This window comes from Paenibacillus sp. D2_2, assembly GCF_031199965.1.
Lineage (GTDB): Bacteria > Bacillota > Bacilli > Paenibacillales > Paenibacillaceae > Fontibacillus.
Map to the genome: position 1 here is coordinate 528874 of NZ_CP133605.1, position 57671 is coordinate 586544.

Consider the following 57671-nt stretch of genomic DNA (forward strand, 5'->3'; position numbering starts at 1 on the left):
CTTCAACGGTAAAACGAAGTCGATAGTTGTTCGGTAGTTGTTCCGGTAGCCAGTTGAATTAATCTTTTTGGACTGAGAAGATAGAAGACTCACGAACTACCAAACGATGCGGGATAATGTATCTTCCTGGAACGGTCTTGTCGCCGCTATTATTCTGAATAGCTTGAATAAGCATCCCAGAAGCAGTATATCCCATATTGTATATTCCGATATCTACGCTGCTAAGTGGTGGTGTAGACATCTCTGCGAGCGGGATATTGTTGAAGCTCACCAGACATAAGTCCTCAGGAACTTTGTAATTAAGCTCGTACAGTCCGCGCAATACACCGAAGGAGACAACATCATCAATCAGAACGATCGCTGTAGGGCGATCGGGGAGATTCATGAAGAAGGAAATCGCCCGATAACCGCTTTCCTGTAGAAATTCCCCTTCAACGATCCATTCCGGCTTCGTCTCTAGGCCAGCATCATTCAAAGCTAGTAAATATCCTTTTAATCTATCCTTGGAAACGACGAGTTCAGGTGGTCCACTGACGAAGCCGATTCGTTTATGTCCGAGCGAAATTAAATGCTTCGTGGCATCGTAGGATGCCTGTACATTATCGTTATCGACCGACAGTATATCGGGATACTGCTCGCTGCGCCCGATCAAGACAAAGTTGTGGTTGTTCTTATACAGAAAGTCAATTACAGGGTCGTTAATTCGTGAATAGAGCAGGATTACTCCATCTACCCGATGCCCGTTCAATAGCCTTGATACGCATTCCACTTCTTCTTTCTCATTAGCTCCAGAACTGAGCAATACGTCAAAGCCTAGACGATTAGCCTGGGTAACAATTCCGCGGATTAACTCCATGAAGAAAAAGTTAGAGAACAGCTCTTCGGCAGATTTCGGTAGCATAATGCAAATGCTGTTTGTCGTCTTGGATACGAGACTCTTGGCCATTATATTTGGATGATACCCGAGCTGATCCATAATTTCCTTAACTTTTCTTGAGGTCTCTGCGCTTATTCGAGGATGATTGGACAGCACCCGGGACACTGTGGAGGGCGATACTCCCGCTTTTTTGGCGACGTCTTTTATAGTAACGGCCATTGAAAACTCTCCTTTGTGGAACCGTTTGCTTTACACAGTAATATTAATCGAAACAGCATCGAAAGTAAATAGATACCCCCTAAAAGTAAGTAGAGCCTAGATTCAGTTCACTAATCCATCAAAAATAAATGCAAAAATAGAATAACAAATTTTGTGTTAAATCTCCCCTGTTATGGTATCGTTTGCACGGCGTAGCGCGATAAATATAGATAAGATCCCCTCCTAATGTAACTCAGGAGGGGATCGTTCTGAATGGAGAGATTATTATTCTAGCGTCAAAATAGAGTAACCGTAAGCAGGAAGTCTTACCATCAGTTTGTCGCCAACCGGTGTGTAGCTTGAACCAGTTATCCGATCAACCCAGGACTTAACTGTCGTGATCTCAAAGGTTTGAGCCGCATCATAATTGTTCAATAGCACGATGACGGTTTCTTGGCCGAGCTTGCGTTCATAAGCGAGCTTCGAGCCGCCTCTCTCGGCTTCCAGGAACCTAATCGATCCGGTACGTAGCGGATCGATCTCTTTGCGTAAAGCGATCAGCTTGCGGTAGAATTCGAACAGCTCCTGATCCTGATGTTCAGACCGCCATTCCATACATTTACGACATTCCGGGTCTGGTCCGCCATCAATCCCGACTTCATCGCCGTAATAAATACATGGTGTACCCATGTAAGTAAATTGGAACAAGGCAGCCAGCTTCATCTTATCCTTGTTGCCATCGCAGAGTGTCAGCAAGCGTGGAGTATCGTGGCTGTCCAGTAGGTTAAAGGCTACCTCGTTCGCTTGCTGCGGATAACGAGAAATTTGCTGACCGATTATATTGGCGAAGCCACGTGCATCTAGCTTCTGATGGATAACGAAATCAAGCACTGCGTTAGTAAAAGGATAGTTCATGACGGCGTCGAACTGATCGCCCTGCAGCCAACCGGAAGATTCATGCCATATCTCGCCGAGAATGTATGCCTCAGGATTAGCTTCCTTGACTACTTTACGGAAATCGCGCCAGAACTGGTGGTCCACTTCGTTGGCGACATCAAGCCGCCAGCCGTCGATGCCGACCTCCTTAATCCAGAACTCGGCCACGTTCAGCAAGTATCGCTTGGTCTGCGGATTGGCGGTATTTAGCTTGGGCATAATCGGCTCAAACGCGAATGTATCATAGGTCGGCAGCCCTTTGGTCGAATCAAGCGGAAACTCGTGAATATGGAACCAGTCCTTGTAACGGGATGCTTCTCCATTTTCCAGAACGTCCAAAAACGGTGCGAATGATTTGCCGGAGTGGTTAAATACTGCATCCAGTACAACCCGGATTCCCCGCTCATGACTAGCCTTGACCAGCTTCTTCATTGTGTCCACATCGCCGAAATGCGGGTCGATCTTCATGTAATCGGTCGTATCATACTTATGATTGGTCGTTGCCTCGAAGACAGGCGTGAAATAAATGGCGTTAACGCCAAGCTTGCTCAGGTGATCAAGATGATCGATGACCCCTGCAGATCTCCGCCAAAGAAATTGTTCCGTTCCGGCTCACCACCCCAAGGCAGTACGCCAGTTGGATCGATATCCGGATTGCCGTTAGCGAAACGCTCAGGGAAGATTTGATAGAATACGGCGTCCTTAACCCAGTCAGGAACGATAAATACATCGTTTGGATTCAGGAACGGATACTCGAACAACCGATCGGGATTCTCAGGACGATCCGGAGTGAATTCATATTCCGTCATCCAGATTTCAGCATCTTCGCTTCTTAGAAGAAAACCATATTTGAGCCGACGAAACGGTGGTTTCACGGCACATTCCCAGTAATCGAATAGCTCATCACTAATCAGCTTTTGCATCGGAACCAATTCCTTACTTTGATCCCATATATATTTATCGCCAGCAAATGCGAACACCTGCTGCATATCATCTTTTTTGGTGCGCAGGCGGAGATGAATAGTCTCGTAGTCATAAGCATAGGACCAATTCAGTTTAGGGCGGTGATAGACAGCTTCAAGTAACATAGATAATCCTCCTGATTTTATTATGATACAAATAACTGTGGGAAAACCAAAAAAAGGTACATCGGAGCCAGGAAAGAGGACCGAGGATGTACCTTACGATAACAGTGCCTTCAAGTTGTACGAGCCCTAAAAGGGCCTAAATGAAAGTATAAATGCAGTTGTTGAACTGGATTATAGCATTGTTCAATCCGTTGCACAAGTAATGAAAAATAAGTAGATGGAATAAAAATAATTCACTTTAAATGATCTTCTCTAAGCAATAGAATGCACCCAAATCAAGTATCATTGTAAATACCAAAAACCTTGTCATTACAAGGAAAACTCTAAATTATATTTATATTCTGCAGTCCGGAATTTCATTTTTTTGGAAAATAAAATGAAGAAGCAGATAAATAATAATTAGATTTATTGCGATATTCGGAGTAAAAACGAGTAAATCAGAGGAATAACAGTAAAATTAAATATAAACAATGAGTGCAAACGTTTTTACAGTTAGAGGGTATTGTTGTATGATGACTTCAGAGAATAAAGCGCTTTCCGAGGATAAAGCTCACATATCACCCGGCGTATACATAAAAAAATGAACACTCTAATCGGCTTCTGTGGAATCGTTTGCGCATATTCTGGGGCGAAATGGTTTTATAAATTTTAGGAGGGGTTTAGGTATGAGATTAAAGAAAGCTATGGTTCTACTCGCGTCTTTGTCATTGGTAGCCTCCATTACTGCGTGCGGATCGGCAAGCAATAATAATGCTAAGGCGCCTGAGCCAGCAAACAATGCTTCAAGTGGGACTAATTCCGGTAATTCGGCGAAAGGAAATAACAGTACCGCTACGGACGATGCGATCGTTCCTGAGGATGGCGCTGAATTGCTCTTATGGGAAAGTAAAGAAGAGGTTCCGTTCACAGAGGAAATCGCTAAGCAGTTTGAGGCAAAGTACGGAGTTAAGATTAAAATCGAGGAAGTTGCCGTACCGGACCAAGTTGGCAAACTGACGCAAGATGGTCCTTCTGGCTTAGGAGCCGACGTTATGGTCATTCCGCATGACCATCTTGGAAATGCTGCAACTTCGGGATTCCTTCTGGAGAATGATGTTTTTGGCGAAGAGACAAAAACAAGTAATACAGAGGCTTCCATCGTTGGATCTACCTATGACGGCGTATTATACGGGTATCCTAGAGCCGCTGAAACAACTGCGCTTTTCTATAATAAATCGATCCTTCCGGAAGCACCAAAATCTTTCGAGGATGTAATTGCCTTTGGTAAGACATTCACGGATAAAGCTAAGAAGAAATACGCTTTGATGTGGGAACCAGGCAACTTCTATTTCAACTATCCGTTCATTGCTAGTACTGGTGGGTATCTATTTGGAGATAACGGTACGAACAAAGACGACATGGGTATTGCAAATGACGGCGCTGTTGAAGGTTTGAAAGTGTTCCAGAGCCTTAAAGAAATCCTTCCGATTAACAGCGGTGATATTAACCCTGATATTAAGCGTGGTCTGTTTAACGAAGGCGATGTAGCTATGGACATTAACGGCCCTTGGGAGCTTGCCGGATATAAAGCGGCTCTAGGCGATAACCTGGGTATTGCACATATTCCAACAGTTGCTGGAAAAACGGCGATTACCTTCTCCGGAATTAAGACTTATGTAGTTAGTTCCTTTACGAAATATCCGAACGCAGCTAAATTGTATGCTCATTACGCTTCAAGTAAAGAGGCTCAATTGCTTCTGAACGAGAAGATCGGCTCTGTTCCTACAAACCTGGAAGCACTTGAAGCTGATCAAATTAAAAATGATCCGTTCATTGCCGCATTTGCTGAGCAAGCCAAAGATTCCCAGCCGATGCCTTCTATTCCTGAAATGGCTAACGTATGGTCTCCTATGAATGCTGCCTTGCCGGAAATTTGGAACAATAACGCTGATCCGAAGACAGCGATGGAAAAAGCGATTAAACAAATTACCGATTTGAATAACGGGATTCAGTAGTTCCATCACCCGAAGAGAGATACAAGAACCCGCCGCTTACAGCGGCGGGTAATTCCTTGATTTCCGAGCGAGAGGAGAGAGAAGGGAAATGGACCAACATCGTAATAGAGCGACCGTATTATCGATACTGAGCATGGGTCTCGGTCAAATCTATAACAAACAATTTACGAAGGGTATCCTGTTCCTCATCTTTGAAGCATTCAGCATTTATTACTTAATTAACAATCTAGGAAGAGCCTTGTGGGCATTACCACACTAGGAGAGACACCGAGAACTCCAAAAAATTTACACGGTGGCTATGACCATTCGATCTTTATCTTGGTTCAAAGCTTGATTACACTTTTGTTTTTACTTGTAGTTCTGGTTGTTTATTACTTAAATATCAAAGATGCACGAAAAATCGGACATGAGAGGGAACAAGGTAACCAGCCTCATAATTTCAAGCAAACAGTTCGCTATGTCCTGGATTATAAATTTGCTTATGCCATGTTAAGTATTCCTGCGATCGGCATTTTGTTCTTTACGGTATTGCCGATTATTTTTATGATCCTGATCGCGTTTACAAACTATTCGGCTCCGAAGCATATTCCACCTGCGATGCTCGTGGATTGGGTTGGCTTCGATACCTTCAAAAATTTGCTTGCGCTCAAGACTTGGAGTCATACATTTTACGGAATTCTAACATGGACGATCATTTGGGCTATTCTGTCTACAGTGACTACATATTTCGGCGGCATGCTGGTAGCGCTGCTTATTAATCAGAAGGGCATTAAATTCAAAGGCATGTGGAGAACTCTTCTGATTCTCCCGTATGCGATTCCACAGCTTATTTCATTGCTTGTTATGAGAAATATGTTTAACGGCGAGTTCGGCCCAATCAACCAATATTTACAGTATTTTGGTTTAGGGACCCTTCCTTGGTTAACCGATCCGTTCTGGGCCAAGGTCACAGTCATTATTGTGAATATGTGGGTCGGTATTCCTGTTTCCATGCTGCTCATCATGGGGGTATTAACGACGATTCCAAGAGATATGTATGAGGCTGCTGAAGTCGATGGAGCTAGTGGATATCAGAAATTTAAAATCGTTACCCTACCGATGATCCTGTTCACAACAGCACCAACGCTGATTGCACAGTTTGCCGGTAATATTAACAATTTCAATATGATCTTCCTTCTGACAGAAGGAAACCCTGTAAAAGGAGATTATCAATATGCAGGGGCTACCGACTTGCTTGTAACCTGGCTTTATAAGCTAACGCTGAGTCAGAATAAATATAATATGGCTTCTGCTGTAGGTATCATTATTTTCGTGATCATCGCCTCGTTCTCTATTTATAACTATCGTCGCACGAAGTCATTTAAAGAGGAGGATATGATCCAATGAGCAAACGAAAAACTCGCAGTGTCATACGGTTGACGGCTAGTTATGTGGTTCTTGTAATTTTGGCTATATGCTCCATCTATCCAGCACTTTGGATTATTATGGGGGCATTTCGTCCGGGTACTGCGCTTTACAGCAAGACGCTAATTCCTAAATCATTGACCTTGGATCATTTCAGGGAGTTGTTTAACTCAAGAATTATTTTGTTCCCTCAATGGTATATGAATACGTTGAAGGTAGCGATATTCTCTATGCTATTAGGTGTTTTGTTAACTCTCTTGACCAGTTATGCCTTATCTCGCTTCCGCTTCCGCGGTCGTCAGAACGCTCTTTCAGTTCTGCTCGTTCTAGGGATGTTCCCAGGCTTTATGAGTATGATTGCCATTTTCCTGCTGCTGAAGGAAATGCAATTGCTTGATACGCATGTTGCCCTAATTATGGTGTATGCGGCGGGGGCCCCGCTAGGTATGACACTCATCTCGAAGGGGTTCTTCGATACGATTCCCCGTTCTCTGGATGAAGCGGCACGGATTGATGGGGCGAGCAACTTCAAGATATTCACGCATATTATTTTACCGCTCGCCAGACCGATACTTACTTACTTGGCCCTGCTACAGTTTGTTGGACCATGGGGAGACTTCATTTTCGCCAGACTGATTCTTCGCTCGAAGGATAAATGGACTCTGGCTGTAGGGATGTGGGATATGGTGTCCAGCAACCAGAACTCCAACTTTACCTTGTTCGCAGCTGCAGCCGTACTGATCGCCGTACCAATTACTATTTTGTTCATGCTCATGCAGCGATTGCTGGTAGACGGCTTGACCTCGGGGGCCAGCAAAGGATAATGCCGGAATAACTAACGCAGCTTAGACAAATTCATAAAGGTCCATCATAAAGGTATAGTCACTACTAAATCAGAGGCTATACCTTATTTTTATGTCAATAACCGATTTATGAAGCACTTTACAGAGGAGTGAGCAACAGTGTGGGAACGACTGCAAATTAAAACGATAGGGATGAAGATTTTTATCATATTGTTCGTGACGGTTGTGTTGTTATCCGCTGTACTAGGATTCAGCTCCTATACGAGGTCGAAGGAGATCATTCGTGCTCAGGTGGGACTGGCTTCATCGCAAGCGATCGAACAAGCGGCGGACAAACTGGATTTCCTATTGACGGAGTATGAATCTCTCTCACGGCAATTGGCTGTCGATCAGGTGCTGCGACTCGATCTAGAGAGCGTAGTGCGGGATGATATCGACATCGTAAAAAAGACAGAAGCTGAGACCAGGATTCGCAATAAGCTCGGCGCAATGCAGGGCTCGGACAACAGGTTGGTTGGCATCCGGCTGGTGAACGACGATCTCTCCGGCGTATATGCTACATCAGGGGCAACCAGCATTCAAAAAGACGAAGCTGTGCAGGCCAGGTTACAGCGGATCATTGCTGCTGATGGCAAGCCAGTCTGGATATCTGGACTTCAGAAGGGCTTCTTTGGAACTTCATCGGCCCCTTCAGTGACGATGGGCAGGGTGCTGCAAAATTTGAAGCATCCAGAAGCTGAGTACATACTGTTAATCGAAGTAAAAGATATGGCAATTACGAATCTTTTATCTAACTTGAGAATCGGACAACATGGGGAAGTGAGAGTTCTTACCGCCGATAATACGATTGTGCATGCGCCCGAACAACAATTGATCGAGAGCAAGTCGGATATTTCTATAGGGGAAAGTGAAAAAGATCGTGATCAAAGCTCGTTTATTGTAAATAGTGAACAAGACGGAAAGCAGCTTGTCGTCTATAGACAACTTCAGACGGTAGATTGGCGAATGGTTGGATTCGCTCCGGAGAAAGATTTCGTGAGTGCGGCAGATCAACTGCTTTATATGGCAGTATATATTCTGTTGGCCGCCATCGTCATCGCCCTCTGTATTGGCTACTATTTGTATCGCATGGTAGGTAGACCCTTAAAGAAGCTTTCCCGTGTGATGGAGGAAGGGGAGCAGGGCAATCTCCAGGTGCGCGTACATTTCAAGAGCAAGGATGAAATCGGCAGGCTAGGGCAAAGCTTCAATCGCATGCTGGAGCAAATCTCTTCACTTGTAGAGCGAAGCCATTTGATTACAGCGCAGTTATTAACGACAGCGGATAATTTGTCGAGTGCGTCTCAATCTACTTCTCACCATGCCGGAGAGATTGCCGGAGCAACGAAGGAAATTGTATTAGGATCGGCAAACTTGGCCAGTGAGGCGGATAGAGGTAGTCATATTGCCGACGAAATCGGGGCCCAAGTCGGTCAAGTAATTCAGTTGAATACAGCGATGAATGGCTCCGCGACTCGAGTGATCACGGTGAGTCAACAGGGCAAGACATTTATGGACAACCTGGTGGGCAAGACGGAGGATGTCTCCCGAATGACAGGCCTGATAGAAGAGAATTCGGAGAAGCTGAGTAAAAGTACACATTCCATTCGCAATATTCTTGCTCCGATGATCGAGATGACGAAACAGACGAATATATTGTCGCTTAACGCTTCGATCGAAGCTTCCAGGGCCGGGGCAGCAGGTAAAGGCTTTGTTGTCATTGCAGACGAGATCCGCAAGCTGGCTAGTGAATCCAACAATTCGATCCAGACAGTCTCGTCAATAACTGAAGAAATTCAGGAAGCGATTCAGAGTACAGTTGCAATCCTTCAGAGTGTAACACCATTGTTCCAGGAGCAACTCCATTCGGTACAAGAGGCATCGTCCATATTTCAGAATGTTACGAATGAGATGGAAGGCTTCGTCAGCGACATTGACAATTCGTCAGCTTCTGTACATGAGCTGAATGGTTCGCAAGAGATTTTAAGAGAATTTTTGGATAGCGTAAGTGCGGTCGTACAGCAGAGCAACGCCTCAACTGAGGAAGTAGCCTCAATGTCAAGTGAACAGCATAAGGTAAGCGAAGAGCTGGTACAGTTGGCAGACAAGCTGAAAGAGTTGTCAGAATCGCTTGGACAATCGCTTAGCGTGTTTCATATCAATACGGATAGACTAAGGCCGGATTGAAAATGAGAAAAATGTGATAGCGGTGACGGCAGGCCTTTGTTTCATCCTTTATGGCGATCAGCACCTTTACGGCCGCATACTCCTGAAGCCAGGATGCGGCTAAAAGGTGCTTTTATCATGTACCTGGCACAACAAGCCTTACATGGAAAAGCATTTACTAAATCATTGAGCCCGTTATAATGAGAGATAACAAACGTTGTTGAGCTTAAGGACCATGGAAAATGAATTTTGGAGGGGAACATGACTACACTTAAAGATATAGCAGAACGAGTAGGTGTCTCCATCTCTACTGTCTCGCGTGTCATTAATCAGAATGACAGCAGAAGGATTAGTGAAGAAACGAAGCAGAAGATATGGAAAGCTGCAAATGAAATGAACTATAGTTCAACGGGAAGAGTAAGGTCAGCCAAGATGAAGGAAGCGCAAGATCCTTCAATAGCAAAGCCTGCTATCGGATGTATACTAGCACTGCAAGATAATAAATACAATCATCCTTATTTTTCGCCGATGATTCAGGGTATCGAAACGAAGCTGCTCGAAAGAGGCATTTCGCTGGCTTTTTTACATACGCAGGCAGAACTGCACGATGAGGTTGTGTTAAATTCCTTGTTGGAGATGCCAAATCTCAAAGGAATCATTTGCATCGAGGGCTTAAGCAAGAACCTGTTTAAACGTCTGAAAGAGCGGGTTCCGCTAATTGTAGGTATTGATGTTAATGATCCGGATATTCCTGTCGTTACCTATGATCGTGTTGCAGCAGCTCGAACTGCGGTTGGGCATTTGATCCAGCGTGGCCATACACGAATTGGATTTATCGGTGGAATAGGATTGTCAGGCAGCTTGGATCGCGAGAAACGCTATTCAGGCTATCGCAAAGCGCTTGAAGAGCATGGCCTGGAATATCGGGATCAATGGGTAATTAATGCAAATTGGGATGCTGATGAGAGCTATCATAGGATGAAGGAGCTACTGGAGCTGCCTGAGCGTCCAACAGCGATGTTCAGCGCGAGTGACATGCTGGCCATTGGGGCGATGAGGGCGACTACCGAAGTGGGCTTAAATATTCCAGCCGACATGTCCTTTGTTGGCGTAGATGATATTGAGTTCTCCAAGTATACTTCGCCGCCATTAACAACGGTGCATGTACCTAAGTATGAAATGGGCTATGCAGCAGCCAAGTTGTTAATGGACAGCATGGAGGATGCTTATCCGTTCCCGTTTCGGATGCAGGTTCCTTTCGAGCTCAAACTTCGGCATTCGGTTTTCCGGATGGAATAGAGAACTAAGCAAGTTGGCGATCTAGCGGCGGTCGAAATTGCTTAGTTCTTCTTTTTTATAATGATTTGCCCCAAATATGTGTAATATAAATTATTTTGCACTAATTTGCGCAAATGTATTGACGCACTTCTCAGACGGTTGTATGATAAAACCGTCACGAGACGATAGCGTTTATTCCTAGTTTTGCATTGTTTCTGTGAGCCTGAAGTTAAGAAGTTCTTATGTCGAAACAGAAGTGAATTTGTCCAATGAAGTTTTTTTAATCTGGTTTTTGCGCACTTTTTGCGCAAATATTCATTTCCATTATAACCATCACGTGTGGGAGGCAGCGTACATATGGAGCAAGTAAGAGTAGGGATCATAGGAGCAAGAGGAAGAGGCGCAATAGCGAAATATTGGCATAACCCTGAAGGACGCTCGGTTGTAGTCGGAGCGGCAGATGTTAATCCGGAGAAATTAGAAGAGTTCAAGGTAAAAGTGAATCCGGATGCTTTCGTAACGACGGACTATCGTGAACTCATTGCACGCGATGATATTGACGCGATTGCCGTAATGTCCCCGGATTATTGTCATGAGGAACATGCGATAGCAGCCTTAAAGGCAGGAAAGCATGTCTTCTGTGAGAAGCCGCTCGCGATTACAGTTGATGGTTGTGATAATATATTGAGAGCCTGGAAAGAATCAGACAAGCATCTGATGGTTGGCTTCAATATGCGATATATGAATATGTTCCGCACGATGAAGGAGATTGTCGATTCCGGAGTAATCGGAGAGATCAAAGCAGTGTGGGTCCGTCATTTTGTCGGGCTTGGCGGCTACTATTATTATCATGATTGGCACGCTAATTCTAAGAATACTACTGGATTACTGCTGCAAAAGGGATCGCATGACCTGGATGTTATTCACTGGATTACCGGCCGCTATGCCACAAAGGTAAGTGCATTCGGCAGCTTGGACTTCTATGGTGGGGATAAGCCTAACGATTTAACTTGTCCGACTTGTAGTGAGCGCGAGACTTGTACGGAAGCTAGTCCAGGGCATCTCATTCAATGTGCATATCGTGAAGAAGTGGATGTAGAGGATAATAATATGGTCATCATGGAGCTTGAAGGCGGAATCAAGGCCTCTTATCTCCAATGTCACTTCACTCCTGATTATCAGCGCAATTATGTGTTTATTGGTACAGAAGGTCGGATGGAGAACAACGAGCTTGAGAAGAAAGTATATGTAAAGACTAGGCGTTCAAACAACGATAGAGAGTTGGCTGACCGCGTTTATCATATTAAGGAGTCTGAAGGCTCTCATGATGGTGCTGATCCGAATATTTGTAAGGACTTCATCGATATGATTCTAGATGGAAAAGAACCTGTGGCTACTCCTTTAGCGGGTAGAATGAGTGTAGCTGTTGGCTGCGCTGCTACAGAATCGATCCGGCAGGCGGCAAAGTCGTTCAAGTATCATCGGCACCTGAATTTATGCAGTAGTGATTTTTTTAACTATGTGCAACACACCCTTTATATATAGCTGTCCTCGTCGTTATAAAAACGGCGTAGGACAGCCTTTTTTTGTCTGGAAAAAGTGACCGCTGGTTGTAACTATTTATTCTATAGAGTTAAAAGTTGCTGTTACGGGTGGCACTCTAGCGCAGGCGCTCCTGCTAACGCAAACGTACGGAAACTACAGCCGCTATTTGGACGAAATGAGCTTGTTATGGATTTTAACGGATATGAATGGCCTTATTTTGCAGAAATGAGGAGGGTTAAGCCCTATTCGACTAGAATAGTGTCTCTCAGTTGATGGTTCATGCTCGACTCGATCTCCCCATTGCACGATAAGAGCAGGGGTCAAGATCTGTATATCAATGTCAACACAAGTATATAGAATGGATGCGGTTACATTTCTATACTTGAATTAAGAAAGAAAGCTGCAGTGATTCGCTTCACTGCTAATTTTTGAAGACATATGGAGGGGTAATATGAACAGAAAGGCCAAGATGCTTCTAGTCCTAACATTAGTATTCAGTCTAGTTCTTACAGCGTGCGGCAAGGCCAAGGAAGAGGGCCAAGAGCAACAGCAGAAACCGCAAGCTCCAGCAGCACAAGAGGAACAGAATAAAGTAATCGAAGTATCAACCGTAGTACCGAGTGACCAATATTTGAAATTTGATGAAGGCGAGACGTACGACAAGAATGGTGTTTATGATATCTACGAGAAAGACCTTGGTGTAAAAATTACAAATAAGTGGGTAACGGACACAAGCCAATTCAAAGAGAAGGTTAAGATGACGATCGCTTCCAATGATCTTCCGGATTTCATGCCCGTCAACGCAACTCAGCTGAAAGAATTAACGGAAGCAGATATGATTATGGATTTGACTGATGTATACGAGCAGTATGCAACGGATCAAACGAAGGAGTTCTTCCAGAAGGATGGCGGCATGCAGATGAAATCTGCCATGTTCGACGGCAAGCTGATGGGAATTCCGAGATCGTCTAACCCTTTGTATCTCCAGTTCTTGTACGTTCGTACAGATTGGCTGAAAGAGATGAATCTTCCTGAACCGAAGACGATGGATGATCTGATGAAGATCGCTGAGGCATTTTCGAAGAGAACTGAAAACGGTAAATCGTACGGCCTTGCAGTTAGTAAAGATCCTTTTAATATCGATACAGGCGTGACGGGACTTAGAGCCTTCTTAAACGGTTTCCATGCTTACGAGAACATGTGGATCGAAGATGGAAACGGTAATCTAGTAAATAGTGATGTTCAGCCTGAGGTGAAAAATGCACTTGCCGCCTTGCAGGAAATGTTCAAGAAAGGCCTGATCGATCCGGAATTTGCTGTTAAAGATGCAGAGAAGGAAGCAGAGTTAATCTACAATAATCAAATCGGTCTAGTATATGGTGCCTCCTGGGTACCAGCACAGCTTGTCAAAGGTGCAGTTAAGGATGGCAAGGTTGTTCAGGAGTGGGGAGTATATCCGATACCTTCAGTAGATGGAAATCCTGCCTTGAACCAAATTGGCCTAGGTGCAGACGAGTATTATGTCGTAGCTAAGCAAGCCAAGCATCCAGAAGGTTTTGTTAAGCTGCTTAATCAGTGGATTGTGGTGGATAACGCACTCGATCCGACAGATGTGCAAAAGGAATATTTGTACGGTAAAGATCGCAAGGAGAAAGGGAGCAACTATTGGTTGCTCAGTCCAGTTCGCGTAGGCAACCAAACCGATAATAACGGAGACATGTTGCCGAAAGCCATTGCCAACAAGGATGAAAGTATTCTAGAGACAGCGGATCAGCGAACTCGTTATGGAAGAGCTATGCAATATCTGGATGGAGATACAAGCTTGTGGTGGGAATATTTAATCTCTGGTCCTAATGGCGCTTTCTCGATCGTTCCAAAGGTAAAAGAAGAGAAACTTTATTTGCAAAATAAGTTTTACGGAGCACCAACAGCTACGATGGCGGATCGTGAGGAAATCTTGAAAAAGAAGCGGGACGAAATCTACTTTAAAATTATTATGAATCAAGTCCCTGTCGATGAATTTGATAAATTTGTTGCAGAATGGAATAAGCTTGGCGGAGAACAAATGACTAAAGAAGTGAACGAATGGTACGCCGATCATAAATAAAGGACGTTAAGTATGGAGGGGTTGCTAAAAATCAATCCCTCTTTCTATTCCAACGAGGTGATACGAGTGAAGACTTTAGCGCGGACATGGAGAAAAGAATGGCCGCTTCATATGATGTTGATTCCAGGACTCATGATGCTGCTCATATTTAGCTACATACCGATGGTCGGAATCATGATGGCTTTTCAGAAATACATTCCGAATCGTGGTTTGTTCGGTTCACCCTTTATCGGCAGGGCTAACTTCAAGTTGCTGCTTGAATATCCGGACATTGGCCGTATCTTCTTTAATACGATCTTTATAGCATTTATGAAGATTATAGCAGGCTTAGCTGTTCCAATTACGATAGCCATCTTATTGAATGAGATTGGGAAGGAATGGGCGAAGAGAACGTTTCAAACTTTAGTGTATTTGCCTCACTTCTTATCCTGGGTACTGCTCAGCGGTATTCTGATCGATGTATTGTCGCCTTCCTCCGGTATCGTCAATCAATTGCTTGGACTGTTCGGTATCAAGCCGATCTTTTTCTTGGGAGATAACGCCTGGTTCCCATACGTGATGGTTATCTCAGATGTGTGGAAGGAATTTGGATTCGGTACTATTGTTTACTTGGCCGCTTTGACGGGGATTAATCCTTCTCTCTATGAAGCAGCAGAGATTGATGGCGCAGGCCGATTCAAGCAGACTATGCACGTGACCCTGCCTGGGATGATGCCGATTATTATCCTAATGTTGACGCTGAATATCGGCAATGTTCTGAATGCAGGTTTCGATCAAATATTCAACTTGTACAGCCCTCAAGTATATGAAAGTGCGGATATTATTGATACGTTTGTGTATCGAATGGGTATTCAACAAGCGCAGTTTGGCTTTGCTACTGCTGTAGGATTGCTGAAGTCTGTTGTATCCTTCATCTTTATGTCATTGTCATACATTTTGGCTTATCGTATTGCCAATTATCGAATTTTCTAGTTCATTAGCGAATGATTGGAAGGGAGCAGCATCATGACACACAATAAATCATGGAGCAGAAGGGTATTTCTAGTCGGCAATTTTTGTTTTCTAGGGTTCGTCTCCATATTGTGCTTAATGCCGATCATCCACATTCTATCAATGTCATTAAGCTCCGGATCTGCTGCGTCAGCCGGGAAGGTCATATTGTGGCCAGTTGAATTTACGACAGCCGCTTACGAGAATGTGTTTGGTAAACCAGAGTACTTGCGTGCTTTTTCGATATCAATTCAAAGAGTGGTGTTAGGGACAACGCTTAGTATGCTCCTGACGATTATAACCGCCTATCCTCTATCTAAGGACTCACATACTCTTCGTTTTCGTACAGGGTACTCATGGATATTCGTATTCACGATCCTGTTTAACGGCGGACTTATCCCGATGTACTTGACTGTCAAATCATTAGGCTTGATCGATTCGATCTGGGCTTTAGTACTGCCGGGGGCTATTCAAGTATTTAATATCATTCTGCTGCTTAACTTTTATCGTAATCTGCCTAGGGAGTTGGAAGAAGCCTCGCGTATTGATGGAGCGGGTCATTTTAAGACGCTGTGGAAAATCTACGTTCCTTTGTCCTTACCGGCACTCGCGACCACTGGGCTATTTACGATCGTAAGCCATTGGAACAGCTGGTTTGATGGAATGATCTATATGAATCATCCTGAGAATTATCCTCTCCAAACCTTTCTGCAAACGGTTATAATTAATATGGACTTCCGTTTTATTAAGGCAGAGAATGCTGAACTAATGCTGAAGCTGTCCGACCGAACCAGCAGAGCTGCTCAGATTTTTGTGGCTGCGTTCCCGATTTTAATTGTGTATCCGTTTTTGCAGCGCTTCTTTATTAAAGGGATAGTAATGGGAAGTGTCAAAGAATAGGTAAATAGAGTCGGAGCTGAAAACCGTCTTTCGAACTTACACTTATAGAAGTTGATCCATCGATTAGGAGAGCTAGCCATGAGAAAACTTCTGCGTTTCCGCGACTTTTCCATATTCAAGAAAATTATGGCAGCCTTTTTGGCTGCCTTACTGCCGTTAATGCTGATTACATGGATTATTAATGAGCAGGGTGCAGCTAGTATTCGCAAGGAAATCTCCGAATCGATGATGAATACAACCCGCTTTTATATGGATTCACTAGATCAGGAGGTAGATCGAATCTCCCGATATTTACCGAACTATGTTATGGATGAGGATCTGATGGAACTTGCTACAACAGGAGATGCGATGAGTGCCTATGAACGATCCTACAAAATATTGCAGATTCAGAAGCGGCTGCATCTGATGAAGGATTCAAGTCCATTTATTCAGGAAGCTAAAGCATTTGTGCCTTTAATCGGGCGAACTATATTAAGTACCAGCTATGAGACGAATGTAGACCACCAAGAGTATGAAGCAATGCAGCAGAGCGCCAATATGTACGAACAGCCTTTTATTAATTGGCAGAACCGATTGTTTATCAGTATGAAGTATCCTGTGAATACGTCTAGACCACCTCTTTTTGTCGTCAGTATTGAGCTATCAACCAAGAAAATCGTCGAGAAGCTCTCGCAGATAACAAATTCTCACGAAGGACAAACAGCGATGCTAAGTATGGATCAGCAATGGTCATTGTTAAGCGGATCAAATATGGGGCTCATGGAGGCCATGCAACAGCTGGCGATTGAAAAGCGTGATCAGCAAGTGCAGGAAGGCTATGAAATCATTAAATTTGAAGGAAAGCGGTATTTAACGGTTTATCGCTATTCTGAGCTGTGGAATTCGTATATGGTGTCGAGTGTGCCTGAACAAGCGATATTAGGCCCTATTCGAAAATATCAGATATGGTTCTGGTATGCTGCAGTACTGGCTGTTTGTATCGTGTTATTTTTCACCTATTCGTTAAGGCGTTTAATCTATCGTCCATTAATGCGGCTTATTTATTCATTCCGGCGTGTTCAGCAGAATAAGCTAGAGCTTATTCCGATTGATCGGGGAGAGGATGAGTTTGGTTATTTATATCATGCATTCAATAATACGGTCAGATCATTAAAAACGTTAATCGAGGAAAATTATGAGCAGCAAATCCGAAATCAACGATCAGAGCTTAAACGATTGCAGTCGCAAATTAATCCGCACTTTTTATATAATTGTTTCTTTGTCCTGTGCCGCTTGATTAAATCTGATCATCAAAAGGAGAAGGCGTATCAATTTTGTCTGTATATCGGTCAATATTTTCAATTTATAACCCGCAATACTGAGGATGAGATTCCGCTTAGTATGGAGATGGACCACTCACGGACCTATGTCGAAATGCAGCGTATATGTTATGGCGATCGAATTGAAGTGGAGTTTGACGATCGGGTTCCCGATATGACAGTGCCGCGTCTAATTTTTCAGCCTATTATTGAGAACGTTTATGTACACGCTTTTGGAAATATGAGAAGCAAAGGTATTCTTCGTGTGTATGGGGAGCAGGAGGATGATTTATTTGTCCTGTACGTTGAAGATAACGGTGAGAGTATCAGTGATAAAGATATTATGCAGCTTAATGATCGCTTGGCGAAGCCTCATTATACTTTTGAAGAGACTACCGGATTGATTAATGTTCATCGTAGATTGCAGCTTCGTTACGGTGAGGAGAATGGAATCAAGGTTTCACGTTCAGAATTGGGGGCTTGAAGGTAACTATTCAATTAAGAATGAGCTAGAGGGGGAAACAGCATGTATCGGTTGTTAGTTGTCGATGATCTTCCAATCATTGTTGATGGCCTTCTTGAGTTGTTCGAGCAGACGAAGCATTTGCAGCTGGAGTTGTACAAAGCTTATTCTGGCGAGGAAGCCTTGGAAATATTGAAAGCGCATCCTATCGATATCGTGATTTCGGATATCAAGATGCCTGGTCTTGAAGGGATAGAACTGCTTCGTGAGATTAAGAGCCATTGGCCATCCTGCAAGGTTATATTTCTATCTGCCTATAACGATTTTCAATATGCCAGGAGCGCAATTACATATGGCGGATTTGAATATATATTAAAGATTGAGAGCGATGATAAAATTGTAAGTTCTGTGGAAAGAGCGATTGCCAAGCTAGAGGAAGAGGCCAGGGAGAAGGCAATCGTGGCGAAAGGTTATACCAATATGAGAATGGCCATTCCTTCCTTACAGAAGGAGGCTGTGCTTGAGCTGCTAAAGGGTAGGCAATTTAGCGCCCCTAAGCTTCAGCATATGCTCGATGAGGTTCGTATTCCGCTTGAAGCAGAACTGCCGGTATATGTGATGCTAGGCAGGATTGAAGAATGGAAGGAAGGCTTAACCGCACAGGATAAGGCTTTATTTATATATGCGTTTCAAAATATTAGCGATGAGTATTTATCGTCTCATGTACGTAGCTATTCCTGCTGCTATGATCCCTATAGGATCGTATGGCTTATTCAACCTAAACGGGATGTTGTGGATGGCGCAGTAGGGCCATCCATGGATTGGATGAGAACACATCGTGAGACGAGACGACTTATTTCCACAATTCAGCAGAGCTGCGAGAGGATATTAGGTTTATCCGTATCCTTTGTACTTAGTAATAAGAGCACACCTTGGAATGAGCTATCGCAATGCTTCCATACGATTAAATATGATTTCGCGCATTATCGGGACGGAATCAGGGAAAATGAACCGATGGTGATGGCAGCCGACATAACGGATATGAGCAAGGCTAATGCTCATGTAGGGGCGCAAAGCTATGATTCCTTCTACCATACACGCGTACAACTTCTAATGACCTGCCTGGAAAACAACCATCAGGAACAATTTAACAAGCTCTATCTCGAGCTGGTCGCGGTCTGGAAGGATGGAGCGGGGTCATATGAGCGGAAAATTGAATTATATCATTCGCTTTCGGCGGTATACCTGTTTTATTTCAGCAAGCACCCGGAGGTTCGGGCTTATTTGAACACACTGCTGGATTTGGATCATCTGTTCCATCCGCGGAATCATGTATCTTGGGAGGAGCTTGATCATTATTTTTGGCAGCTGGCGGAGTATATTTTTGAATGGAATGCTTCCAAAGGGGAGGATTCACCAGCGGAGGTCGTCGCCAAAGTACACCATTACATTGAGAAGAATATTGCTACGGATACATCCTTGAATGCTTTAGCGGATTATGTAGGATTAAATCCCTCCTACTTATCAAGACTGTATAAGCAAATAACGGGTAAGGGATTATCCCAATATATTAATGATTATCGTACCTTAACGGCCAAATCCATGCTCCTGAATTCGTCGAAAAAGGTAAACGAGGTAGCTTCCGCCTTAGGCTATAACTCCGCATTGGCATTCATACGTTTCTTTAAGCGGCAAAGCGGAGTGACGCCGCAGGAATTTAGAATGCTTGGATCGGAAGTTCAACAGCAAAGTCAATAAGTGTATATCGATCTCTATTCTTATCTATTTATCCACTCCTCGATTCGTTACTACAATAATAGTGTGTTCAACGATTTGAACAACCTTTATGAATGTAACCGATGAACTGTCGAGGAGGAATAGAAGTGAAGACGATAACAGCTGTCTTACTGGGTGCTGGGAGCAGAGGGCGTTTCATATACGGTCCTTATGCAGAGAAATTTCCGAATGAGCTTCAATTTGTTGCCGTCGCTGAACCGAATGCAGAACGACGGGAGCAATTTGCCAGTATTCATCAGATTGCCTCTCCATATGTGTTTGATACTTGGGAGAAGGTATTTGAGCATGGAAAGCTTGCCGACGTCATGATCATCAGCACTTTGGATCGTGAGCATTATGAACCGGCCATGAAGGCGATGGCTCTGGGGTATCATGTCTTGCTGGAGAAGCCGATGTCTCCATCGAAGGAAGAATGTATCCAGCTTGAGCGAGCCTCTCAACAATATCAAAGATTGCTTATCGTGAGCCATGTGCTGCGCTATGCGCCGTTCTGGTCGGGAATTAAGCGTTGTATCGATGACGGGGAGCTAGGGACTGTAGCTACGATACAGCTGACTGAGAATGTGGGTTATCTTCATATGGCTCATAGCTATGTGCGAGGCAATTGGAGAAATTCAGAGGAGTCCAGTCCGATGATTCTTGCCAAGTCCTGTCACGACCTGGATCTCATCTCATGGCTGATGGAAGAGAAATGCACCAGTGTCAGTTCTTATGGTTCGTTGCTTCACTTTAGAAGAGAAAATGCTCCTGAAGGCTCCACAGATCGCTGTATCGATTTGTGTGCGGTGGAGAAGGAATGCCCTTTCTCGGCGATGAAGATGTATATCCAGCCGCCTGAACATCCGTGGGCTCGTTATATGACAGACGATTTATCGCAGCAAGGGATACTTAAGGCGATAAAAGAAGGACCGTTTGGCCGCTGCGTATATCGCTGCGACAACAATGTCGTTGACCATCAGATCGTAAATATGGAATTTGCGAATGGTGCGAATGCTTCCTTCATCATGTCCGGATTAACAAAGAGCGGTACGAGACGGCTACAACTCATGGGGACCCGTGGGGAGATTATCGGAGATATGGATGAAGGCAAATTCACATTATATCGTTACGCAACAGGTGAGAAGGTTGAAATCGAGTGCAGTATCAATGGCGATGGTCATGGAGGAGGAGATGAGCGCCTGATTAGCTCATTTATTAAGCACGTTCATGCCTTTGAGGATGAGCCAGCTTATGGTCTGACATCAGCGACGGCCTCTTTGCAAAGCCACCTGATTGCATTTGCCGCCGAGCAATCGCGGATAAATGGTGGGCAGCCTGTGCTCATATAGAAGAGCCGAAGATCTTTTAATCTGTAACGAAACTACAGATCGTTATTTCTTCAAAAACAGGGTCAAATAAAATCTAATGAAACTACAGATCGCTATTTGAGAGAAATCAATGCTTTAAGGCACTAATTTACTTAAATAGCGATACCCAGTTTCGTTACAATTTTCAGCAGCCCTTTTTGGCCTAAATAGCGATACCCAGTTTCGTTAGAGAAGGCTTAAACAGCCTGAATGCCCCGAAAGGGGCATTCAGGTTGCATCTATATCCGTTATAGTATCAATCCGTCCGGGCCGTATTTGTGTTATTCAAGGACTAACGTAGTATAACCTGGAATAATCAGCTTGCCGGCTTCGAGCGAGGCTCCTTCCTTCGTAGAATCCAGGATCTTTGCGAAGCCATAAGCTGTTTCTTTTGCCGTAAGATCAACGGTCTGCTGATTCGCAGTTAGGTTATGGACAACTAATACGGTTTGCTGCTCCGTTTGGCGAAGATAAGCGGCGATGCCTGTCGTCTCTACGTCATATTCGCTAATTGCTCCATTCTTTAACGCCGGAATGCTACTCCTCATTTGTATCAATTTGCGATAGTACGAGAGAGAGAGCCTGCATCGGCTAATTGCTCCTCAACGCTTGTTCCTTCCTGTCCAGTATTGAAGTTCGTCTGTTCCCAGGTCGTTTGTCCATCTCCGCTACCGCCTTTATACCACTGCATAGGCTCACGGATGCTCTCATCCGGTTTGGCGCCAAGCATGCCGATCTCCTCACCATAATAAATGAACGGATTACCCGGAATGGTTAAAAGTAGACCTGCGGCCATTTTTGCATGATTCAAATTTCCGTCCAATTGGGTCATCACCCGATTGAGGTCATGATTGGTCAGGAAGGTAGCATCGACAAATTTTCCGCCGGATTTCTCACTATATAGTTTATAGGTTCTTGCCAGGGTAAAGGCTAGATTACTGTCTTTTTCCTTGTTGGCCATACTGATCAAAGTTTCCGATAAGCTGAAGTTGAAGCCGGAATCTAGTGCGTTATCCAAATAAAATGAAATAAGCCCTGCTGATGGATCCCAAATTTCTCCGACGAGATAAACATCGGGTTTAACTTGTTCTAGACTTTGCCGGAATTCCTGCCACCATTTCACGTTCTTATCGGTGGTAGCCTGGCTTTTATCGGTTATAAGATTCTCATAAATGTGCTTGGCTGCATCAAGTCTAAAGCCATCGATGCCTTGTTCCAGCCAGAAACGGCCGATATCTTCTATTTCTGCTCGGACATCCGGGTTATCGAAGTTCAAGTCGGGCATGCCCTCCGAGAAGATGCCGAGATAGTCATCTCCATTTAGGGGATGCCAGGGATTTCCACTTCCGGCGGCACTTGAACCGCTTGTTTTGAGATTCTGGCTGCCTGCCCAGGTGTACCAATTACGGTATTTGCTATCTGTGCTGCTCGCTGAATCTATAAACCACGGGTGCTGCGTACTAGTATGGTTCACGACTAGATCCATGATGACTTTTATCCCACGCTTATGTGCTTCTTCAAGGAATTGCTTGAAGTCTTCCATCGTACCGTAATCCGGATTGATACTCCGGTAATCTGTCACATCATAACCGTGATAGCTTGGGGACGGATTAATCGGCATCAACCAAATGCCTTCAATCCCCAAATCTTTGATATAATCCAGCTTCTTGGTCAGTCCTTTGAAATCACCGATCCGTCCCCATTGGAATCATAGAAGGAACGCACGAATATTTCGTAATAGACAGTGGAAGGCTGAGTATCTATTGCCGTGACTTCTTTCGATGAATTAGCCGGGAGATTGGCGGAATTAGCTATTTCGCTGGGATCCGAGGTATTCGCTGCGGGAGTTCCACTGTTGATAGCGGAGATATTTTTGCTCGAATCAGAGCTGCAGCCTGCAAGTAGAAGCACAGTCAAGATAACGCTTACAATTAAAGCGGATGGTAGACGATGTGAAGATTGGCGTAGCGACATGACATACATTCCTTTCCTTGGAAACGAAGTTATATGTCTAAATAGTAATCCAATTCAAACGTTTGCACAAGTGTGGATTTCTTATGGAGTTGGTTTACATTTCGTAGGAGACCCGTTCACTCTAATATACGAGTTAAGTGGTTGCTACGCTCATAAACCTTTGATATAGCTCTGGGAACTCAATGATCAAAGGCTGCTCTGGAAAGTTTGGAGTTTGAGCGCAAACAGCCATTTTATATAAACAATCCAGCGAATATTGCTTAAAGAAGCAGCTTTTGAAGTGAATGTCCGTGTAGAGCCCGATATGATTCTCCTGCTTGCGTATGGTAAAGGAGGATAAAGGTAGGGACAGTCCTTGACCTTCGGCTTTGATATAGCTCTCCTTTAAAGTCCATAGCTCGAAGAAATAAGAAGCTCTTGCTTCGGGCTGTTGATTATTTAGATCAAGTAATTCTTGTTCTGAGAAGAAATGTTCGGCAATTTGGAGATCAATGTCGCTGATTTTTTCTATATCTACGCCTATAGGGGCATCTGAGATGGCGCAGACTACCCATTGACCGGAATGAGAATTGTTGAAATACAAATTGGACAGGCCTTGAACTAAGGGCTTCCCATAACTATTCCGCACGATTTGAAGGTCGTGATTCACGATCCCGAGTTGATCGCAAATTAGCCACCTAGAAAGAGCTTCAGCCACTAGCGATCGATGGGCATCCTCCTGGTGGGTAAATTTACGTATCCTTGCTTGTCTTTGCTCAGGTAGTCGACCTAGTAGATTTTCGACATGAGTCGTATTCATATTTGGATGTAAAGGGGTCATATAGATCTCTAACATGATTTTCTCCTATCATTAAAATGGAGATGATTAACATACGTTCTTTTCCATTTTACCACAGTATGAATCAACTAGAATTTGTGGAAGATAAGGAAGACACTTACTGAAGAAAAGTAATCTTAAATTAATCCTACCCATTTACTCGAGATTGTGATATTATAGCGACATTAATAATTCAACAAGGTCATTTGATATGACAGTTGAGGGGAGAGACAGAAGTGGAAACCTTTCAAGTAATTCTTAACGTTGTCGTTATGCTTGCATTAATTGGGCTGTTGCTCTGGATGCAGAAGAAGCATATTTCTTTTACAAAGCGAGTATTTACCGGTCTTGGATTGGGGCTCGTATTTGGGGTTATATTACAGGCAATCTATACTTCCAGCTCTGATGTATTGTCTAAATCGTCGGATTGGTTCAATCTTGTCGGTCGGGGTTATGTCGGCTTATTGCAAATGGTCGTTATCCCGCTGATTATGGTGTCGATCATCTCGGCGATTATGAAATTGAAGGGCAAGCAGAATTTGGGCAAGATGACCGCCATTATTATCGCTACATTGCTGATAACAACAGCAATTGCTGCGACAGTAAGTATCGTAACTAGCCTTAGCTTCGATCTAAAGGCGATTCAGATTGAATCTGGTCAGAAGGAGCAGGAGCGCGGAGCGAAGCTTGAAGAGAAAGTCGGCGATGTGGCCGGTAAGACGATTCCGCAATATGTGCTTGATTTCATTCCGACAAATCCGTTTGCGGATATGGCGGGTACACGTAGTACTTCGACGATGGCTGTCGTTATTTTCTCCGCATTTATCGGGGTTGCAGTACTTGGATTAGACCGTAAGAAGCCGGAACAAGCGGAGACCTTCCGTAAAATCGTTGAGGCTGTATATGCCGTCGTTATGAGAATCGTAACCTTAGTGCTGAGGCTGACGCCTTACGGGATTCTGGCGCTATCACCAATGTGGTGGCGACGACGAATCCGGAGGAGATCCTTAAGCTGATCAAGTTCGTCGCCGCTTCCTATGTAGCACTGATCGTTATGTTCATCATTCATCTTATTATACTCGCACTCTTCGGATACAATCCGATTCAATATGTGAGAAAGGTAGTTCCAACACTGATCTTCGCGTTCACATCTCGCTCCAGTGTTGCTACTATTCCGTTGAATGTGGAGACACAGACGAAGCGTCTAGGCGTGCCTGAGGGTGTTGCGAACCTGTCGGCTTCGTTCGGATCGATGATCGGGCAGAATGGATGTGCCGGGATTTATCCGGCGATGCTGGCGGTTATGATCGCACCAACGGTAGGTATTAATCCGATGAGTTGGGATTTCATTATTACCTTGATCCTTGTCGTAGTGATCAGTTCGTTCGGTGTTGCCAGGCGTGGGCGGTGGAGCCACCTTCGCTTCGCTGATCGTACTGTCGACGATGAACTTGCCAGTAGGTCTTGCAGGTCTGTTGATCTCCGTTGAACCGTTGATCGACATGGGCCGTACCGCCCTGAACGTCAACGATTCTATCGTAGCTGGGGTTGTGACCGGCAAGGTGCTTGGCGAAAATGATAAAGAAGTGTTCAACCAAAATGTAGAATTAGATATTGTGCAAGCATAAACTGTAAATTATAAGGCGGTAGCCTCGGATCATCTTCAATGATGATAGAGGCTGCCGCCTTTATTTTAAGGTGCGTGTATGCTTGGGGTTCGCGGTTTGTTCTACAGCGATTCGGGGCTCGAATCCAGAGGCATGCATGTGACTGATTTCGATCTAGCGCTCCTTTGTGCTTGTTCTGGTGTTTCTGATCGCGATCTAATGTGCCTCTTGTTGCTGTAACTTACTGATTACGTTCTAACGGTTGCTATCGTGGTTAATTCGCTGTTTTTGCTCTGTTTTTATTTTTAACGGTTGTCCCTGAGGTTATTTCGGTATTTTAACGAAAAATCTAACGATATTTCTGAAATAGCGTCGATGACAACCGTTAGTTTGTTAAACCTGTTATTCTGCTGTGGTTAACCTCTGTGGCAACCATTACAAACTATGTTACACCTTTCATACGGTTGCAGAGCTTTTAAGTCCATAGTCGAGAATGCTCCCTTCTATATAGATGGGAGATCCTTCGGTACTTTTTGGGTTCAAGGCGATGTAGGGAAGTATTCAACGTTCTATGCTGCAGATCTAATACGTATGCTTATACTAGTTGTTACTGTCTTTCGGGAGAGTTGCGAATATTTCGGGGTTAGAGAAACAATTTCCAACATTCTTACTGTAAATTTGACATTCACTGTATACTATCAGTAAATCTTTTCAAATTATTGAGACGCTTTGCCGCTATTCTCGTATATAATAGTATTAATACGCGGAAAGGTGGTGCATCTGGCAGAATGGATGCATGGGTGCTTTGGTTAATTGCCGCAGGAGTATTACTCGTATTTGAAATGATGACGCTGACATTCTACTTGCTCTGGTTATGCCTTGGTGCAGTAGTCGCAGCGGTTGTCGCCTGGATAGCTCCAGATGCTTATATCCTGCAAGTTATAGCAGGCTGCGTGGTGGCTATTGTACTTACGATCTTTACAAAGCCATTATCGCGAAAATTCCGCAATTCATCCAAGGGGTATGAGGATGCCGGTACAGAACTGGTAGGGAAACAGGGAGTTGTTGTTGAACCTATTGATGAAGGACAGTTTGGCATCGTGAAGGTTGGCGGAGACACCTGGAGTGCGACATCAGTTCGTTCTCTGAAGAAGGATGAACTTGTTCGGGTGCTGAAGCGAAGCAGTACAATTATTGAGGTAGAAAGATGGGAGGATTTCGCTTAATGAACTGGGAATGGATATTTATACTTGTTATTATTCTAGTTGTTGTTGTATTTATCTCACTCACTGTTAAGATCGTACCACAGCAACGCGTGGGTGTTGTAGAACGCCTCGGGAAGTTCAATCGCCTGCTAACGCCGGGTCTTAATATTTTGATTCCGGTGATCGATCAGGTTCGGATTTTTCATGATCTGCGTATTCAACAGGCTAATGTGCCACCGCAGACGGTTATTACCAAGGATAACGTGCAGGTGCAAATCGACACGATTATCTTCTATCAAGTTGTAGGGCCGGAGCAGGCAACCTACGGAATCTCGGATTATGTATATGGGGTAAGAAATATTTCTACAGCGACGATGCGTCAAATCATCGGTAAGCTGGAGCTAGACGAGACGCTGTCCGGACGGGAGAAAATCTCTACAGAAATTCGTATCGCCTTGGACGAAGCTACAGAGAAGTGGGGCGTGCGGATCGAGCGCGTTGAAGTTATCGACATTAAGCCGCCGCTTGATATCCAAGAAGCGATGGACAAACAAATGAAGGCCGAGCGGAGCAAACGGGCCATCGTCCTTGAAGCGGAAGCTGCGAAGCAAGATATGATTCTTCGTGCTGAAGGGGATAAGCAGAGTAAGATCCTGAAAGCTGAAGGTGATAAGGAAGCGCGGATTCGTGAGGCGGAAGGCTTGCGTCAGGCGCAGGAGCTGGAAGGACAAGGGCGCGCGAAAGCGATCCAGGTCGTAGCAGAAGCGGAGAACACGCGGATCCAATTGCTGCGCGATGCCGCATTGACCGAGCAAGTTCTTGCATATCAATCGTTTGAAGCGTTGAAGGAAGTTGCGAAAGGCCCAGCCAATAAAGTATTCATCCCATCCAACGCGGTCGAGACGCTCGGAAGCCTTGGAGCGATCGGTGAGTTGTTCAAGGAAGGGAAGGGGCATAAGTAAGCCGTCCTAACCTAGCTATCAAGCTGAATTTGCATTAGTTCATTAATAATTAGAGCCATCCCGGCAGCAATGTTGCTAAGGGATGGCTCTTTTTAACGAAACTGGGTATCGTTATTTAGACCGAAAAGAGCCGCTGAAAATTCTAACGAAGCTAGGTATCGCTATTGAAGCAAATTAGGGGCAAAAAACCTATTTTCCCCGTAAATAGCGATCTGTAGTTTCGTTAGATTTATTTTTCGGCTCTTTTTACGAAAATAACGATCCGTAGTTTCGTTAGATATTTAAAGGCTCAACTCACGAGTAATAAACCAAGGCGTCTTCCAACTCTGTCTCTACTAATGTGTAGGAAAAATATGGTTCGGCGGATCTGAGGATCAGTCTGACATGAACTCCGCCTTCCACTTGCTTCATGGAGATCACTTTATATTCCCGGGTCAATGTGTTTAATTGGTGGCGGTCTGTTATTACAGCTTCCGCAATACGGCTTTGGATGCCTCCCAGCCATTCATGAGGCGTCCCATGGAATTCTACGGTTTTATTTTTGATGAAGACGAGTTGATCACATGCAGCCGCAATATCGTCTACATTATGGGTAGACAGCAGTATCAGCTTACGCTCACCTAGAGAAGCCAGCAAGGCTCTGAAACGAATCTGCTCCAGAGGGTCAAGGCCGGTTGTCGGTTCATCGACGAGAATGATGTCTGGATCCTTGATCAAGACGAGGGCAATCCCCAGCCTTCTCCGCATTCCCGGTGAATAAGAACCGATTTTTCGATAGGCGGCTCCCTTAAGGTTGACCAGTTCCAGTACCTCATCCATGCGTTCATCAATCTGTTGCCGGGTACCTATTTTGTTGAGCTTGCTAATATAGCCCAGCATTTCGTAAGCGTTAAGCTCATCATACAGACTGAAATCCTGAGGGAGATATCCTACCTGTTCTTTGACCTTCATAGACTTCTCTACGGTATCCAGCCCGTTGATGAGGATCTTCCCTTGTGTTGGCTTCGTTAATCCGGAGATTAAATTCATTAATACCGTTTTGCCGGACCCATGATACCCCAGGATACCCACTATGCCATTATCAGCCTTGAAATTAATGTCCTTAAGCACTTCATTCTTCCTGAAGGATTTATATACATTTACAACTTCTAGTGTACTCATTGTTACCTCCTTAGACAGGGTTCGATCGATCTATGGATTTCTGCCTTTCATGGCGGATACATTTAGAATAAACAGCACTGCAGCGATAATGATCAAAACAATCGTCCATAACTCACCTTCAAAATTCGTACCCTCTATTAATGCCGCACCCCATAGCAGTAATGAGGCGATATAACCGGTCATACTATTTCTAGTGATATTAGCGGCGGTCAGTCCAACCACTGCTAGGAGCAAGCTTGAGCTGTAGAGGATCAACAATCTGCCAATACCATTTTCCAGACCGAACAGAAATGCCGCCATATACATCAAGGTAATCAATGATTCAGATACTAGTGTGCCGAAGGCAAAACGTTCGAGCATAATTTTATATCTTGGTGTATTGCTCGTATAAATGTATCCGGCCCGCTTATTTCCATATACCTCTGAATGTATAGGGATTAATATGCAGCTAGGCAGCAGCACCATAATATATTGAAAAATCGACCAGAAAGCATGGTCTTTCGAGATGAACGCGTACATGCAGAGGAATAGCATCACTGTAATGACGGGCGCAGATCCTTGAAGCAGGATCGCTTTATGGTATGAAGAGCATATCTTTCTGACTTTTCTTCTGCTTGTCTTCTTGTTATCGAAGCTTGATTGATCCTTATTTAAAGATACAGAATATAGCACCACATAGATTGCTAAGAGCAGTATGAAGGCCATTGACGCTAGCAAGGTGAGATGGAACATGGCCGGAACATAGTGTGCGATCAAGAGCGTTCCAACATAAGAGACAATCTTGCTGCGAAGCAAAATATATAAAATCCCGCTGAACAGGGAAACAATTAGAACAGCAGGTACATCGTCCCTGACAAAAGCAGACAAGAGCCCCATTACATCGTAAGGGGAATGCCCAACAAGTAATGGACTAACTGAGTATAAGACTAAGCTGACCAGGGAACAGAAAAAATAGGAGGTTATGATAGCTAGCCATTTCCCTAATGCGATGTTGTGAAGTCGGATTGGTTGCGAGAATAATATATGTTGTGACAGCTTTCCTTTGTGTTCTTTCAAAATTAGGGCCATCGATAATGGCATTGAGCAAAGAATAAGCGTTCTTAAATGATGCGTGAACAAAGAAACCGCCTGATTCCCTGCCAGGTTGATAGGGAGTACAGGGTTGCTCAGTAATGCAGCTAATAATACGGCGCCTCCGATTACAAGCCAGCCGTTATTTTTATAAAGCATTTTATATTCGAGCAATAATAAATTTTTCATCGAACGATTCCTCTTGTTTGCATAATTTTTTCTCAGTAAGTAATGACTCTTATAAAACGGATTGTCAGAACAAAATGTTATAAAGAGAAGGAGGGGATAGTCCAAGTTTGTTCTTCATTTTGTGTATGGCGAGTGTGGGAGGGAGGTTGCCAAATGAATGCTGTGTCTATCTACCCTTACAAATTATGTATAATATCAGGGCTGCTGAGCCAACGAATCAGACTCTCGTTGTCCAGCAGCCCTTTGTATAATAAACCGCTTAGGAATTGCGCTTGGCCAGCTGTTCTTTCAAACGATCTAGTTCTTCATTTACTGCCGGAGAATTAGCTACGTTCGAAGCATCGGCATGAACGCCTCGGGAATTGAACGAAAGGTCGAGGTCCGTCTCCCACTCCAATATCTTCTCTTCCATCCGTTCAAACCCTCGTGCCGCATCACCGCTCTCGATACCGCGGCTGAAATTGGGCTGCTGCACTGCGGCGCGTTCTTTGGCTTTTTGAGTTCTGGCTGCCAATTCATTGCGCTTTTCCTTAAGACGGGCATATTCTTCCTGCGCTTGGCTTAATTGCAGCTGCAGTTCAAGAACATGTTCCTTCGCTTGGTTCATTTCTAAGGTGTGCTGCTGGACTTTATCCTCAAATTGGATCTTGAGTATTGCTGCTTCACGGGCTGCAGCCTCATCACCTGCTTCAAGTGCGGAGAGGGCGCGGAGCTCGTATTCTTTTACGGATTGTACAGCGTCATTTAATTTTCTCTCTGCTACGCCGGCTGCTCTTTGCTGTCCTTTGATATTCTCTTCGGCAGTACGGATACCATCTTCCATATTCCGCAAATATTGCCCAGTCATGAGGATTGGATCCTCTAGTTTGTTCAATACCTCGTGGACTGTGGCTTTGGTTAAGTTGGAGATTCTATCAAATATACTCATGGTTATCTGCTCCTTTGAATTTGAATTTTGTATGTTGTGATTAGTAGTTGCTGAAATGATCAAAGTACTCGGCGCCGCCAATCGGCTCCTTTGGTACGATCAGGGTAGCGATCAGATAGAGGGCGATCACACTGCCGAAGCTGCAGAGGGCAGCTACTACAGCTACTAGCCGTACCACTGTTGGGTCAACACCGAGCCATTCTGCGATACCTCCGCAAAGTCCGCTCACCTGTCGGTTTGTTGCAGAACGATATAATTTTTTCATTTTCCAACACTCACTTTCTTATAAAGGTAGTTCAAAAAGTCCGCTTTTGATCACGAAGTGAATCAAGGAGTAGTTCGGCATCGAATCTTGAATTCAGCCGGGCCTTCCGGTGCTCACGTACAAACTACGTACGCTCCGCTCCTCAGTCCCTAGCTTCATCCAACCTTCTCGGTGCTGAAAACCGACCTTTTTGAAACATATTTTTAAAAAAATTCAATCACTTGGTCGCTTAGTTGTTTGAGGGTGTGTCGTTTTCTTATGTTCTCATTGTATAAGGATTCGGCTCTCGGCATAACGGGCTTAAGATGGTTTATGAACTAGACCTTAGTCGGGCTGCGAAGCTCGCCACAAGACCGGGAGGTAAATAATAAATGCGTAATACAGGCTTAACATTGCAGGATTATACTAGGTCTATGGATAATATTATTTAAAAAATGGGATTTGGCTAAGGAGGATATACAACGTGATGAATCTGATAAATTTTGCCCATCGTGGCGCTTCCGCTTACTGTCCTGAGAATACAATGGCTTCATTTGTTCGTGCTCTGGAGCTCGGTGCTAGTGGTATTGAGACAGACGTACAGATGACAAAGGATGGCCGACTCGTACTGATCCATGACGAATCGCTGGAACGGACGACGGGAACGAAGGCGTGGGTGAAGGATTTGACCTGGGAGGAGATCCAGACGCTGGACGCCGGGAGCTGGTTCCATGCCGATTTTACAGGTGAGAGGCTACCGTCGCTGGAGCAATTGCTAGAGCTCGCAAGCGACAAGGGTATTGTCGTGAACATCGAGCTGAAGAACGGCCTCATACAGTACCCTGAATTGGAGAAAAGAGTGGTCGAGACGATCAGACGCTATGGGATGGCGGATCGAACGATTATTTCCAGCTTCAATCACTATTCCTTGCGGGAATGTCATCAGATCGCGCCGGATATTCGTACTGGCATTTTGTATGGTGAAGGTCTGTATGAGCCTTGGGAGTATGCGAAGGGGATCGGTGCTGATGCACTGCATGCTTACATGTATGCAGTAGTACCGGAGCTGGTTGCTGAAGCGGCCAAGCACGGAGTTGTATATCATCCGTTTACTGTAAATGAAGAGAGTATGATGAAGACTATGATCCAAGCAGGGGTAGCAGGGATTATTACTGATTACCCGGATAAGCTGGCACAGCTATTATCAAAATAGTACGTGTTTAAGCAACCTCTAAATAGGAAGGTGACGAATGAAGAAAACTTGGCTGCTGGGACTCGGTTTTTTTAGCATCAGTTTGACCTGGGCACTTTATAATGCCTTCGTTCCGTTGTTCTTGGATAACTATTTGAAGAGCACCGCGATGATTGGGTTTATGATGACAATTGATAATTATTTTGCGATGTTTCTACAGCCATGGATCGGTCACCGCAGTGATAAAACAAAAACTAGGTATGGCCGCAGGATGCCATATCTGTTGATTGGAATGCCGCTCGGCGCGGTATTTGTAACATTAATCCCTTGGCATAATAGTCTGATTACATTGGTATTGTTCATGGTGTTAATGAATTTATCGATGAGCTTATTCCGTTCCCCGACGGTAGCGTTAATGCCTGACATTACAGAAGAGAAGAACCGGACAAAAGCGAACGGAATTATTAATTTCATGGGCGGTTTCGGTTCGGTGCTGGCTTTTGCCGTCGGTTCCAAGATGTACGGAATCAGCTCGTATATGCCGTTTCTATTCGCGGGAATTGTCATGCTAGGCTCATTATTTGTGCTAAAGGCGGTTATCAGAGAGCCGGTGACGCTGCAAAGCACAGAGGAAGCGGCAAAGCCGATCCGTCCAATCTCGATTAAGGAGGAATTGAATCGTACGACACTGTTCATCTTGGGTGCGATCTTCTTCTGGTTCGTAGCTTATCAAGGGGTTGAAGCTCTATTTACCTTGTATGGTACCAAGCATATTGGGATGTCCAATAGCGAAGCTTCATTCTCACTTACCTTCTTCTCGCTTGCATTTCTCTTGTTCGCTCTACCGAGCGGCTGGCTTGGAGCCAAGTTTGGGAAGAAAAGGATTATCTCGATCGGGGTAAGCGGCCTAGTCCTTATTTTTGGTTCACTGATCTTCGTGGACTCCGTATTATGGCTACGGGTGCTTCTGATTTTTGGTGGTCTTTTCTGGGCATGTATTAACATTAACTCTTACCCTTGGGTCATTTCGACCGGCCGCGAGGAGAGCATTGGTACGCGAACTGGGATCTATTATTTCGTATCGTCTCTGGCGGCCATTTCTTCGCCCCCGTTATTAGGATGGGCCATCGATATATTTGGCTATTCTGCACTTTTCGTATGCGCCTCGGGTGGTATGCTTCTTGCCCTGCTCTGCTTGTTCGGAGCTGAGTCGGAACGGAAGTCTTCTGGGCAGCAGCCGAAGGATGGTACACAATTGCCGTTGAACAAATAGGGATTATTGCTTTTGAATACGATACACTAAAAAATGCACCTGATTAGGGGAGTGAAGTCCCTTGTACAGGTGCATTTTGTGTATAAATTACGCTTATCGCTTAGTTCTGCGCAGCGTGAGGAATAAAGCGATGATGGAGATGATCAATGCCGCAATGGACAGAATGATGGAGGTTGTAGATGTGCCTGAGGCTTGACCTTGGGCAGGATCGGCAGTCTGCTGCGATGCGTTGCTCTGACTGTTGTCTGTGCTATTGGCATCTGATTGGTCGGCAGGATTATTAGAGACGTCATGATGGTCATGTCCCTGAGACTCAGTACCTCCAGCCTGCGTCTCATTAGTGATCTTGGTGATCGAGTGGGGCGTGTCCGAGCCCTCCTCTCCAGTCCATTCTACGATGCTTCCATCGCTATAGTATTGAAAAGCATTCCAGGCTAGATCCGCCTCATGATCCGGGTTTTTGCCCACGAACTCAAATTTTTGGAACTCTCCTGGGCCAATCCCATCCTTCTCAGCGGACCAGGTTACAGTAGTGATCTTACCGGACTCGTCCTTCGTAAGTTCCACCTTCCAGTCCGGAACTGGCTGATACTGCTTGAAATCGAAGCCTTCAGGAACCTTCAGCGCGATTTTGGTTGTCGGGAGGTCCTTTTCCGACGGGATCTTGATACTGTAGGTTTCCCAAGAGCCTGGCGCCGAACTGTTGGGCGATACGGTAACATGGGCGCTGGCATTGCCTGCGAATAGGATAAAGAATAATGCAGCGGCTGACAATAGTGTCGTTAATCTAGAAAAAGTTTTGTTCATACGTAATTCTCCTTTTATATTAATTTCCACTCTTTAGAGTAAAATCTTGGTCTATTGAATCAAGCGTCGATAGCAGAATGTGAATGTGTACATTCCATTCTCCGCCCATCGTAATCATCTCATCTGCTTCTAAAGGCGAAGAACCAGGCATTTCAATCTGAATAACTCCCATGTCCATCTCTCTGGAAGTTAGGCTGAGAGTAACCTGCTCAATATTGTTGAGCTTGGCCCCATCGGAGTCCTGAACATTCAGACTGAAATGATTCTCGCCTAAGTGGTTCGGACTGACATTCAGTGTAATCTGATATCCACCCTCGGTCGTGGCCTGAAGAGCTGCCGGTCCCGGTGCGGAGGAGGCGGAAGGCAGATTTCCTAGTATAGCGGCAAGTACGAGTACAACAGCACCGAGGCAGAATTCGTACCATACGCTGCGTCCAAGCGGTCTGGTGCGTCTTCTCCCGCGAAGGAACGCCGATAAGGCAAGGGCCAGCATAATGAGCATAAGTGCAAATTTAGCCAACAGGACAAGCCCGTACGGGGTATGCCACAGCGCATGTATGGTTGGAATATGCAGAATCCCTCCATAGATCCCAGTGAACAGAAGCAGTAAGACGCAAAGTGAGGCAAGCAGGGAAAAACGGCGAATCGTTCCCCAATAGAGCGGCTTAAAGCTCTCTGTCTGTTCCGTCTGTTTGCGAAGTGTCGGTAACAAGAAGGCAATCGATAGAATTCCTCCAAGCCATATCTCGGCAGCAAGTAGATGAATAAAGTCCGCGCTTATCGCCAGAAACTTATGGCTGGCTGTGGCGGCATGACCGATGAATGCTTTGGCGAGTATCAGGCCGAAACAAGCGGTAAGTGCGAGCCAGGACCACAGAGACTCCTGTCCGATTAATCTGGAAGCAGGTCTATCTGGATCTGGGTGGTGGTACATGCCATTGTCATGCAGATTGTCCTGCCTAGCTCCGGAAATAGCATAGCTCAGTCCCATGACGAATACAGCGAGAAGTAGGACTTGTAGGGCCTGCCAGGTCCAGATTTGGCCGAAGCTCGTGAAGCGAAGCGTCTCCTGTAGCAAATCGAGGTCCCAGGCTTTGATCCAAGAGACACCCGCATCACTGGCTGCCTGCTGGGCAGACTGAACAATACGCCGACTACACTGCATGCGAGCCCGGTGTATAGCAGTAGCAGACTACGTTGATCAAGTAAGTCGCTTCCGCGAAGTCCTCGGGCTCCAGCGGGAAGCAGCAGTAGACGGAAGAGTATGGTCCCGATACATAGGCTTAGCCCGATATAGAACAGCCAGCGGACGATCATCAAGCCTGTACGGGGCAGCGGATTGTCATTTTCAGCTGGAGCATGCACAGCGTACCCGCTCCCGTTAGTTCCGATCCCAAATGGAATCGTTCCGCTTATCGCATGGCCATCGCTAGATACAGCCTTCCATTTCATAGTGTAGATTCCGTTCGGTAAATCGGTCTTCATGCTGGCGACTAATCGCTCGGGATGCTCGGCATCAATGGCGACGTCGCCCTGATCGGCTCGACTTCCATCCGGACCTGTAACTATGATGGAGTAGAAGGCTTGCTCAATCGCTTCATTGAAAGTAATAGAGACTTCCTTAGGAGGCGATGCTATAGTCTCGTTCGCCGCTGGGGAAGAAGAGGTGACGGTCGCATGGGCAGCTGCCAGTCCGGGATCGTAGATGACAGAGATGATTCCGATCAATAAAAGCGGAAGCAGCCACCGATGAGCGATGGATTTGAAAATGCGCACAATCAGATACCACCTTATAAATAAATGCAATGACATTTGTTACAACATATCTTTATTTTAAAATTATTTTTGAAGAATGAGTATGGCTATAATGGGCTATTCAATTTGCAAATTCAGTACTAAGTATGTCTAAAATATGAAAATTTCAATAAATCCGAGTTGTAATGAAGGGAATAGCGCTTACTTTTAATGTTAATTATTTAAAAATGGACAAGAGTAAGCTAAAATAAACGAAGAGCTATTATTTGAAGGAGGAAGGTTTAGTGACATTGACTATTAAAGTAGGCATTGTAGGATACGGAAATTTAGGGCGCGGTGTAGAGAAAGCAATCAAACAAAATCCGGACATCGAGTTGCGCGCCATTTTCTCAAGAAGAAACCCAGACGATGTAGCGGCTGCAAATGGCGTCGTACATATTTCTGAAGTTGAGAAGTACAAGGGCGACATCGACGTATTGATCCTTTGTGGAGGATCTGCAACCGACCTTCCTCAGCAAGGACCAGAATTCGCTGCTATGTTTAATACGGTGGACAGCTTCGATACTCATGCGAAAATTCCGGGGTATTTCGACCATGTTAATGATGCTGCAACCAAGGGCGGAAATGTGAGCTTGATCTCGACTGGTTGGGATCCGGGCTTGTTCTCGCTTAATCGTCTGCTTGCACAATCCGTATTGCCTGAAGGTAAGGAATATACTTTCTGGGGCAAAGGGGTTAGTCAGGGGCACTCCGATGCGATCCGCCGTGTAGCCGGCGTTAAGAACGGAGTTCAATATACAATCCCTGTGGAAGCTGCCGTTGAGCGCGTGCGCAAGGGTGAGAGTCCAGAATTGTCGACTCGTGAGAAACATCTACGCGAGTGCTTCGTCGTTGCTGAAGATGGCGCTGATTTGGCCAAAATCGAGAGCGAAATCAAGGAAATGCCGAACTACTTCGCGGATTACGATACGATCGTACACTTTATTAGCGAAGAAGAGTTGAAGAAGAACCATTCGGCTATGCCTCATGGCGGTATGGTGCTTAGAAGCGGTAAGACGGGTGAGAATAGTACGCAAATCTATGAATTCTCGCTTAAATTGGACAGCAATCCTGAATTTACAGCCAGCGTACTAGTAGCTTATGCGCGTGCAGTATACAGATTGTCCCAAGCTGGACAAATCGGAGCTAGAACGGTATTTGATATTCCGTTTGGACTGATGTCTCCGAAATCGCCAGAACAGCTTCGTAAGGAAATTCTGTAGTAGCAGGGATATAAACCTTCTAGAGCGAGTAAAAAAAGCCTAAGGCCGGTGGCCTTAGGCTTTTTTGCACGTTTGGTTATTCCAGTAGATTAGCTATTACAGAAGGCAAGTTATTAGTGCTATCATTCGCGAACATAAATGGTCTGAAAATAGGAATAAAGCGTCAAAGGGTAAAAGCACCACAAGAGAAGTTTAACTTTTTAAATAATGAAGTAAGTGATAAAAATCACGAACCACTTGAACAATTATGACAATTCATCGAACAATGGCTTGTAGAAAGGGCAATGTGAACAATTATCAAAATCGCTGATTTTACGGGAATATGGTCGAATTTGGCCTAATTTGAACATTTGATTCAATAATAAGGAGAAAAACCGAAAAATAAATGTAATATTTTTTCAGAAATGTATTTTGCTATGAATTGTTATTGTTTAATAGCTTACCTAACATAGTGGTAGATATTTAATATAACCATCTTGGGAATGTAGGATGGTGTTTTATATTGCTGGAAAGGGGAAACGGAATTTTATGAAAAGGAAAGGATTGCTGCTGGCCGTTTTTTCAGCGCTTCTTGTCCTCTTGACCGGATGTAATTCGCTCACGGTATTGGACCCTAAGGCTGGTAGCGAAGACGCAGTCAAATGTAATTATTTTTTCGATGCTGGTCATGGCGCTAATTTTGCTAGTAGTATACGTGTTGTACATTTTTATGCTTACGAAGTACCGCGCCTCTAAAGCGGCTCCGGATTATGAACCGCCGCATGTAGAGGGCAACAAATGGCTGGAATTTATATGGATTGCAATTCCAGTAGTGATCGTTGCGGTTCTGTCTGTAGTTACAGTTCGGACTACCAATGCGGTTGAGAAAGTACCAGCGGGGTATGAAGATCAAAAACCGTTAGTCATTTATGCCTCATCCTCCAACTGGAAATGGCATTTCAGCTATCCTGAGGAAGGAATTGAGACAGTTAACTACGTTAATATTCCGACGAATCGTCCGGTAGAGTTCAAACTATACTCTTACGGTCCAATCACCAGCTTCTGGGTACCGCAATTAGGCGGTCAGAAGTACGCGATGAGCGATATGATTACTAAGCTGAATCTCGTAGCTGAGCATGAAGGATCATATGTGGGTAGAACTCCAACTTCTCCGGTAAAGGCTTCGCCGATATGGAATTTGAAGTTCTGGCGATGTCACCGGCCAAATATGACGAGTGGGTTAAAGATGTTAAGAATACAGCTTCTGAATTAACAGAAGATGAATTTACGAAGTTGCTTGAAACTGCTAAGTTAGGCAGACTGACTTTTTCCTCAACGCATCTAGAGTTCAGTCCACCTCCTGAAGGTGAACATGCTGGACATAATCATGGAGGAGAATCCGGCGATGATTCGCAAATGGATCATTCCGATATGAATATGGACATGGACATGGATCACTCTGATATGGATCATAGTGAGGCTGACCATGCCTCACACGGAAAATAAAAGACAGAAGGGAGTAAGCTTGACATGAAATGGGACGAATTTTTCGTCACTGGGGAACCGATGATTTACGGAGCGATGGTCAGTATTGTCGTTGCGTCGTTAGCAATCGTCATCGGCTTGACCTATTTTAAAAAATGGGGCTACCTATGGCGCGAATGGTTGACGACTGTCGACCATAAGCGGATCGGTATCATGTATATTATTTGTGCGCTCTTGATGTTGTTCCGCGGCGGTGTCGACGCATTGCTTATGCGCGGGCAGCTTGCTATGCCGGAGAATGGTCTTCTCGATGCGCAGCACTATAATGAGATCTTTACGACCCACGGGGTCATCATGATTCTATTCATGGCGATGCCGTTCGTAATCGGTCTGATGAACGTGGTTGTACCGCTGCAAATCGGTGCACGCGACGTAGCATTCCCGAGATTGAATGCGGTAAGCTTCTGGTTATTCTTTGCCGGAGCGATGCTGTTTAACCTGTCCTTCGTAATCGGCGGTTCGCCGGATGCAGGATGGACATTTACTTCCCTCTAGCCAGCACGGAATTCAGTCCGTCGGTGGGGATTAACTATTATTCGATAGCTCTTCAGATTTCAGGGATTGGTACGCTGATGACAGGCGTTAACTTCATCGCTACCATTCTGAAAATGCGTGCACCTGGCATGAAATTGATGAAGATGCCAATGTTTACTTGGTCCGTATTGATCACTTGCGTTATTATTCTGTTCGCGTTCCCGGTTCTTACCGTAGCGCTTGCTCTTATGATGTTTGACCGATTGTTCGGTTCGCAGTTCTTCACGATGGCGAACGGCGGGATGGATATGCTCTGGGCCAACCTGTTCTGGGTATGGGGTCATCCGGAAGTATATATCGTTATTTTGCCGGCGTTTGGGATTTACAGTGAAATTATTTCTACGTTCGCCCGTAAGAACCTGTATGGTTATAAATCAATGGTATGGAGTATGGTTATTATCTCACTTCTGTCCTTTGTCGTATGGGCTCACCATTTCTACACGATGGGTCACGGGGCAATGGTCAACGGTGTGTTCTCCATTACAACGATGTTAATCTCGGTTCCAACCGGGGTGAAAATATTCAACTGGCTCTTTACGCTTCATAAAGGCAAAATCGAGTTTACGACTCCGATGTTGTACTCACTGGCATTTATTCCAATCTTCACGATTGGTGGCGTTACAGGCGTCATGCTTGCTATGGCTAGTGCTGACTACCAGTATCATAATACGATGTTCCTGGTTGCTCACTTCCACTATGTACTGATTCCAGGTACCGTATTTGCCGTGATCGCCGGCTTCTATTACTGGTTCCCGAAATTGTTCGGATTCCGTCTTAATGAACGTCAAGGGAAGCTTGCTTTCTGGATAATTTCCATCAGCTTTAACGTAACGTTCTTACCGTTATTCTTCCTTGGACTCAAAGGTATGCCACGCCGGATGTACACGTATTCGGAGTCTACAGGCTTTGGTCCACTGAACCTGATCGCTACGATCGGCGCCGTCGGGTTAGCCATCGGATTTGCTGTTCTTGTATATAACATTTATTGGAGCTTCCGGTATGCACCTAGAGATACAACGGGTGACCCTTGGAATGCGCGTACGCTTGAATGGAGCACGCATAGTCCAGTTCCGGAATACAACTTCGCCATTGTTCCTACAGTTACTGGTCTTGATCCTTTCTGGGAACATAAGAAGGGTGGACATCAGCTCTATAAAGGTAAATACGAAGAGATTCACATGCCGAATAATAGCGGTCAGCCGGTTATTCTCGGTGCTATATTCTTCTTCTTCGGATTCTTCATGGTGTTTAGCTGGTGGATTCCGGCGATCATCGCAGGGATCGGTGTTGTTGTACTGATGGCGGTTCGCTCGTTCGAACGCGACCACGGACATCATATTTCGGTTCGTGAGATCGAAGAGACAGAAGCTAAGTTACAAGTGGAAGACACGGATGTTAGATTGCGGGGTGAACACGCATGAAGTTAGACAACTCTTTGCCTTTGGAATATCGTTCTGAAGAGAATAGTAATCGAATTTTTGGTTTTTGGCTGTTCCTTGGCGCGGAAATCGTGCTGTTCTCGACGCTATTCGCCGTTTACTTCACGCTCTGGAATCGGACTGGTAATGGTCCGGGCGGTAAAGAATTATTCGAAATAGGTCCGGTTCTGATTGAGACCTTCGTGTTGCTCACAAGTAGCTTCACGATCGGTCTGATGATTAACAGTATGCGTCAGGGACTCAAAAAGCCAGCCATGGTGTTCTTCTTCATTACTTTGGCGCTTGGTCTTGTCTTCCTTGGTGTAGAAATTACCGAGTTCGTGACCTATATTAATGAAGGAGCAACGATCTCAACGAGCGCCTTTATGTCCAGTCTGTTCGTTCTGCTTGGTACGCACGGTGCGCACGTAACCTTGGGCTTGCTGTGGGGCGCAGGCATTATGATACAGATCAAACGCGAGGGCTTTACGCTCGATACAGCGAATAAATCATTTATTTTCTCGCTCTATTGGCACTTCCTTGACGTTGTCTGGATCTTTATCTTCAGCTTCGTATATTTGAAAGGAATGATGTGACATGAAAAAATTATTCCCTGTCCACCATGTCATGGGATATGTGTTCTCGCTGATCCTATCGGTCGTCGCTCTGTCCGTCATTCTATGGGATATGCCACTAGCTGTCGGTATGACGATCTTGCTTATCTGCGCAGCGATCCAGATGGGCGTCCAACTGTTCATGTTTATGCATATCGGTGAGACTGGTTCAAAGACTGCACTATATACGAACCTTGCTTATGCATTGTTTGTAGGGCTTGTAACCCTCTTCGGTACGCTGTTCACCATGATTTGGGGATACCAATAAAGCAAGACGAGGCGTTAGCCTGGTCTAGTTCTAAGAATCACCCCGTGCCTTCTATATGAAGGTGCGGGGTGACTTTTTGTTTCGTCCCGAAATGAGTGGAGTGTTGATGTCGAATGACTGTGATGGATTGAAAGGTTACCGGGATTACGATAATATGATGTAAAGAGTCAAAATAGCGAGGTGATAACATGGCGGAACAAGAAGATAAGAAGCATGGCGCGACTGATGAGTGCTGCGGCGGTGAGGGTGAGGGCCATGTCCGTCATAGCCATCATTCCGAGGCCGTGAAGAGTAATTTGACGAGCCGCTTGAACCGGATCGAAGGTCAAATCCGCGGCATTAAAGGTATGATCGAGAAGGATACGTATTGTGATGATGTTCTGAATCAGATCGCAGCAGTACAATCTGCACTGAATAGTGTCGGCAAGCTGCTCCTAGAAGGTCATATGAAGAGCTGCGTGATTGAGCGGATTCAAGCCGGTGAGATGGATGTGGTCGATGAACTTCTGGTCACCGTGAATAAATTAATGAAATAATGCGTGAAATATATACCCCATACTGGTATGTAGAACATTAAAGCCCCACAAGTTAGCAATTGAACTTGTGGGGCTTACTCTTTATGTGAGAGTGATCAAAGGGGACTTATTAAACAACCTCTTATTTTAACGTGATTTCAAATTGTGATCCTGGCTCACCTATAAAGGCAATGATTGCATTCGCTGGCAGCACCATTTCGTTTGCGCCGCTCACTACAGTGAAATTCACACATGCTCCACTGGCATCGTAGACCGCAAAGGAGCCTTCTTCTGGCATCTTAACGGTCAGTGTCTTGCCAACCGCTTGTTCCGGAACTGTATACCATCTTGTATGACCATTATCTTGAATTTTGGTCTTAGACTTGTTGCCTGCATAGAGTGGCGTTACATTATCCTGACTAACAAATAGGCTTCCGGCAGCTTGTAGATACTCTACACCGCCTTCTGTGAAGAAATGGAAGTCACTCGTATCTCTGCCCATCAATGTCGGAATGTTCAACATATTCAGCGCCTCGTTGGCACCCGTAATCTTGTTCGTCATTAAGTACCCTGGCATTTCTTTGAAGGTTGCTACATGAGCGATAGGAGGTGACATAAGGTAGACTTGAGATGTATATTTCTCACTTACGAGAAAATACGTTTTCCCTTCGCGCGCTTCCCATGCTTTAGCAACATCTTTGGACAATTCGTTAGGCTCAAGCTTCTCCGCCTGATATTCGGACATAGCCATTTGGCCAAGGCCTGGAATTGCTGAGTAGGCTCTTACCCATAAGTAAGTACGTCCGTTATCTTCGGTTACTAAGTTTAATTTCACGCTGCCATCCGCGCTAACAAAAGAGCCATCTGCTGTATACGTAAATTTCTGAGCAGGGGCAGCAGGTACCGCTACTGAACTTAAGGATAATTCTCCATCTTTGCTAATATCCAGCTTCGACAATTGACCTAAGGAGCCATAGATGCCTGCATGCTCCATCACATTTTGTGGCATATCAGCCTTAACAGGTACGCCGTATGACTTGGCAGGCTTCAGTTCCTTAATGATACCTTTCTCCTGCATTGCACTTAACAGGATCTCGTTTGCCATGATTTGATCCAGTGCGCTTGATCCGCTAGAAGATAATACCGCGACAGATAGCTTCTGCTCAGGTAGTACGACTAGGGATGCGTGAGACAAAAGGGTGTCCCCGCCCTTCGTAAGTGCTTGAATTCCGTAGTCGTTGAACGGGAACAAATTAACACTATCCCAGCCTAATCCGTATGCGAACGAACTATCAGCTTCTTTCGGCCACATGCCGTTCTTGTACTCTGGTTTGCCTATAGCAGTTGCTGATTTCTCCGACAGGAGACCGCTAGCGTTCCCTGTGAAGATTTGCGAGAAGCGGGCAAGGTCTTCAGCCGTAGAGTAAATACCACCAGTTCCAATAAAATTAACTGTATCCCGCGGTAGCTCTCCTTGATAGGCAGGAGAATAAACGCCAGCTAGCTGCGCATTATTTACATCATCTTGCGGTGTTTTCGTATTTTTCATATCTAGCGGCTCTGTAATATATTTATGTATGAAGTCTGTGAAGTTCATGCCGCTAACTCTCTCTACCAATATTTCTGCTAGATTGAAGCCGTCGTTGCAATAAACAGAGAATGCACCCGGATCAGCCTTCAGCCGCTGTGTCTCCAACTGTTTCAGAAAATCGTCATACCCAGATGTATCATTATCATCAAACAAAAAACCATTGGAGAGTGTTGATCCGCTTAAGCCAGAAGAATGATTTAATAGCATACGCGGAGTAATTTTCTTGTAGCGCTCGTCTTTCATTTTGAAATCAGGAATATAGGTGATCAGAGGCTGATCCAAATCTATTTTCCCTTCATCGACAAGCTTCATAACAGCAACGGTTGTGAACATCTTGCTTGTGGAACCGATGCCGTACATCGAATCTGCTGTTAGTGGAGTATTGTCAGACACATGATTAATACCGGACTGCCCGGATACTACAATCTTTCCATGATCAATAAGTGCGTATTGCAAGCTTGCCGTACCATAACTTTTTGTTAACAGATCGGCTTTCTGAGCTGCTATTTGCTTCGTCGCCTCGTATGAGGTACTGTTCTCAGCGGCAAAAGCTCCTGCTGGTACGAGCAGTGCCAGCATCAGGGCCGCTATCACTAAACGTGATAGGCGATTCTTCATTTTCATATCCATTCTTACCTCCTAAATGTAATCGTACTCAGATTTCCACTACTAAAAGGTATGACAATAGATCTGTCTTAACATATTTATACGGTTGTATGTGTTCAAAAGATTCATTCATTATTAGAGCGGATGCGTTAGTACATAGACATCCGCTCACACGATTTCTATTTTCCTTCGCGAATAATCCCTTGCTCATGCATGGCTTCGATGAACAACTCCATGATCTGGACGCATCCACGAAGGAACTCAACATCGGCTTTCTTATTTGTCTCCGTGAAGGCAAGTTCAGCTTCAAGTCCTTTGACTCGCGCCTTGAGACGAGCGCCCTTATGCCACTCCAATAGGTCTGCAATACCCTCATGTTTCAGAATTCCTCTTAGCGAACTAGGATGAGAGGCCCCAGCATGGAATGACTTGCTGAGGGGATTCGTCAGGGTGACCTGTCGTAAATTTCTGTGAAACATCAGAAGTAGAGGACTCTTTACTGAGCTCAGCAGATATTCAAGTTTTCTTCTCGGTTTGTATTTATACTTGATTCCGATTACCTGTCCGCTGTTTGTATTGGTTCCGTTGGAGTTGGAAGAATCAGTAACCGTGAGATACAATTGGCCTCGTCCATGCGGTAGCCGAATCAGGACATGTCGTCCAGTATACTTCCAATTCTTGAAGGATGCTTCTACAAAAGTCGCTTCGTATTTTTTTGCATACTCTTGCAGCAGGAACTTCGACTTTGATTCCCACCAAGGCTTAGTAGACTTAATCTCTGTCCGCGTCATTGTCTAGAGCCTCCTTGACACGCATATGGGGTGAAGGCATGCGCCCTTCCTTCCGTAGAGCCTCGCGAAGGACGTATTCGATATGACCATTCACGCTTCGGAATTCGTCAGCCGCCCAGCGTTCCAAAGCTTCATATACGACGGGTCCAGGCGTAGCGGGAAGCTCTTCTTTTAACCATCGTGAATGGGGCTCCAATTAATACAGACTGCTCGTATTAATGATAGGTTGGGCGGAACGGTCGGATACGACCGCGACAAGCAAGTTGTTGATCATAGCAGCTTTACGCTCATCGTCCAGTTCAACGATGCTCTCTGTCTGCAGGCGCTCGATCGCCATTTGTACCATCGTAACGGCTCCGTCAACGATCTTCTCTCGAGCGGAGAGAATGGCTTCAGCCTGCTGGCGTTGCAGCATGGCACTGGCGATTTCCGTAGAGTATGCCAAATGTGTCAAGCGGGATTCGATGACTTTGACGCCTGCTATAGCTAAGCGGTTTTGCAGCTCATCAGTCAGTTCCTGAGCAATTTCCTCTGTATTTCCGCGCAAAGAGAAGCCGTTGCCATCCAGTTGATCATAAGGGTATTTGCTGGCCACATGGCGCAGAGCTGTTTCACTTTGGATCTCGACGAAGGTTTCGTACTCATCAACCTCAAAGAGCGCCTTGGCCGAATCGACCACCGAGAATACAACAACGGTAGCAATCTCAATCGGGTTCCCGTTAACATCATTGACTTTCAGCTTGGCACTGTTGAAGTTGCGTACACGCAGCGATACTTTCTTCCGGCTGGAGAAAGGGGTTACCATATAGAACCCGCTATTGCGGATCACTCCGAGATACTTCCCGAAAAAGGTTACGACAGCGGCCTGGTTCGGCTGCACAATCGTAAGCCCAGTAAGGATCACAAAGGCGATTACGCAGGAGATAGCGCCTAGGATGATTGGGAGTGGGGTAGCAATGGTAAACAGATATACTCCAGCTCCCATAAAGGCGATGAAGAATAGCAGCGCAACAAATCCGTTCAGATAAGATAATTGTTTTTCCTTCAGCATAGTGAAGCACTCCTTAATATATATTTAATATTTATTTGATATTTATATGATATCACTTTTAGAATATATTGTAAATCTACTTTGCGAAAATCGTACTAAAGAGGGCCGGATCACCTCTTTATTTAGTTATTAGGTAGCTTGAATTGGAGAAATTAAATTGTTATATTCTTCATATTAATGTGCAGTAATTCATTTTATGGAAGGGAAGATGATCTGTTGAAGAAGAAATGGATGATTAGTGGTATGGTGGCAGCACTGATGCTGACTGCTGGAACTGGTGTGTACGCCGGGGCGAACCTGCAGGAGGTAAAAGCCTACTTGAACAGCAGTATTCAACTCAAGTACAATGGGACGTCTGTACAGCCGAGAGATGAGAAAGGGAATGCAGTTCTCCCGATTACTTATAATGGAACGACATACCTTCCTGTTCGTGCAGTCGCTGATATTGTGGGAGTCGCTGTATCCTATAATCCGGAGACCTATACGGTGGAATTGGGCGAGAAGGCAGAGGGTGTGGCGATCGCCAAAGGCTTCGATAACATGTATTATACGAAAGATCCGAAAGAAACGACCTACCAGGGGAAGGACTACAAAGAAGCTTATTTTGACAATGCTAGCGGCAAACGTAGCAGCAGCTTTATGCTTTATCCGAAGGGGAAATATCAGAAGCTGGTACTGCAGGTCGCAGCCGTGGGTGAAGATATTGATAACTTTGTTATCGAAGACAGTGAGAAGAATGTGAAGCTGACGACCGAGAAAGTGACAGTGAGTGCCGGTCTTAAGACCATTGAAGTGGATATCGCAGGCGTTAATGAATTGTATATTTATGCTGATGTACTTAGTAATGGGGCGATGTTTGTTCCATTAACAACGTCTTACTATAAATAAGCTTGTCTATAGAAGAACCAGTCCGGTGTATGATCTCGTATCCGACTGGTTTTTCTTATTCAAGAAGAGTTAGACTATATAATAAGGGTTGTAATCCCATCCTCTTAAATGAAGCAGGATATAACCATAACAGCACGAGGAGAGAAATAAGCATGAATGAGACCATAGAATTATTAAAAGCACATCGTTCGATCCGTAAATATTCGGACAAGCCGGTATCTCGTGAGATTGTTGAGCAGGTTATTGCTGCGGCCCAAATGGCATCGACCTCAAGCAATGTACAAGCCTATAGCGTGGTTGCTGTCACTGATCCAGAGCGTAAGCAGAAGCTGTCGCAGTTCAGCGGTAATCAAGCTTATATTGTGGAATGTCCTGTCTTTCTAGTGTGGTGTGCGGATTTGTCCCGGTTAAAAAATGCCGCCCAGCATCATTTCCCTGATTCGGAATCGTATGAAGGGGCGACAGAGAATTTCATTGTTGCTACAGTCGATGCTGCCCTAGCGGCGCAAACTGCAGCCATCGCTGCCGAATCGCTCGATCTTGGCATCGTCTATATTGGAGGAATTCGAAATCAGATCCAGCAAGTGGCTGAACTGCTCCATTTACCGGAGCTAGTCTATCCGGTATTCGGCATGTGTCTAGGTTATCCAGATCAAGAGCCGGGACTACGACCAAGACTGCCTCAGCAGGCGATTCTGCACTGGGAGGAGTATGACAGCGCTGAGGGTGAGAAGCAGGTTGCCCTATATGACGAGATGATGAGTAAATATTTGCGTGATCGCACTGGTGGTGCCAAGGATACCCCTTGGTCCAGACTTATGGCTGAGAAGTTGACGATGCCGTCACGTCTTCATATGAAGGAATTTTTGCAGCAACGCGGGTTTAAGCTGGATTAAGTGGATAAGAAGCACAGAGGCAATTTGAGATCAAATAGGGAACCGAATAGAAGTTTATAGGCTGTATCCGGCTATTGTGAGCAATAGTGTGGATGCAGTCTTTTTTGCGTTAAAGGGGGAGGTGGTACGAGTGCCTAGAGGACTACGCAAGTCGCTGCTTGCGGTGCAAGGAACCCTTGAATTGCGGGAAGTTTGCGGCAAAAAAACGCAATTTAATTGTGGGAAGACGCAAATGGGTTTTCGGTGTAAAACAGGAAAATATAGATTATTGTTAGGTCAAGAGGGACAACACGAACGGAACAGTAAAGTAATAGCCGTGATTCTACTCTACCATGAAGCCAGCGTTAGTCTGTACAGCGAATGGACGATTAATTAAATCATTTTGGGGAGGTTGAAGAAGATGTATTTAGGAGTATTTCAGGATTTACGCAATCTTAATATGCCTAATAGCCATGATCTTGATCTATATGAAGGTTACTATTCGGAATTCTATGAAAGTGTGAGATGCATGATTCTTGAGAAAGGTGGCCGATCCGTATGAGCCAGGTCACGATTCTGTGCGAGAAGGAAGCGGTTAATCCGGCGGATTCACTCGAAGGCTTACTTACAGGACTTGGAGTCGAAGTGAGTACAGTAAGTGAGTTTACAGATGTTAGCGTAGATTCTGAACTAGTCGTAGTTCTGCAGGCTGAGAAGTGGGGGAAGCGTTCAATATATACGCTTTGGAGAAGGAGATCACGTGGCTCCCTGTGCAGTTCTCTCATTCTACTGGCAGAATTGGTCCGATTATCGTTCCTGGTTATTCGGCTTGTTATGAGTGCTTACAGCGGCGTAGCCATTCAAACGGTGTGACTCCTCTGGAACCGAAGAATATCATGTTCGATCTGTCCTGGTCCGTACTGAGCGGTGTAGTCGCCATCGAGACGGCAAAATGGATTTCGCGCCATACTAGCAGCTTTCCGCCATTATCACTCGGTCATATGATTGATTTTGATGCCTTCCACCTGCAGGGGGATGTCAATCCGGTCTATAAACTGCCGACCTGTCCTTCCTGCGGAGCAAGAAGTCAGGCCAATCTGGCTGCACAACCTTGGCGCGAGTCGGATCTGGTACTAGGGCCATGAGCCGTACGTTGATCCGAAGGTCAGGAGGGGCGAGTTATGCAGGCTGCCCTGGAACCGATAGCGCCGTGGCACAAGCTAGGCTTCAAGGCTTGATATCTACTGTGCCAGATCATTTGCGGAAGGCAATTAGTCCACATGGGGGCATGGTCAGGGGATTAATGAATTTAAGTACGGACCCTGGAGATCCCAGACTATATCTGAGCCTGGCCGCCCCGTCTAACCCAAAATTTCTGGCGGATGGACAGTATGGTTTGATCGATTTCTTTGCTAGCGGAATAGGATTGACGCTGGAGGAAGCGAATACGACCGCTGTAGCGGAAGCCATTGAGCGATATTGTTCCGCGTATGTTATCCCAGAACGATTGGTACTTTCAACTTGGAAGGAGCTTGGCGAGGATGCACTCCACCCCGATGAGCTTCCGCTATATACGAAAGAGCAATACGAACAGTGGCAATTTCCATATCGGCCTTTTACGGAACAGTCCAAGATCCGTTGGGTGCAGGGGCGTAGTCTTTCAACGGGCCGGATGAAGTGGGTGCCGGCTGCCATTGCTTGGGACTCTTATATTCCCAGAGTGAGGATGAAGAAGCGATATGCTTCGGTCTCATGATGGGTTCAGCAGCGGGGGCCACGAAGGAGCAGGCTATGATTGGAGGCTTGCTGGAGATCATCGAACGAGACGCCTTCATGATCATGTGGTACAACTCGCTCTCTATGCCGAGACTAGATACTCGCGATCTGTCCGTTATGGAGCATTTCAGGGAATTACTCGATCCAAACAAATTCGAGTTGACGGTGATCGATACGACAAGCGACATTGGCATTCCTTCTGCATTTGGTCTGTTGATGACCCGCGATGGCAAAGTATCGGTTGGTGGATCAGCCCGGCTATCGATGGAGGAGGCTGTGCGCAAGACGCTGATGGAGATTAGCCAGCTGTTCATTGGCAATAAATCGCAAATCTATTCGCAATCCATCCCGTCGCTTCTACCGCATCAGGTCACTGATTACGGATTGAGACTGCCTTATTATGAACAGCCTTATGCCCATGAGGAATTGGCCTTCACCACGGCATCAAGCGAGTTCCGGTCCATTCAGCCGTCTCCGCCTATTGCAGCCGATACGGAAGCGGAACGCCTTCAATATATCGTCCAGCAATTTGCGAAACGGGGACTTGAAGTGTTGTGCGTCGATCTAACTACAGACGATGTCCGTCAGCTGGGAAAGCATGTCGTCAAGATGATCGTACCGGGTACAGTTCAGCTGCCGCGTAGCGAGAAAGAACGGATCATCACAAGTGAACGGATCTATAAGATACCGGTTGAGCTTGGACTGCGAACAGAGCCGATCCTGCCACATAATTTGAACCGTAGTCCGCATCCGTTTCCGTAAAGTTCATCAGCTCTCACTCAACAAATAATAAGGATGTGATACCCATGCAAATTAAATATATGGATTGGCGATCTGATCAGGATTTTGAGGAGGAGCATTTGGCGATGACTTATCATCTGAACTCCAATCATTATCCGCAGCTTGATGTGCTGACCCGGTGGCGAATGAAAATGCTGAAGAGTCTGTTCATGCAGATGAATCAGGCAGTAACGCCAGCCAAACGATATTATGCCGCGGAGCGATTCAAGGCTGATGAACTCCACCAGGAAGGCCATCCCTATATGGCAGAGTTGATCGCAAGCCTGGAGAAGCTGCAGCGCTCGACCGTACCGTTCTGGGATTTTGAGAGTCTTAAAAATCTGGGGCCGACCGATAAGTTAGATGCTCTTGATTTATATATTCTGTCCAAAAGTCAGACCAGCGACAACTATGAGCTCTTCTATTACAGTCTTGCTGAGAAATTCGTAGAGTATGTCAAGGAAGAAGAGGATCCGCGTTGGTGGAGTAAGACCTTTGACGAGAGCCTGGAATTCCATGATGGAGACCTAGCCTTGTTCATTACAGCTAATATGAACCGCAGCATCAGGTTGTTCGGGAGAGAGGGTATCGTCTCTGTATGCTCGAAGGTGGCCGTCTGACGGAACGTCTTGTACGCAGCTCTCAGGAGAGCGGAAGAGCCCTTGTTCCTGTGATGACGTTCTATGATAAGCCAGTACAGGAGCTGCTCGGTATAGATGGCTATTATGATATCGTACTGTCGAGTCTTATATTTCGAGGTGAGGACTAGAGATGTGCGAGTATAAATTTGAGAGAATTGATTTACGCGGAATTATCGAGAATAAACCGCTAATATGATTCATGCCTTAGCGGCTAAATGTACACCAATAAAGTTTATTCGATGAATATTTCATGGGATAAGCTTTTTTCTTGTAATTTGATGTAGTTTATTTTTGTGGACAAGAAGGGGTTAATTCATAGATATGGAATACATATAAAGAATTGGTGATTTTTTATATTATTTTAGTATGGAGGTTATAGAGTGGAGCAATTTGCGGAAATGCTAGAAATAGAGTTACGCGAAAGTTTAAGAACCTATTTTAGTGTCCCACAGCTCTATGAACACGCACTCGCATGTCTTGAGGACAAAATGCAGGAATCTACGATGCTATTAGGCAAGATGACCGTACTTCATTACCGGATGTTCGGTGGGCCGGATACACCGGATATTTACAGAGCAGCTGCGGCGATTGAGTTGATGATGCTCAGCCTAGACATCATTGATGACATACAGGATAAGGACAATGGAAAAATGGCGTGGAACCAGCTTCCTTCTGAAATCGCTCTGAATATCGGTATCGGTATGCTTACACTCTCCGGGGAGCTTATTCTATCAACTGGATTCCCTACTGAACGGAGATTGGCGGCGGCGCAGCATTTGAATCAAGGAGTCCTCACTGCCGTAAATGGGCAAATGACGGATCTATACAACAATGTCAGCTCAGAAGAGGAGTACATTGAGATGGTATCGAAGAAATCGGCTGCGCTTCTCGTTACAGCGAGCATGATCGGTACGGTGCTGGCGACCGGTGAATGGGTTGAGGAAGTGAGGCTATATGCTGAACAGTTGGGGATTGCCGCGCAGATCAAGAATGACATTCGCGACTTGCTTAATTGGGATGACAAGAATGACTTCTTGAATCGGAAAAGACGCTACCGACTCTATACTTGCTGCAATCACTGTCTGAAGAGGATCGATGGATTATCGATTATTTCGAGGGGCACCTGGACTTCGCCGATGTTGTAGGGCGCAGGCAGGAGGTTGAACAGATTATAGAATCAACGGGAACGTTGATCTATACTTCTGTCCGAATGAGGACGCACTATTACCGTTATTTGGAGCATATTGAACGCCTTAATCTGGAGCCGCACTGGAGAGAGAAGATGCTCTCTTTTGCCGAATGATGGTTGATTGTTGTGCAGTTACATTGCTTAACTGGCGCACCACATAGGTAACCGCAAGCCCACGCAAGCCCACGCAAAGATGTTTGCGGGAAATACGAGAGTGGTTGTCGTTTTCAATATCATAGATGACCCGTATATTGGAATTAAGAGGAAAACCTCTTAAATCAAATAACCCAATTGGAGGGATTTATTATGTTGAAAGAACTGATTCAAGCTTTGGTGAAGGACTCTGGTGCAATGATGAATATTAGGACAGGACAGCTTCAATTGGCAGGCATGAGCGCCGTCGAGCAGAGAGCATTGATCGATGTGCTTAGAGATAAGGGAAACATGAGTAATGAACCCATGAAAGCTTCCGTTTGGAGTTAAATCAGATTAACTCTCAATACGACAACTAATCCATAACTGTGAGGGAATTGTATTGATACAAAGAACGAAAGTCATCGCATTCATAGTCTTGATAACTGTTGTTGTTGGGTATTTATCCGTATCTATTCTTAAGTATCCTGTTATCGGTGCCAATGTCTCCGCGAATGAAAATGGCCAATACATAGTAACCGCTTCACCAGAAGGATATTGGTGTTACGGACGGTTATTGGTTGGAGATGTCATACAGGACATTAACGATAAACCGGCAGCTGATTTTTATACAGTGAAGACGTTCGGAGGGGTTGAACGTGCATCTTCAATCATTCTGAGTCGTGCCGGGGCAGATGGGAGCACGGCATTTATCAAGTTAGAGGTTGGCTCGGGAATTAGTATGGACCATCTTATGTTTGAGTTGTTTTTACCGTTAATTGCGATCCTTACATTTTCTGGGCTTTCCTTGCTCGTGTATCGCCGTAAGAGGAATGACGGGGCAACTGTTCAGCTGATTATGTTCTTTATGTCCATTGGAATAGCCTATTTAAGCGCTTTTTCTTCGGGCGGCTGGATCCAATCGGCAGGATGGTTCTTGACCTATCATTCCTATTTGTTCCTATCTTTTTCTTACAGTTTCTTAATCGTTATTTGGGACAGTATCGCGAAAATTTCGCTAGTCCAGGCATAATTGTTTTTTTCGAGATTATCATTAGTGCTTTGATCGGATCGGAGCTTGTTGTACTTATTTTTAATGTTGGTTCAGCGAATGTCCTCTCCATTCTCAAGTTAATTTGCTTCGCTATCATCAATGTTTATATCATTTATAAGCTGGTTCATAAGTTTATTATTCATCGAAAGGGACCACTGAAAGCATTGTTCAAATTGAGTCTTGTTGGGCATATGGTTGGATTCTTGCCTTTTCTCATATTATTTGCTCTGCCACAGGTATTTGGAGTTTCGTTCTTATCCCCAAATGTTGCGGCAGTCTTTCTATTAACGATTCCTATCGTTTATTTCTATATGCTCATGACAAAACAGTTGTTCGATATCGATTTTTTATTGAACCGCTTTATATATTATGCGAGTCTGTCTTTCTTTCCTACGCTGATTATCTCTTTACTTTCTATTCTAATCTTGAATCAGAATAATCAAATCGGGGTCAAATGGAGCCAGTTGTTTCTCGCATGTTATTTGTTGATTACGCTGATGCTGTTCCTGAAGGAATATGCGGATCTTAAGATACGGCCAAGGCTGAATAAAGATCTGCACAATTTTCAAGGTAGCCTCAATCGGTTTTCTGCTCGAATATCACGTGTGATGAAACGATCGGATCTAGAACGCGTATTGGAGCAGGAAATTTATAATGTGCTGCCGGTGAAGAAGGTCGCATTCCTTGAGATTAATATGGATCGTGTTGAGGAGTTTAAGCTTGATGAATCGCTTGCCGATATTCAGGATTCTATCATTGAAGCGGTTCAGGCCTCAGTAGGCCAATTGATGATCGGAAATGTACTGAATGTGGAGCGGGGCATCTGCGTAATTGCCGGGAAGAAGCAGAGTATTCTGCATTTGATGTGGCTAGATGTGAAAGGGAACAGGACTAAATACAATCTGGATGAACTAGCCTGGCTGCGAACGTTGGCCAACTATAGCGCGATCGTATATGAGAATTTGTATCTAATCGAGAGTCTGGTCGAGGAACTTGAAGTGGAGTTCCAGAAGCAGAGGGGGACCGACTCCTCGCCATGGCTGCTCCGGTTAATATTCAAGCTGGCCGAGAAGGAGCGGCGTAAGCTGGCCTCTGATCTCCACGATTCCGCGCTTCAGGATCAATTGATCTGGTATCGTAATCTGGAATCCGCGATGCTGGACCATGATATGTCGTCAGAGCTTCATCAGAAGCTGGTCGATGTCAGAGAAGGCCTGCTTGATGTTATCCATCAAATTCGCGAGACTTGCAATGAGCTGCGTCCGCCGCTACTTCAGGAGATGGGAATTGTTGAAGCTCTACAAGGGTTATTTGAGCAGACGCAGATTCGTTCCAATTATGTTATCGATTTTCAATCCGATTCATTTAGGGCGGATATTAATGATGAGCAGATGCTCACGATATTCCGTATTGTACAGGAGTTGCTTCGTAATGCAAGCAAGCATGCCAAAGCCTCTAATATTTCCATATCCCTGGAACAGAAAAATGATATACGGCTTACTTATAAAGATGATGGGATTGGGCTGAAGCTGGAGGATCTCAACGATTCTTATCAGCATATGGGTTTATCAGGCATCAAGGAGAGGGTGCACAGTCTTGAGGGAGTTATCGATTTCAGATCAGAGCCCGGAGAAGGGCTTGAGGTCCAAATATCATTGCCGCTGGAGTCAGCAAGTATGGACAGAGAAAGCGAGGAGGATACAAATGGTTCGAATATTGCTGGTTGATGATCATCCCTCGGTTGGAGAGGGAACGAAAAATATGATTGAGCAGGACCCGGATATGCAGGTCACGGTGCTCATGTCTGCGATGGAAGCGCTGGAGATGGTAGAGCAAGAGAGCTTTGATGTGATGCTCTTTGATTTGAACATGCCGGTAATAAGTGGGATTGAGCTAACGAAGCGAATAATGAAGTTTAAACCGGAGAGTCGTATTCTCATCTATACGGGGTATGAGATTAGTCCCAACTTCAACATTCTCGTTGAATCGGGCGTTAGTGGCGTAGTTAGTAAGACTGCGACGCGTGAACAGCTGCTTAATGCGATCCGCTGTGTGCTACGCGATGAGGCAGTGATTACGGTATCGCTGTTGCGCCAACTGCGGCGCAGAGAGATTCGCCTGAATCAAGGGCGGGAAGAGAAGTCGATGGAAGAGGTTTCGATCAATGAGCGGGAACAGGAAATTCTCCAGGAGGTCTCAAATGGAAGCAGCAACAAGGATATTGCCTCCAAGCTATTGATGAGCCAGCGTACTGTCGAATATAATCTGACTCGCATCTTTGAGAAGCTTAATGTGCGCTCGAGATCAGAAGCGATTGTAGAAGCAAGACGGCTGGGGCTGATCCATACCAGTGAGTTTGTATAGTCTGTGAATAAGCATAAGAGCCATCCTTCGGGATGGCTCTTATGCTTTATTAGGTAAGGCCGTAGAAGCGACGAGTATTGTTGTACAGGATTGCTCGGGCCTTTGCCAGTGGGATGCCTTGAATGCTTGCCCATGCCGCGGCCGCGTCATTGACCATTCTAGGATGTGTAGTCTGCCCGCTAAAGGGTCCTTTAAAAGGCCAAGGGCCGTCTGTCTCCACCATTACCTGATCAGCTGGATAGACACGGGCCAGATCGATAATTTCCTCTTCATACAGAATATCAGGGGTGAAAGACACGAAATAACCGGATTCAGCCATTCTTGCAATCGTTGAGGCCGATCCTTTGAACCAGTGGAAATGTGCCTTCTTGATCTCATACTGCTCCAGAAGATCACAGACCTGGTCAGCATCATCATATACGGCATGCAGCACAACTGGTTTATCGTGTTTCTTCGCAAATTGAAGCATAGTCTCCATCAGCAGGATATATGGCTTAAGGTCAAAGGACTGCCCCTGCTCGGCGGCTTCCAGCCGTGAATAGTAAGGGAGACCAATCTCTCCGACTGCGATCATTTTGTCAACATGCTCGTCCATCCATTGCAGCAGCCGTTTTAGTTCGGCCTCGGAAGGTACCTTCTGCTCCGGGTGATAACCAAATGCCGGGTATAGATATCCGGGATATGATTCAGCTAGCTTCAGGTTCTCCTGACAGGATTCCAGATCCTTGGAGACTCCGATCATAGCCTCGATACTATGCTCTCGCAGGTCCTGAAGAATAGCTGTTCTCTCATCCGCTTCATACATCTCAAAATGAATATGGGCATCCATTAAGGGCTGCCGTTCTGGTTGCTTTAATGGCGAAATATCTGAACTCATCAGTGTATTCCTTCCTTTCCTGAACGTTCATTTTTCACCTTATACTATACAATTATGGCATGTTAAATGCTATATCTACATGACATATGGCGGATATGTCGTACAATATTAATTATGCGACATCACAACACGTCAACAGGAGGCATATACCATGGAATTACATACCTATATGATGGAAGTTTCTGAACAATATCTTTTCCATTCGCCGGGCCAAGAATATCGTGATGAGCAGATCATACAAATGTTCCTGGCAGCATGTGCCAAGGTACCCAATACGAAAAGAAATTATTTTCGCGCACTTGAACATTTTCGTGAATTTTTATCAGGAATGCCAATGAAAGATGTCACCTGGAGGGAAATAGAGGCATATAAACTTTATTTGTCACAAGGAGTTTACAGAGAGGGTGGGAAGTCACTCTCTCCAGCCAGCGTTGCGGCCTTTATCGCGCCGTTGAAGTCCTTCTACAAGTGGGGAAGTGACAGTAGCATCGGTATTTTCGAACATAA

General features: G+C 45.0%; 49 protein-coding genes and 7 pseudogenes (1 of these 56 running past the window's edge). 38 read left to right on the forward strand and 18 right to left on the reverse strand.

Annotated features, from left to right (window positions below):
- Positions 1-58: 58 nt before the first annotated feature.
- Complete coding sequence (locus RE628_RS02535; protein ID WP_309157253.1) at positions 59-1096, reverse strand: LacI family DNA-binding transcriptional regulator; 1038 nt, start codon at positions 1094-1096, stop codon at positions 59-61.
- Between the two features lie 264 nt (positions 1097-1360).
- Positions 1361-3099: pseudogene (locus RE628_RS02540) on the reverse strand (alpha-glycosidase).
- 665 nt (positions 3100-3764) lie between these two features.
- Between RE628_RS02540 and RE628_RS02545 the strand changes: the two are divergent.
- The 12 genes and pseudogenes from RE628_RS02545 to RE628_RS02600 all read left to right on the forward strand — a co-directional run bounded on the left by RE628_RS02545 (position 3765) and on the right by RE628_RS02600 (position 21211).
- Positions 3765-5093, forward strand: coding sequence for a sugar ABC transporter substrate-binding protein (locus tag RE628_RS02545; protein ID WP_309157254.1), 1329 nt, complete (start codon positions 3765-3767; stop codon positions 5091-5093).
- Between the two features lie 88 nt (positions 5094-5181).
- Positions 5182-6479: pseudogene (locus RE628_RS02550) on the forward strand (carbohydrate ABC transporter permease).
- A complete protein-coding gene (locus tag RE628_RS02555) occupies positions 6476-7321 on the forward strand; it encodes a sugar ABC transporter permease (protein WP_309157255.1) in 846 nt (281 codons plus the stop codon). Before RE628_RS02550 ends, RE628_RS02555 begins: the two are co-directional and overlap by 4 nt.
- 138 nt (positions 7322-7459) lie before the next feature.
- On the forward strand, positions 7460-9526 hold the full coding sequence (locus tag RE628_RS02560; protein ID WP_309157256.1) for a methyl-accepting chemotaxis protein: 2067 nt from the start codon (positions 7460-7462) through the stop codon (positions 9524-9526).
- Positions 9527-9766: 240 nt separating this feature from the next.
- Complete coding sequence (locus tag RE628_RS02565) at positions 9767-10804, forward strand: LacI family DNA-binding transcriptional regulator (RefSeq protein WP_309157257.1); 1038 nt, start codon at positions 9767-9769, stop codon at positions 10802-10804.
- A 336-nt stretch (positions 10805-11140) separates the two neighbouring features.
- Positions 11141-12288, forward strand: a pseudogene (locus RE628_RS02570) (Gfo/Idh/MocA family protein).
- Positions 12289-12779: 491 nt separating this feature from the next.
- Positions 12780-14435 (forward strand): extracellular solute-binding protein, encoded by a 1656-nt coding sequence (locus RE628_RS02575; RefSeq protein ID WP_309157259.1) that lies wholly within the window; start codon positions 12780-12782, stop codon positions 14433-14435.
- 111 nt (positions 14436-14546) lie between these two features.
- Positions 14547-15407: an ABC transporter permease gene (locus RE628_RS02580; RefSeq protein WP_309159343.1), complete on the forward strand. Its 861-nt coding sequence runs from the start codon at positions 14547-14549 to the stop codon at positions 15405-15407.
- Positions 15408-15440: 33 nt separating this feature from the next.
- Positions 15441-16325, forward strand: a complete 885-nt coding sequence (locus RE628_RS02585) for a carbohydrate ABC transporter permease (RefSeq protein WP_309157260.1) — start codon at positions 15441-15443, stop codon at positions 16323-16325.
- A gap of 78 nt (positions 16326-16403) precedes the next feature.
- Positions 16404-18107: a sensor histidine kinase gene (locus RE628_RS02590; RefSeq protein WP_309157261.1), complete on the forward strand. Its 1704-nt coding sequence runs from the start codon at positions 16404-16406 to the stop codon at positions 18105-18107.
- A gap of 42 nt (positions 18108-18149) precedes the next feature.
- The gene (locus RE628_RS02595) at positions 18150-19844 is read left to right on the forward strand and encodes a response regulator (protein ID WP_309157262.1); all 1695 of its coding nucleotides are present in this window, start codon (positions 18150-18152) and stop codon (positions 19842-19844) included.
- A gap of 125 nt (positions 19845-19969) precedes the next feature.
- On the forward strand, positions 19970-21211 hold the full coding sequence (locus RE628_RS02600; protein ID WP_309157263.1) for a Gfo/Idh/MocA family protein: 1242 nt from the start codon (positions 19970-19972) through the stop codon (positions 21209-21211).
- Positions 21212-21510: 299 nt separating this feature from the next.
- Here the strand turns inward: RE628_RS02600 and RE628_RS02605 are convergent, their stop codons facing one another.
- The 4 genes from RE628_RS02605 to RE628_RS02620 all read right to left on the reverse strand — a co-directional run bounded on the left by RE628_RS02605 (position 21511) and on the right by RE628_RS02620 (position 24038).
- Entirely contained in the window at positions 21511-21777 is a 267-nt protein-coding gene (locus RE628_RS02605; protein ID WP_309157264.1) for an alpha-glucosidase C-terminal domain-containing protein, read from the reverse strand.
- Positions 21778-21782: 5 nt separating this feature from the next.
- A complete protein-coding gene (locus RE628_RS02610) occupies positions 21783-22874 on the reverse strand; it encodes an alpha-amylase family glycosyl hydrolase (protein WP_309157265.1) in 1092 nt (363 codons plus the stop codon).
- 26 nt (positions 22875-22900) lie between these two features.
- Positions 22901-23203 (reverse strand): hypothetical protein, encoded by a 303-nt coding sequence (locus tag RE628_RS02615; RefSeq protein ID WP_309157266.1) that lies wholly within the window; start codon positions 23201-23203, stop codon positions 22901-22903.
- 133 nt (positions 23204-23336) lie between these two features.
- Entirely contained in the window at positions 23337-24038 is a 702-nt protein-coding gene (locus RE628_RS02620) for a 4'-phosphopantetheinyl transferase family protein (protein WP_309157267.1), read from the reverse strand.
- A 218-nt stretch (positions 24039-24256) separates the two neighbouring features.
- Between RE628_RS02620 and RE628_RS02625 the strand changes: the two are divergent.
- The 3 genes and pseudogenes from RE628_RS02625 to RE628_RS02635 all read left to right on the forward strand — a co-directional run bounded on the left by RE628_RS02625 (position 24257) and on the right by RE628_RS02635 (position 27794).
- Positions 24257-25648: pseudogene (locus RE628_RS02625) on the forward strand (L-cystine transporter).
- A 767-nt stretch (positions 25649-26415) separates the two neighbouring features.
- Positions 26416-26853 (forward strand): NfeD family protein, encoded by a 438-nt coding sequence (locus tag RE628_RS02630; protein ID WP_309157269.1) that lies wholly within the window; start codon positions 26416-26418, stop codon positions 26851-26853.
- Complete coding sequence (locus RE628_RS02635; RefSeq protein WP_309157270.1) at positions 26853-27794, forward strand: SPFH domain-containing protein; 942 nt, start codon at positions 26853-26855, stop codon at positions 27792-27794. Before RE628_RS02630 ends, RE628_RS02635 begins: the two co-directional genes overlap by 1 nt.
- A 294-nt stretch (positions 27795-28088) precedes the next feature.
- On the opposite strand, the gene RE628_RS02640 is transcribed toward RE628_RS02635, so the two are convergent.
- From RE628_RS02640 to RE628_RS02655, 4 genes are all read right to left on the reverse strand, one after another.
- On the reverse strand, positions 28089-28955 hold the full coding sequence (locus RE628_RS02640) for an ATP-binding cassette domain-containing protein (protein ID WP_309157271.1): 867 nt from the start codon (positions 28953-28955) through the stop codon (positions 28089-28091).
- 30 nt (positions 28956-28985) lie between these two features.
- Positions 28986-30215, reverse strand: a complete 1230-nt coding sequence (locus tag RE628_RS02645; protein ID WP_309157272.1) for a hypothetical protein — start codon at positions 30213-30215, stop codon at positions 28986-28988.
- Between the two features lie 259 nt (positions 30216-30474).
- Positions 30475-31143: a PspA/IM30 family protein gene (locus tag RE628_RS02650; protein WP_309157273.1), complete on the reverse strand. Its 669-nt coding sequence runs from the start codon at positions 31141-31143 to the stop codon at positions 30475-30477.
- Positions 31144-31183: 40 nt separating this feature from the next.
- Positions 31184-31408 (reverse strand): PspC domain-containing protein, encoded by a 225-nt coding sequence (locus RE628_RS02655; protein WP_309157274.1) that lies wholly within the window; start codon positions 31406-31408, stop codon positions 31184-31186.
- 463 nt (positions 31409-31871) lie between these two features.
- Here RE628_RS02655 and RE628_RS02660 point away from each other — a divergent pair, with 463 nt between their 5' ends.
- On the forward strand, positions 31872-32600 hold the full coding sequence (locus tag RE628_RS02660) for a glycerophosphodiester phosphodiesterase (RefSeq protein ID WP_309157275.1): 729 nt from the start codon (positions 31872-31874) through the stop codon (positions 32598-32600).
- 37 nt (positions 32601-32637) lie between these two features.
- A complete protein-coding gene (locus tag RE628_RS02665) occupies positions 32638-33852 on the forward strand; it encodes an SLC45 family MFS transporter (RefSeq protein WP_309157276.1) in 1215 nt (404 codons plus the stop codon).
- Positions 33853-33945: 93 nt separating this feature from the next.
- Here RE628_RS02665 and RE628_RS02670 read toward each other — a convergent pair whose 3' ends face one another.
- From RE628_RS02670 to RE628_RS02680, 3 genes are read right to left on the reverse strand one after another with little or no spacing between them, the layout of a single operon-like run.
- Positions 33946-34659 (reverse strand): YcnI family copper-binding membrane protein, encoded by a 714-nt coding sequence (locus RE628_RS02670; protein WP_309157277.1) that lies wholly within the window; start codon positions 34657-34659, stop codon positions 33946-33948.
- A gap of 19 nt (positions 34660-34678) precedes the next feature.
- Positions 34679-35650, reverse strand: coding sequence for a copper resistance D family protein (locus RE628_RS02675; protein WP_309157278.1), 972 nt, complete (start codon positions 35648-35650; stop codon positions 34679-34681).
- A complete protein-coding gene (locus RE628_RS02680) occupies positions 35641-36435 on the reverse strand; it encodes a copper resistance CopC family protein (RefSeq protein ID WP_309157279.1) in 795 nt (264 codons plus the stop codon). Before RE628_RS02680 ends, RE628_RS02675 begins: the two co-directional genes overlap by 10 nt.
- A gap of 263 nt (positions 36436-36698) precedes the next feature.
- Here RE628_RS02680 and RE628_RS02685 point away from each other — a divergent pair, with 263 nt between their 5' ends.
- The 6 genes and pseudogenes from RE628_RS02685 to RE628_RS02710 all read left to right on the forward strand — a co-directional run bounded on the left by RE628_RS02685 (position 36699) and on the right by RE628_RS02710 (position 42570).
- Positions 36699-37676 carry a diaminopimelate dehydrogenase gene (locus RE628_RS02685; protein ID WP_309157281.1) on the forward strand — a complete coding sequence of 326 codons (978 nt, stop codon included), beginning with the start codon at positions 36699-36701 and terminating at the stop codon, positions 37674-37676.
- Positions 37677-38204: 528 nt separating this feature from the next.
- Positions 38205-39161 (forward strand): annotated as a pseudogene (qoxA, locus tag RE628_RS02690) (cytochrome aa3 quinol oxidase subunit II).
- 24 nt (positions 39162-39185) lie between these two features.
- Positions 39186-41155 (forward strand): annotated as a pseudogene (gene qoxB, locus RE628_RS02695) (cytochrome aa3 quinol oxidase subunit I).
- A complete protein-coding gene (gene qoxC, locus RE628_RS02700; RefSeq protein ID WP_309157282.1) occupies positions 41152-41748 on the forward strand; it encodes a cytochrome aa3 quinol oxidase subunit III in 597 nt (198 codons plus the stop codon). The pseudogene qoxB and the gene qoxC overlap by 4 nt, the downstream one beginning before the upstream one ends.
- Before the next feature lies 1 nt (position 41749).
- Positions 41750-42034: a cytochrome aa3 quinol oxidase subunit IV gene (qoxD, locus tag RE628_RS02705; RefSeq protein ID WP_309157283.1), complete on the forward strand. Its 285-nt coding sequence runs from the start codon at positions 41750-41752 to the stop codon at positions 42032-42034.
- A 188-nt stretch (positions 42035-42222) separates the two neighbouring features.
- Positions 42223-42570, forward strand: coding sequence for a metal-sensitive transcriptional regulator (locus tag RE628_RS02710; RefSeq protein WP_309157284.1), 348 nt, complete (start codon positions 42223-42225; stop codon positions 42568-42570).
- A gap of 121 nt (positions 42571-42691) precedes the next feature.
- Here RE628_RS02710 and RE628_RS02715 read toward each other — a convergent pair whose 3' ends face one another.
- The 4 genes and pseudogenes from RE628_RS02715 to RE628_RS02730 all read right to left on the reverse strand — a co-directional run bounded on the left by RE628_RS02715 (position 42692) and on the right by RE628_RS02730 (position 46588).
- A complete protein-coding gene (locus tag RE628_RS02715) occupies positions 42692-44758 on the reverse strand; it encodes a serine hydrolase domain-containing protein (protein WP_309159344.1) in 2067 nt (688 codons plus the stop codon).
- A 167-nt stretch (positions 44759-44925) separates the two neighbouring features.
- Positions 44926-45537, reverse strand: coding sequence for a hypothetical protein (locus RE628_RS02720; RefSeq protein WP_309157285.1), 612 nt, complete (start codon positions 45535-45537; stop codon positions 44926-44928).
- Positions 45518-45687, reverse strand: a pseudogene (locus tag RE628_RS02725) (toxin-antitoxin system HicB family antitoxin). Before RE628_RS02725 ends, RE628_RS02720 begins: the two are co-directional and overlap by 20 nt.
- A gap of 46 nt (positions 45688-45733) precedes the next feature.
- Positions 45734-46588: an SPFH domain-containing protein gene (locus RE628_RS02730; protein WP_375143034.1), complete on the reverse strand. Its 855-nt coding sequence runs from the start codon at positions 46586-46588 to the stop codon at positions 45734-45736.
- 216 nt (positions 46589-46804) lie between these two features.
- On the opposite strand from RE628_RS02730, the gene RE628_RS02735 reads away from it, so the two are divergent.
- From RE628_RS02735 to RE628_RS02800, 14 genes are all read left to right on the forward strand, one after another.
- Positions 46805-47476 carry a stalk domain-containing protein gene (locus tag RE628_RS02735; RefSeq protein WP_309157286.1) on the forward strand — a complete coding sequence of 224 codons (672 nt, stop codon included), beginning with the start codon at positions 46805-46807 and terminating at the stop codon, positions 47474-47476.
- A 152-nt stretch (positions 47477-47628) separates the two neighbouring features.
- Complete coding sequence (gene nfsA / locus RE628_RS02740) at positions 47629-48372, forward strand: oxygen-insensitive NADPH nitroreductase (protein WP_309157287.1); 744 nt, start codon at positions 47629-47631, stop codon at positions 48370-48372.
- 130 nt (positions 48373-48502) lie between these two features.
- A complete protein-coding gene (locus tag RE628_RS02745; RefSeq protein ID WP_309157288.1) occupies positions 48503-48748 on the forward strand; it encodes a hypothetical protein in 246 nt (81 codons plus the stop codon).
- Positions 48749-48909: 161 nt separating this feature from the next.
- Positions 48910-49224 (forward strand): hypothetical protein, encoded by a 315-nt coding sequence (locus tag RE628_RS02750; RefSeq protein ID WP_309157289.1) that lies wholly within the window; start codon positions 48910-48912, stop codon positions 49222-49224.
- Positions 49122-49496 (forward strand): hypothetical protein, encoded by a 375-nt coding sequence (locus tag RE628_RS02755; RefSeq protein ID WP_309157290.1) that lies wholly within the window; start codon positions 49122-49124, stop codon positions 49494-49496. Before RE628_RS02750 ends, RE628_RS02755 begins: the two co-directional genes overlap by 103 nt.
- Positions 49493-50107 (forward strand): YcaO-like family protein, encoded by a 615-nt coding sequence (locus tag RE628_RS02760; RefSeq protein WP_309157291.1) that lies wholly within the window; start codon positions 49493-49495, stop codon positions 50105-50107. The genes RE628_RS02755 and RE628_RS02760 overlap by 4 nt, the downstream gene beginning before the upstream one ends.
- Positions 50104-50889 carry a YcaO-like family protein gene (locus RE628_RS02765; protein ID WP_309157292.1) on the forward strand — a complete coding sequence of 262 codons (786 nt, stop codon included), beginning with the start codon at positions 50104-50106 and terminating at the stop codon, positions 50887-50889. Before RE628_RS02760 ends, RE628_RS02765 begins: the two co-directional genes overlap by 4 nt.
- 44 nt (positions 50890-50933) lie before the next feature.
- Entirely contained in the window at positions 50934-51527 is a 594-nt protein-coding gene (locus tag RE628_RS02770; RefSeq protein ID WP_309157293.1) for a hypothetical protein, read from the forward strand.
- Positions 51506-51676 (forward strand): hypothetical protein, encoded by a 171-nt coding sequence (locus RE628_RS02775; protein WP_309157294.1) that lies wholly within the window; start codon positions 51506-51508, stop codon positions 51674-51676. Before RE628_RS02770 ends, RE628_RS02775 begins: the two co-directional genes overlap by 22 nt.
- Before the next feature lie 252 nt (positions 51677-51928).
- Positions 51929-52693, forward strand: a complete 765-nt coding sequence (locus RE628_RS02780; RefSeq protein ID WP_309157295.1) for a polyprenyl synthetase family protein — start codon at positions 51929-51931, stop codon at positions 52691-52693.
- A gap of 350 nt (positions 52694-53043) precedes the next feature.
- On the forward strand, positions 53044-53220 hold the full coding sequence (gene comX, locus RE628_RS02785) for a competence pheromone ComX (RefSeq protein ID WP_309157296.1): 177 nt from the start codon (positions 53044-53046) through the stop codon (positions 53218-53220).
- A gap of 52 nt (positions 53221-53272) precedes the next feature.
- A complete protein-coding gene (locus RE628_RS02790) occupies positions 53273-53902 on the forward strand; it encodes a hypothetical protein (RefSeq protein WP_309157297.1) in 630 nt (209 codons plus the stop codon).
- Between the two features lie 29 nt (positions 53903-53931).
- Positions 53932-55650, forward strand: coding sequence for a sensor histidine kinase (locus tag RE628_RS02795; protein ID WP_309157298.1), 1719 nt, complete (start codon positions 53932-53934; stop codon positions 55648-55650).
- Complete coding sequence (locus RE628_RS02800) at positions 55628-56287, forward strand: response regulator transcription factor (RefSeq protein ID WP_309157299.1); 660 nt, start codon at positions 55628-55630, stop codon at positions 56285-56287. The genes RE628_RS02795 and RE628_RS02800 overlap by 23 nt, the downstream gene beginning before the upstream one ends.
- Positions 56288-56336: 49 nt before the next feature.
- Here the strand turns inward: RE628_RS02800 and RE628_RS02805 are convergent, their stop codons facing one another.
- Positions 56337-57164 (reverse strand): TatD family hydrolase, encoded by an 828-nt coding sequence (locus RE628_RS02805; RefSeq protein ID WP_309157300.1) that lies wholly within the window; start codon positions 57162-57164, stop codon positions 56337-56339.
- A 151-nt stretch (positions 57165-57315) separates the two neighbouring features.
- Between RE628_RS02805 and RE628_RS02810 the strand changes: the two genes are divergently transcribed.
- Positions 57316-57671, forward strand: the 5' end (the start) of a protein-coding gene (locus RE628_RS02810) for a tyrosine-type recombinase/integrase (RefSeq protein WP_309157301.1). It continues 613 nt past the right edge of the window; only the first 356 of its 969 coding nucleotides appear in the window; the start codon lies at positions 57316-57318; its stop codon lies off the right edge, out of view.

Excerpts from the sequence above, each read along its gene's own strand:
- RE628_RS02805 (WP_309157300.1), bottom strand. The coding sequence starts at position 57,164 with ATGAGTTCAGATATTTCGCCATTAAAGCAACCAGAACGGCAGCCCTTA.
- RE628_RS02730 (WP_375143034.1), bottom strand. The coding sequence starts at position 46,588 with ATGCTGAAGGAAAAACAATTATCTTATCTGAACGGATTTGTTGCGCTG.
- RE628_RS02595 (WP_309157262.1), top strand. The coding sequence starts at position 18,150 with ATGTATCGGTTGTTAGTTGTCGATGATCTTCCAATCATTGTTGATGGC.
- qoxD (WP_309157283.1), top strand. The coding sequence starts at position 41,750 with ATGAAAAAATTATTCCCTGTCCACCATGTCATGGGATATGTGTTCTCG.
- RE628_RS02575 (WP_309157259.1), top strand. The coding sequence starts at position 12,780 with ATGAACAGAAAGGCCAAGATGCTTCTAGTCCTAACATTAGTATTCAGT.
- RE628_RS02635 (WP_309157270.1), top strand. The coding sequence starts at position 26,853 with ATGAACTGGGAATGGATATTTATACTTGTTATTATTCTAGTTGTTGTT.
- RE628_RS02775 (WP_309157294.1), top strand. The coding sequence starts at position 51,506 with ATGCTCGAAGGTGGCCGTCTGACGGAACGTCTTGTACGCAGCTCTCAG.
- RE628_RS02655 (WP_309157274.1), bottom strand. The coding sequence starts at position 31,408 with ATGAAAAAATTATATCGTTCTGCAACAAACCGACAGGTGAGCGGACTT.
- RE628_RS02605 (WP_309157264.1), bottom strand. The coding sequence starts at position 21,777 with ATGAGGAGTAGCATTCCGGCGTTAAAGAATGGAGCAATTAGCGAATAT.
- RE628_RS02800 (WP_309157299.1), top strand. The coding sequence starts at position 55,628 with ATGGTTCGAATATTGCTGGTTGATGATCATCCCTCGGTTGGAGAGGGA.
- RE628_RS02615 (WP_309157266.1), bottom strand. The coding sequence starts at position 23,203 with ATGTCGCTACGCCAATCTTCACATCGTCTACCATCCGCTTTAATTGTA.
- RE628_RS02760 (WP_309157291.1), top strand. The coding sequence starts at position 49,493 with ATGAGCCGTACGTTGATCCGAAGGTCAGGAGGGGCGAGTTATGCAGGC.
- RE628_RS02710 (WP_309157284.1), top strand. The coding sequence starts at position 42,223 with ATGGCGGAACAAGAAGATAAGAAGCATGGCGCGACTGATGAGTGCTGC.
- RE628_RS02640 (WP_309157271.1), bottom strand. The coding sequence starts at position 28,955 with ATGAGTACACTAGAAGTTGTAAATGTATATAAATCCTTCAGGAAGAAT.
- RE628_RS02565 (WP_309157257.1), top strand. The coding sequence starts at position 9,767 with ATGACTACACTTAAAGATATAGCAGAACGAGTAGGTGTCTCCATCTCT.
- RE628_RS02585 (WP_309157260.1), top strand. The coding sequence starts at position 15,441 with ATGACACACAATAAATCATGGAGCAGAAGGGTATTTCTAGTCGGCAAT.
- RE628_RS02665 (WP_309157276.1), top strand. The coding sequence starts at position 32,638 with ATGAAGAAAACTTGGCTGCTGGGACTCGGTTTTTTTAGCATCAGTTTG.
- RE628_RS02765 (WP_309157292.1), top strand. The coding sequence starts at position 50,104 with ATGATGGGTTCAGCAGCGGGGGCCACGAAGGAGCAGGCTATGATTGGA.
- RE628_RS02545 (WP_309157254.1), top strand. The coding sequence starts at position 3,765 with ATGAGATTAAAGAAAGCTATGGTTCTACTCGCGTCTTTGTCATTGGTA.
- RE628_RS02715 (WP_309159344.1), bottom strand. The coding sequence starts at position 44,758 with ATGAAGAATCGCCTATCACGTTTAGTGATAGCGGCCCTGATGCTGGCA.
- RE628_RS02645 (WP_309157272.1), bottom strand. The coding sequence starts at position 30,215 with ATGAAAAATTTATTATTGCTCGAATATAAAATGCTTTATAAAAATAAC.
- RE628_RS02535 (WP_309157253.1), bottom strand. The coding sequence starts at position 1,096 with ATGGCCGTTACTATAAAAGACGTCGCCAAAAAAGCGGGAGTATCGCCC.
- RE628_RS02630 (WP_309157269.1), top strand. The coding sequence starts at position 26,416 with ATGGATGCATGGGTGCTTTGGTTAATTGCCGCAGGAGTATTACTCGTA.
- RE628_RS02720 (WP_309157285.1), bottom strand. The coding sequence starts at position 45,537 with ATGACGCGGACAGAGATTAAGTCTACTAAGCCTTGGTGGGAATCAAAG.
- RE628_RS02675 (WP_309157278.1), bottom strand. The coding sequence starts at position 35,650 with ATGGGACTGAGCTATGCTATTTCCGGAGCTAGGCAGGACAATCTGCAT.
- nfsA (WP_309157287.1), top strand. The coding sequence starts at position 47,629 with ATGAATGAGACCATAGAATTATTAAAAGCACATCGTTCGATCCGTAAA.
- RE628_RS02650 (WP_309157273.1), bottom strand. The coding sequence starts at position 31,143 with ATGAGTATATTTGATAGAATCTCCAACTTAACCAAAGCCACAGTCCAC.
- RE628_RS02670 (WP_309157277.1), bottom strand. The coding sequence starts at position 34,659 with ATGAACAAAACTTTTTCTAGATTAACGACACTATTGTCAGCCGCTGCA.
- comX (WP_309157296.1), top strand. The coding sequence starts at position 53,044 with ATGTTGAAAGAACTGATTCAAGCTTTGGTGAAGGACTCTGGTGCAATG.
- RE628_RS02770 (WP_309157293.1), top strand. The coding sequence starts at position 50,934 with ATGCAAATTAAATATATGGATTGGCGATCTGATCAGGATTTTGAGGAG.
- RE628_RS02750 (WP_309157289.1), top strand. The coding sequence starts at position 48,910 with ATGAGCCAGGTCACGATTCTGTGCGAGAAGGAAGCGGTTAATCCGGCG.
- RE628_RS02620 (WP_309157267.1), bottom strand. The coding sequence starts at position 24,038 with ATGTTAGAGATCTATATGACCCCTTTACATCCAAATATGAATACGACT.
- qoxC (WP_309157282.1), top strand. The coding sequence starts at position 41,152 with ATGAAGTTAGACAACTCTTTGCCTTTGGAATATCGTTCTGAAGAGAAT.
- RE628_RS02590 (WP_309157261.1), top strand. The coding sequence starts at position 16,404 with ATGAGAAAACTTCTGCGTTTCCGCGACTTTTCCATATTCAAGAAAATT.
- RE628_RS02555 (WP_309157255.1), top strand. The coding sequence starts at position 6,476 with ATGAGCAAACGAAAAACTCGCAGTGTCATACGGTTGACGGCTAGTTAT.
- RE628_RS02580 (WP_309159343.1), top strand. The coding sequence starts at position 14,547 with ATGATGTTGATTCCAGGACTCATGATGCTGCTCATATTTAGCTACATA.